Source organism: Rhodococcus gannanensis (genome assembly GCF_042681175.1).
Taxonomy (GTDB): domain Bacteria; phylum Actinomycetota; class Actinomycetes; order Mycobacteriales; family Mycobacteriaceae; genus Rhodococcus_G; species Rhodococcus_G gannanensis.
In genome coordinates this window covers 282,788-340,458 of record NZ_JBHUFB010000012.1, presented here as the reverse complement: position 1 = coordinate 340,458, position 57,671 = coordinate 282,788, and the positions used below count along the sequence as shown (strand labels likewise).

Here is a 57,671-nt window from a genome sequence, read left to right as displayed (position 1 = left end):
CCCGCACCCTTGTAGCGGCGCGAGAACTGGCCCTCCATCGCGGAGACGTTGACGACGTACTTGCGGCGCGCGGGCGACGCCGCCATCGCGGGACGCAGCCGGTCCACGAGAATGAACGGGGCAACGGAGTTGCACAGCTGGACCTCCAGCAACTCGATCGGGTCGACCTCACCGACCGTCTGGACCCAGCTGTTGGTGTGCGCGAGATCGGGGACCAGCCCGCCGGCGTCGATCGCGATGCCCTGCGAAATACGTTCCGGGGTGGCCGATCCCGCGACCAGTGCGAGCTCGCTGACCTGGTGCACGATCGACTGCGTCGCGGCGGGCAGTGAACTGGCGAGAGCGGCGGGGTGCGCGTCGCTGGTCTTGCCGAACGTCACGACCTCCGGCAGCTCGCCCGCGGGCAGCGGCGCCGACTCGGCCTCGGCCAGCGCCGAGTACGCGCCCGGCGAGCGTCGCACCGTCTGGGCGGCGTTGTTGATCAGGATGTCCAGCGGACCCTGCGCCGCGACGTCGTCGGCGAGCGCCACGACCTGGGCGGGATCGCGCAGGTCGATGCCGACGACGCGCAGTCGGTGGATCCAGTGGCCGCTGTCCTCCATCGCGGAGAACCGGCGGATCGCGTCGTTGGGGAAGCGTGTCGTGATCGTCAGGTGCGCGCCGTCACGCAGGAGGCGCAACGCGATGTACATGCCGATCTTCGCGCGGCCACCGGTGAGCAGCGCGCGGCGGCCGGTCAGATCCGTGCTGGCGTCCCGCTTCGCGTGGCTGCGGGCCGCGCAGTCGGGGCACAGCTGGTGGTAGAAGGCGTCGACGACGGTGTAGCGCTGCTTGCAGATGTAGCAGGGGCGGGGCCGGATGAGGGTGCCCGCTGTGTCGCCGACCGTGGGGGAGGAGATCAGCACGCCTGCGGTCTCGTCGTCGATCCGATTCGGTGAGCCGGTGGCCGTCGCGGCGACGACGGCGCGATCCGCGGCCGACTTGGCGTCGCGGGTCTCGATGCGCTTGCGGCGCTTGAGTCGCTTGAACATCTTGCCGCTGGCGCGCTGCAGGGCGATCGAGTCCGGATGCTCGGAGTCGAGCTCGCCGGCCTCGGCGAGGACCCTCAGGCAGGTCTCCAGATCGGTGGGGTCGATCCTCGCCGTGTCGGTGGGATCGATGCCTGTCGTCGGTTGTGCCATCGGTGGGGTGCTCGGTTCCTGGATCTCGGGGTGATTTCGGCCGCAGTTCAGCCGTCGACCGCGACGGGCGGTCGTGGCCGATTCTACCGACTCGCGCCGCCACCAGAGGATTCCCCCGGCAGCCACGCGAATCGACAAGACACGCAACAGAAGAAGGCCCCGGACTCGCGTCCGGGGCCTTCTTCTGTCTGTCTCAACTCAGAGTGCGCGAGGGGGGACTTGAACCCCCACGTCCATTAGTAGGACACTAGCACCTCAAGCTAGCGCGTCTGCCATTCCGCCACTCGCGCTTGCACACTCTCTGTTTCGCTCGCCGCTCTTCGCTGCGTGCTGGGAAAGATTAACCCACCCCGACCCCAACACCAAAATCGCCTCGTTGTCGCAGGTCAAACAGGGTGAAGTGACGACGAGCCCCGCGTCGGGGCGGCGCGGTGGGTGGTAGGAAAGGGTGGTGCCGCACGCAGAGAACGCAGAGAACGCGGAAAACGCCGCGAACGCCACCCGCTCCCGAGCCGAATCGGAGGTCGTCGACCTCGTCAGCTCGCTGATCCGCTTCGACACGTCCAACACCGGCGAGCTCGCCACCACCAAGGGCGAGCGCGAGTGCGCCGAATGGGTGGCCCGGAAGCTCGAGGAGGTCGGCTACGAGACGGAGTACGTCGAATCCGGTCAGCCCGGTCGTGGCAACGTCTTCGCCCGACTACGCGGCGCGGACCCGTCGCGAGGCGCGTTGATGATCCACGGCCACCTCGACGTCGTCCCCGCGGAACCGTCCGACTGGAGCGTGCATCCGTTCTCGGGTGCTGTCGCCGACGGCTACGTCTGGGGCCGTGGGGCGATCGACATGAAGGACATGGTCGGCATGACGTTGGCGCTTGCCCGCCAGTTCAAGGCCGAGGGCACCGTCCCGCCCCGCGATCTGGTCTTCGCGTTCCTCGCCGACGAGGAGGCCGGTGGCACCTGGGGATCGCAGTGGCTGGTGAAGAACCGACCCGACCTGTTCGAGGGGATCACCGAGGCAGTCGGTGAGGTCGGCGGCTTCTCCCTGACGGTGCCCCGCCCGGACGGCAGCGACGCCCGTCTCTACCTGGTCGAGACGGCGGAGAAGGGGCTCGGCTGGATGCGGCTGACGGCGAAGGCCCGCGCCGGTCACGGTTCGTTCCTGCACGAGGACAACGCGGTCACCATCCTGGCCGAGGCCGTCGCCCGACTAGGGCGGCACACGTTCCCACTGGTCGTGCCCGATTCGGTGGCCGAGTTCCTCGGTGCGGTGAGCAACGAGACCGGTCTCGACTTCGACCCGAGCGCACCCGACATCGACACGACACTCGAGAAGCTCGGCACCATCTCGCGGATCATCGGGGCGACGCTGCGGGACACGGCGAACCCGACGATGCTCGACGCCGGGTACAAGGCGAACGTCATCCCGCAGACCGCGACCGCCGTCGTGGACTGCCGGGTGCTGCCCGGCAGGCAGGCCGAGTTCGAGAAGGAGGTGGACCGGCTGATCGGCCCGGACGTGACGCGGGAATGGATCACCAAGCTCGACTCGTACGAGACCACCTTCGACGGACACCTGGTCGACGCGATGAACGCGGCGATCCTCGCGCACGATCCCGACGGGCGCACCGTCCCCTACATGCTGTCCGGTGGCACCGACGCAAAGGCGTTCGCCACGTTGGGGATTCGATGCTTCGGATTCGCGCCGCTGCAGCTGCCGCCCGAACTCGACTTCACCGCACTGTTTCACGGAGTGGACGAGCGGGTTCCCGTCGACGCACTACAGTTCGGCACGCGGGTGCTCGAGCACTTCCTGTTGCACAGCTGATCGCCGGCGCACGGCCGATTTTCGACGAGAGGACATCACATGGCGTACGACCCCTACGAACCGCTCCCGGACCTGCCCACCTTCTCCCTGACGTCGGAGACGATCACAGACGGCGGCACGGTCCCCACCGAGCAGCTCAGCGGCATCTTCGGCGTGCCGGGCGGCGAGGACGTCTCCCCGCAGCTGTCGTGGTCCGGTTTCCCGCCGGAGACGAAGAGCTTCGCGGTGACGATGTTCGACCCGGACGCGCCGACGGTGTCCGGTTTCTGGCACTGGTCGGTCGCGAACATCCCGGCGTCGGTGACGTCGCTGCCGGAGAACGCGGGTGACGACACCGGAACCGGGTTGCCGGACACGGCGATCACCTTGCGCCACGACGGTGGCGGCCACCGATTCCTCGGTGCCGCTCCGCCGCAGGGCCACGGCGACCACCGCTACATCTACGCCGTCACCGCGCTCGACGTGGAGACGATCGACGGCCTCACCGCCGACTCGACACCGGCGTTCCTCGGCTTCAACCTCTTCGGGCACGGCATCGCGCGCGCGTTCCTGACGGTGACGTTCGGCCACTGACCCGGCCGCAGAAGGCTGAAGGTCCCGTTCACGCGGATCAACCGCGTGAAAGGGACCTTCAGCCGTTCGTGGGGTTGTCGATCAGGCGCGGGTGCCCGCGCCGACGGCGTCGGCGAGCGAGGTGTAGCCGCCCTCCCGGACCTTGCGGGCCAGACCCTTGTTGATGCGCTTCATCCAGAACGGGCCGCCGTAGATGAACCCCGTGTACGCCTGGATCAGGGACGCCCCGGCGAGGATCCGCTCCCACGCCTGGTCCACGGTCTCGATGCCACCGACGGAGATCAGCACGATCCGGTCGCCGACGCGGGCGTGCAGGCGCCGCAGCACCTCCAGCGAGCGGTCGGCGACGGGTGCACCGGAGATGCCGCCCGCGCCGAGCGCCGTGACCTCGTCCGCGGGCGTGTCCAGACCCTCCCGCGAGATGGTGGTGTTCGTCGCCACGATGCCGGCGAGGCCCAGTTCGACCGCGAGATCCGCTACCGCGTCGACGTCCTCGTCGGACAGGTCCGGGGCGATCTTCACCAGCACCGGTACGTCGACGCACTCCAGGACCGCGGCGAGGATCGGCCGCAGCGACTCGACGGCCTGCAGGTCCCGCAGGCCGGGCGTGTTCGGGGAGCTGACGTTCACGACCAGGAAGTCGGCGAGCGGTCCGAGCAGTCGGGCACTGGCGGCGTAGTCGTCCGCCGCGTCCTCCGGCGCCACGACCTTGGTCTTGCCGATGTTCGCGCCGATCGGCAGCGTGGTGATGCGCTTGCGCAACTCGTTGGCCGCAGGCCCGGCGCCGTGGTTGTTGAAACCCATCCGGTTCAGCAGCGCCCGGTCGGCGGGCAGCCGGAACAGCCGGGGCGCCGGGTTACCCGGCTGCGCCTGCGCGGTGACCGTTCCGACCTCCGCGTACCCGAATCCGAGGGCGCCCCAGACGTTCACGCCGGAGGCGTTCTTGTCGAACCCGGCCGCGAGTCCGAGGGGCCCGGGGAAGTCGATGCCGAAGGCTCGGGTCCGAAGGACCGGGTCGGGGACCGTGAGCACCCGCGACACCATCGTCCGCATCGGGGCGAGAGTCGTGACGAGACGCATCGCGAGGAACGCGAGATGGTGCACGCGCTCCGGCGGCAGCAGGAACATCAGGCGCAGCAGCAACTTGTACACGGTGGTGTCTCCTGGGCTATGCGTGGTCGGAATGAGGACGGTGGCCCGTCAGGATGTCGCGACGTCGATGCGCTGGACGCCGTCGCCGGTCCCGGACGCCACGAACACAGTGCCGGTCTCGGAGTCGACCGCGACAGCGTTGGGCTGGCGGACGGTGGGGAAGCGTCGCTTCTCGACAGGGATTCCGGTGGACAGGTCGTAGCCGACGACCTCGTTGGTGGCGGTGACGGTGACCCACACCATGCCGGTGGTGGCGTCGACCGCGAGCGCGTACGGCGAGTTCGGGACGGGATAGCGCTGGTGCAGCATCAGCGGGTCGGTGGAGAACGAGAGCAGGGTGCCGCCGGTGGTGTCGGCGACGAGGATCCGGCCGAAGTCGTCGGTCACGAGGTTCGTGGCACCGGACCCGGCGCGCAGCGCCATGCCGAGCCGGTCGTCGTCGAAGTTCACCTCGGTGACGGACGTCTGCCGACGGTCGAGGGCACTGACCTCGTCGCCGACCACGCCGAGTGCATCGACCGAGACGAGCCCGTCGACGGTGTGCGTGACCGTGCCCGCCGCATCCAGCTCGAGAACGTCACCGTCCGCGGTGCCGACTGCAATCCGGCCGTCCCCGAGAAGTGCGGCCGACTGCACGTCCGCGTCGACGGCTGTGGTGGTGGCGGTCCCGTCGGCGAGGTTCACGGTCGCGACACCGCGCCCGGCGGGAACGGTGACGAGACCGTCGCGCGGCGCCGACAGCGAGGCGACGCCACCCGGAAGCGAGATCTCGCGGGGCGGCGCAGCCGGATCGCCCGCCGGAACCGTCAGGAGGGTGCGGGCGTCGTCTGTGAGCATCGCCACGGTGCCGGTCGACGGGTCGAAGGTGGCCGCCGCGATGCGGTCGTCGAGGGGGGCCACCGTCCCCGCGGGCGGGTTCGACGGGACGGGCGACTCGGCGGCGGTCGCCGCGTCGATGGTCTGGATCTTGTCTTCGCCGCCGTCGCTGGAACAGCCTGTGACCAGCAGTAACACCGCTCCCGTGAGTACCGTTGCGGTGCGTGCGCTCGGGCCCGGCATGTACGTCTCCTCAGGGGTGCTGAATCGGCTCGCGGTGTGGTGCGAACGAGGGTCGGCCTCCAGCATTCCCGATCGGCGCCCGGTTCCCCGAATCACCTCCCCGTGACGGCGGTCCCGCGGCGTCCCGAACCCGGCACCAAGTCGTCGCCAAGTGCCCGGGGTCAGCCTCGGTGCATGACCATCACACCCGCATTCCTGTACCGGCTCAGCGCCGGGGCGGTCGTCGCCGCCTTCGTCCTCAACCTGACCGGCGGGCTCCTGCACCCGGTCGTCGACGGCAACTCCCATTCCGTCGACTCCCTCACAGCGTGGTCCAGTCCGTGGGCCCAGCTGATCCTCCTCGTCGGCACCGTGGTGCAACTGGCGGCACTGCCGGGGATCTACGCCTGGATCGCGCCTCGCGTCGGCGTCGGCGGCCTCGTCGCGTTCGTGACCCTGTACGCCTCGCTGATGCTGACCGCGCTCCCGCACCTGGCGGTCGAGGCGTTCGTCTCGTACGAGCTGGCCTCGGATCCGGGGACCGCTCACCTGGTGCCTGCGGACGGGTCGCTGTTCCCGTCGACGACCTTCACCGCGATCCAGACGATGTTCGGCCTCGCCTACATGCTGTCCCTGATCGTCCTCGGTGTCGTTCTGGCCCGCAGCTCGGCGGTACCGCGCTGGATCGGCATCGTCATGGCGATCGGCGGACTGATCTGTGTCGTCCCGTGGCCTGAGGCCCCCGGAGTCACGGGGTTGGTGATCGAGCTTCCCCGCGGACTGGCGTTCGCCGCGATCGGCGTGCTGATCCTGCGCGCCGGTGGCGAGCACGTCAGATCGGCCGCGGCGGAGCGTTCAGCTCGTCCGCTACCCGTGTGACGAGATCCGAGGCGGCGGTCCGGTGTCGGGCCGCCGCCTCGGGATCTCCGAGGACGTCGTCCAGGGCGGCGAGTGCGGAGTCGACCGGGCCCGCGTAGAACGATCCGGAGTCCAGGCCGGCGATCCGCCCGTGGAAGGGCGACAGTTCCTCGTGCAGGTGCCGCGCGACCGCGATGTCGCCGAGCCGCGCCGCGGCGTGCGCCCGGAAGGTCGTCATCGCCAGCCAGTAGTAGTCGCGGCCGTACGGGTCGCTCGACGACCACAACTCACGCGCCCGTGTGTCGTCCCCGGCGTCGAGCAGGGCGACGACGAGCGGAAACCGCACCGACTGTGGGCGCACGGACTCGAGTTGCTCGAGAACCGGGACGAGCGCGGCCAGGTCGCCCGACCTCGCTCCGGCACCGATCCACCCGATCAGCCCGATCCACTGCGCCGATGCGACCCCCTGCGCGGCCATCGCGGCCGACACCCTGTCGTAGGCAGCGACGCCTTCCTCGACGCGGCCCGCCATCAGCAGCGTCAGCGCCTCGTACACGGACAGCGCGCCCAGCATCTGGCCGAGTTGGTGCCCGGCCGCCAGTTCCGTGGCCTTCCGGGCGTGCTCCCGGGCCGCCGCGAGATCCGTCACGGCGGTGGCCGCGAGGAAGCGCTGGAACCAGGCGACCGAGGTGAACCCGCCGTCGCCCGCCTCGGTGGCTGCGGCGAGCAGTGCCGCGGCGTTGTCGCCCCGCTCGGCCACCAGGTCCGGCCCGAACGCCACGTACCCGAACGCGTTCAGTGCCCGCAGCAGAACCCGGACGTCGCCCGAGGCCACTGCGGCGTCTCGCGCGGCGACGGCGGCGTCGAGGCAACCCCGGTCGTCGTGACCTTCCAGCTCGAACACCTTCGCCGTCAGCAGGAGGGCCCGGTCGCCGTCGGTGAGGTCGTCGTGGGCGAGGCAGTCGTCGATCGCGTCGACCATCTCCCGGTCGGGCACGGAGTCGACCTGGATCGTCCACACGACCGGTGCAGTCCACGAGGTGACGGCCCGCAGCAACGCATCAGGATCGTCGAGTTCGCGGGCCAGGCGGACAGCGCGGGTGCGCAGTGCCCGCGCGCCGACCACGTCACCGGTCCGCGCCTGCGCCCCGACGCCTGCGGTGAGGACGCCCACGGTCAGCTGTGGATCCGGATCCTGCGCCATCGCGCACAGTGCCGCGGCGGACCGCCACAGGGCCGTGGCGTCGCGGTGCGCGGCCTTGCTCTCCGCGTCGCGGGCACCCGTGAGGACATGTTCGAGGAGGACCGACGCAGTGGCCGGGGTCGCGGCGGCAGCCGCATGGTGCGCCAGTGCGGCGACGTCGCCTCGGCCGCCGATCGTCAACGCGGTCAGCGCCGATGAGTGCAGACGGCGGCGGCGCATCGGAGCCAGTTCGTCGTACAGCGTGGCCCGCACGAGGTCGTGGCTGAACCGCACCCGGTCCGGGGCGGGTTCCGTGACGATCCCGGCGAGCAGCGCTGGTTCGAGTGCGTCGAGGAGGGCGTCGTCGTCGGTCCCACCCAGGGCGGCGAGCGTTCCCAGGTCCGACTCTCGCCCGAGGACCGACGCGCGCCGCAGCTCGAGGACGGTGCGCTCCGGGAGTCGAGAGATTCGTCGGCGCAGCACGTCACGGACCCCGTCGGGGACGCGGGAACGGAAGGCGTCGATGCCCTCGGACGCGAGGAGACGGGTGTACTCGCGCAGGAACAGTGGGTTGCCGTTGGTGCGTTCGATCAGTTCGGTCAGGAGTGCGTCGTCGAGGTCGTCGAGCCCGGTGTCGCGGGCGATCGCCGCGGCACCCTCGCGTCCGAGCCCCCGCAGCACGAGTCGTGTTCCCGGCACGGCGGCGGTCGCCGCCCAGGTCGCCTCGAGGTCGGCGCCGACCTCCGCGGGCCGAAAGGTGCACAGCAGCACGGTGTTCAACCGTGCCCCGGCCGCGACCACGTGGCGAAGGATCTGCAGGGACGGCTCGTCGGCGCGGTGCACGTCGTCGAGGACCACGACCGTACGGACGCCCGGGCGGGTGAGCAGGCCGGACACGCGCTGCCCGATCTCGAAAGGCGTGGAGGCGGCCGGGACCTCCTCGCCGAGCTCGCGCAGTGCCTCGACCCACGGCCAGCCCGCGGGAGCGCCGTCGACCTCGGGGCAGTGTCCGCGGGCCGCCCGCCATCCGGTCGACACGGCTCGGTCGGCGAACGCGCGCGCAACCGTGGTCTTTCCCTCGCCCGCGTCGCCGCCGATCCACACCACCTGCAGGCCGGATTCGGACGCGCGGTCTGCGATCGCCCGGATCTCGTCGAGGAGTTCGTCGATGCCGGTCGCGGGGGCGTCGTTCCACCGGACGTCCGGTGCGGCCGCCGGGTGGTCCTCCACGAGTGTCAACCGGCGGGCCGGAACCGGTTGCGTCAGCGTCGACTCCTGGTGCAGGATCTCGTGTTCGAGTGTGCGCAGTTCGGGGGAGGGATCGACCCCGAGTTCGTCGGCGAGGTACGTCCGGGTCCGGCGCAACACGTCGAGCGCGTCCGCCTGCCGTCCCGTCCGGTACAGCGCCAGCGCGTGCAGTCGGACACCGCCCTCCCGCCCGGGGTGCTGGTCGGTGTGCCGGCTCAGGGCGTCGACGACGACGTCGGCCCTGCCGAGTTCGAGGTTCGCCTGCGCCCAGGCCTCGACGGCGGTACTGCGGAGCTGCACCAGTCGCGCGCTCTCCGCCCGCGCCCACTCGGCGTCGACGAATTCGTGATACGGCTCTCCTCGGGCGAGATCCAGTGCAGCGGAGAGGAGGTCGGCGCGTGCGGCAGGATCGGAGCCGCGCAGCCCCTCCGTCACCAGGCACTCGAAATGCCAGACGTCGACCGCGTCGACGGGCAACCGCAACGCGTACCCGGGCGGGGCGCTCACGATCACCGATGCAGGCGTTCGGGGTGCGCGCGCCGGCTCGAGCAGCCGTCGCAGGTTCGACACGTGCACCTGGAGTGCGGCCAGTGCCTTGGGCGGTGGCTGACCCGACCACAGGTCGTCGATCAACAGGTCGGTGGAGACGACGCGTCCGGCGGCGGACGCCAGCCGGGCGACCACCGACCTGGCCCCGGGGCCGCCGAGGGTCACCGGGGCGCCCGAGACGGACGCGGCGAGTGGGCCGAGCACGCTCAGGTGCACGGCGGTCACCGGTGTCGGCGCAGTGGGCACCGCGTGCATCTCGGTCATCGCAGCGGCAGCGTAACGCCGTCGCGCGCGTCGCGCCTGGTGATTCCGCGGCGGTCCTGCGCGCCGATCCGCCGCAGGTCAGTCCGGGTCGCGGCGCGGCAGGACCAGCTGGGCGCCGGTCCGCGGATGGTTCAGCACCTCCACCGGGTGCCCGTAGACCTGGCCGAGCAGTTCCGCGTCCAGCACCTCGCGCGGAGTGCCGAGAGCGGCGAGGCCGCCGTCCGCGAGCACCGCGACGCGATTCGCGTAGGCCGCGGCCAGCGCCAGGTCGTGCAGGACCACCACGACGGCGTCGCCGTGCCGGGCCCGCTCCGCGGCGAGGTGCATCACCGCCTCCTGGTGCCCGAGGTCGAGGGCGGCGGTCGGCTCGTCGAGCAGCAGCGTCGCGGTGCGCTGCGCCAGCACCCGCGCCAGCGCCACCCGGGCCTTCTCGCCGCCGGACAGTGCCGCGAACGGGCGGGACGCGAACCTCGTCACGTCGCAGGCGACCATCGCCTCGGTGACCGCGTCGTCGTCCTCGTCCCGCAGAGGGGTGCGCGCCCACGGGGTGCGGCCCATCCGGACGACCTCGGCGGCGGTGAACGAGAAGCCGACGGTGTGCAGCTGGGGCAGGACCGCGCGCAGTCGCGCCATGTCGGATCCGGTCCAGTCGTGGAGGGGCCTGCCGTCGAGTTCGACGTGCCCCGCCCCAACCGCGGTGTCGCCGGACAGCGCGGCGAGGAGGGTGGACTTGCCTGCGCCGTTCGGTCCGACGAGGGCGAGGACCTCGCCTGCGCGGACGTCCAGGGACACCGAGTCGAGGACCCGGCGGTGCCCGCGGTCGACGGAGACGTCGACCGCCCGCATCGTCACGGCACCGGATTCGGGGTGCGTGGGGACAGGCAGGTCGCGGACGAGCATCTCGCGCAGCCGGGTCGACATGCTCACGCCCAGCCTCCCTGCTGCTTGCGGGTGCGACGGAGCATCCAGAAGAAGAACGGGCCGCCGATCAGCGAGGTGAGCATGCCGAGCGGCAGGTCGGCGTTCGGTACCAGGGTGCGGGCGCCGAGATCGGCCGCGAGGAGCACGATCGCGCCGCAGAGGACGCTGGCGGGGATGAGGATCCGGTGTGCGGGCCCGACGATCATGCGCATCAGGTGCGGGACGACGAGGCCGACGAACAGGATGATCCCGGTGAACGCGACCGACGCCGAGACGAGCAGTGCGACGACGAGGACGGCGACCTGCCGGAGCCGCTCGACGTTGACGCCGAGGTGCGCGGCGGCGGCCTCGCCGAGGGCCAGGAGGTCCAGCCGATGGGCGATGGCCATGGTGACGGCGATACCCGCGATCGCCATCGGGGTGACCACGGCGACGGCCTGCCAGGTGGCGCCGTTGAGGCTGCCGAGCTGCCAGAAGACGATCTGGTCCCGGGCGGCGGGATCGGCCACGAAGGTGAAGAACGCGATGAGCCCGCCGGCGAAGGCGTTGATCGCGACGCCGGTGAGTACCAGCGTGACCACCTCGGTGCGGCCCTCGGACCTGGCGAGCAGGTACACGAGGATCGTGGTGGCGAGGCCGGTGACGAACGCGGCCCCGGCGACCGCGGTGCCCGCGACGAACGCGCCGCCGGTGAGGATGACTGCGCAGGCACCGACCGCGGCTCCGGCGGAGACGCCGATGACACCCGGTTCGGCGAGCGGATTGGCGAAGACGCCCTGCAGCAACGCGCCTGCGCAGGCGAGCCCGGCGCCGACGACGATCGCGAGGATCACCCGCGGGAAACGGACCTCCCAGAGCGTGACCTCCCCGACGGGATGGGCGGGCATCGGCCCGACGTCGAAGCCGATGCGGTGCGCGATCGATCCGAGCACCTCGGCGGGCGACGTCGGAACCTGGCCGACGCACGCCGAGACGAGGGCGAGCACGAGCAGGCCCAGGCCGAGGGCGGTGAGCACGACGGCCGGGTTCGGACGCCGGGATTCGCCGCTCTCGGCAGGTGCGACGGAGGGGGAGGTCACTCGGGGCCGTACAGGGCGACGGCGAGCGCCTGCAGCACCTCGCCGGTACGGGGACCGAAACTGAGCAGTACGCCGTCTGCCATGTCGACGACCCGTTGATTGCGGCCGGCAGGTGTCTGGGCGATCCCGGGGATCTTGGCCAGACCGTCGAGACCGCCGATCGAGTCCAGGCCCTTGGTCATCATCAGGAAGACGTCGGGTGACGCCGCGATCATCGCCTCGCTGGTGATCGGGGTGAACTGCTGGGTCAGTCCGGAGGCGGTGCCCGCGTCGACGGCGCCCAGCGCCTCGATCAGCGAGTCCGCGCCCGAGCCCGGGCCCGCAAGCATCGTGATGGAGGTGCCGCGCATGTACAGGAAGGCGATCGTAGGCGGGGTCCCGTCCTCGGGGGCCAACGCCTTCGCGGCCTCGATCTCGTCCGACGTGCGGGCGGCGAGTTCTGCGCCCTGCTCGGGCACGCCGAGTGCCGTCGCGACGGCCTCGATCTGGCCGGGCACACCCTCGAGGGTGCGCGTCGGGTCGAAGAACACGACCGGGATCCCGGCGGCACGCAGCTGGTCCTGCACGGTCCGCGGGCCGATGCTGGTGTCCGTCAGGACGACGGACGGGTTGAGCGCGAGGATCGCCTCCGCGGACATCGAGTGCCCGGACGGGGTGACGTCCGCCACCGACTCGACGGCCGGGAACTTCGCGGCAGTGTCGCGGCCGACGAGCCGATCGCCGAGGCCGAGGGCGTACACGGTCTCGGTGAGGGTGCCGTACTGGTCGGCGGCGACGATCCGACTGGTGTCGGTGACGGTCACCTCGGTGCCGTCGAAACCGGTGACCGTGACCGGCAGAGCCGGTGTGGGGTTCTCGGCGATCGGTGTCGGGTCGAGGTTCTCCAGGGTTGCCGTGGTGCGCCCCGACTGTTCCGTCGCCTGCGAATCCTGCGACGCGCATCCGGCGGTGACGAGCGCGGCCGCGAGCACGACCGCGGCGGCGCGGAGGGCCGTCCGGGTGCGCGGGGACATCGACCGGATCACTTGACCAGATAGGTGTCGATGTCGGCTTCGAGGTCCGCGAACAGGGCGCCGTTGAGTTCGTAGGCCAGGTTGACCTCGTCGATGAACCGCTGCTGCTCGTCGTCGGAGAGGGGCGCCGCGTCCAGCTTCGCGCGATACGCGTCCTTGTAGAGCTTCGGCTTCTCGATGGCATCGAAGATGTAGAACCGCAGCCCGTCGGTGGTGTACCCGTAGGCGCGTTCGAGCATCCGCCGGATGATCTGGCCGCCGGACAGGTCACCGAGGTAGCGGATGTAGTGGTGCGCGACGAACCCTGCGGGCCAGTCGTACGCGACCTCCTTCAGGCGGTCGACGTACCGGGCGGTCGCCGGCAGGGCGGTGACCTGGTCGCGCCACTCCGAGCCGAGCAGGAACTCCAGGTCGGCCTCGAGCGGCGCGGTCCGCAGCAGTTCGGTGCCGAGGAACGGCGCGACGACGGGATCGTCGGCCTGGGCTCGGCCGGCGTCCTCGAGGGTCCGGTACACGAGGTAGGTCTGGGCGAGCAGCGCGGCGTGTGCGGCCGGGGTGAGCTTTCCCGCGAGCAGGTCGCCGACGAAACGGGACTGTTCGGTGCGGCGGTGCGCGTCGTCCGTCTGCACCTTGATCCGCTCCGCGAAGCCGGGCGCGGTCGCCGGGTCGAGCAGTGTCATCGCTACCCCTGTCAGGAATTCGTAGGTCGTGGAACACGGTCCGATCATGGAAACACGTTGTCGGCAACCCGTGTCTCGAACAGGTTAGCCTGCCCTTCCCGGGTTGTGTTCGCGGGAGATCCACGACACCCACCGATCCGGTCTGACGACGATCACCGGGCCCGCCGGCGGTGCCTCTCCGTACTGCGGATACTTCCGGCGCAGCGCCGCGACGCCCGCCGCGCCGACCGGCGAGGTGGCGTCCACCACGTCCGCCGGGCCGTCGGCCCGCACCCACCACAGTCGCGTCCAGTCCTCGTCGTACTCGTCGACGAGAACGGTGGCGCGGCCGGACGCCCGGACGTTGGCGAGTCGGCGCAGCTCGCGCGTCGACTTCGGTTTCCCGTCCACGGCGCTGGCGATCACGCCACCGGTCATCGCGAACACCACCGGCACGACGTGCGGGAGCCCCTCCGGCGTCACCGTGCCCAGCGTCGCGACCCGGGCGGTCGCGAACAGGTCCTGCGCGGCGATGCGGTCCACACGTTCGAGGTTAGGCACTCACGTCGTCGAGTGCCGAGGCGATCGCCGCGGGCAGTTCGAGTTCCTCCGCCGCGAGCACCCCGGTCACCTGTGCGTAGTCGCGGGCACCGACGATCGCGCTCGCGACGCCGGGACGGTCCCGCACCCAGGCCAGCGCGACCGCGAGCGGCGACGCGCCGAGGCCGTCGGCAGCGGTGATGACGGCATCGACGACGAGACCCGCGTCCGCGCCCAGGTACTGCTCGACCGACGGACCCGTCGCGTCGGCCGCGCCGCGCGAATCGGCGGGCACGCCGCTGCGGTACTTGCCGGTGAGCACACCGCCGGCCAGCGGCACCGCGGCGAACATCCCGATGGCGTGGTGTTGCGCCGCCGGAATCACTTCCTCCTCGACGCCACGCGCGAGCAGCGAGTACTCGGCCTGCGTCGCGGTCAGCGCCGCCCCGCCCAGCGACCGGGACGTCGCCGCCGTCGCCAGCTGCCAACCCAGGTGCCCGCGGGCGCCGACGTACCGCACCCGGCCCGAGTCGACGGCGTACGCGAGGGTCGCCGCGACCTCGTCCACGGGGGTGAGCGGGTCCCACGTCGCGACCTGCCACAGGTCGAGGTGGTCGGTGCCGAGTTCGCGCAGGGTGTTGTCCAGCTGGGCGAGCAGCCCACGCCGTGAGCAGTCGACCCCGCCCGGGTGGACGCCGGACGTGCTCGAGATCACGAGGTCCGCCCGCGGCACGACGTCGTCGAGGAGTTCCGCGAGAATCCGCTGGGCCGTCCCACCGCCGTAGAACGGCGACGAATCGACCAGGGTGCCACCGGCTTCCACGAAGCCGAGCAGTTGTGCCGCGGCCTCGTCCCCATCGGTGTCCCGGCCCCACGACAGGGTGCCGAGGCCGAGCCGGGAGACCCGCAGGCCGCTGCGTCCGACGGTGCGCTGCTTCATCGTTCGATCACCACAATTGCGACAGGGTAGTGGCGGAGGGAGATGCGGGTGCTGCTGACTCGCCGGGTACGGTGCACTGCGTGATGCGTCACTCCGCCACGTCGATGGCTCACCTCCCGGAATCCCACTCGATCGAGACCGACAGGGCCGCGCGGTGATCGGGGAGTCGATGACCTGGTTGCAGGCGATCGTCCTCGGCATCGTCCAGGGCCTGACCGAGTTCCTGCCGATCTCCTCGTCCGGTCACCTCCGGATCGTGTCGGAGCTGTTCTGGCAGACCGACGCGGGCGCGTCCTTCACCGCCGTCACCCAGCTCGGCACCGAGGCCGCGGTGCTCGTCTACTTCGCCCGCGACATCGCCCGGATCGCGATGGCCTGGTTCCGGGGTCTGCTCCACCCCGACCGCCGTGATCACGACTACAAGATGGGCTGGTACGTCATCATCGGCACCATTCCCGTCGGAGTCCTCGGGTTCCTGTTCAAGGACCAGGTGCGCACCGCGGCCCGCAACCTGTGGGTCGTCGCAACGATGCTCATCGTCTTCGCTCTGGTGATCGCCGCCGCCGAGCACTACGGCCGCAAGCGCAGACCCATCGAGCAGCTGACACTGCGGGACGGCATCGTGATGGGTTCGGCGCAAGCGCTGGCCCTTGTTCCCGGCGTGTCGCGCTCCGGCGGCACCATCAGCGCCGGCCTGTTCCTCGGGCTCACCCGCGAGGCGGCCGCCCGGTACTCGTTCCTCCTCGCGATTCCGGCGGTGACCGCTGCCGGACTGTTCTCGCTGCCCGACGCGTTCGCCCCGGCGGGCGAGGGGCTGAACGCCAGCGGTGCGCAGCTGTTCGTCGCGACCGCGATCTCGTTCCTCATCGGCTACGCGGCGATCGCCTGGCTACTGCGCTTCGTGGTCAACCATTCGATGTACTGGTTCGTCGGCTACCGGATCGTGCTCGGTGTCGTCCTGCTGGTGCTTCTCGGGACCGGGGTCGTCGCCGCGACCTGATCCGGCTGTCCTGGCTAGGCTGACCCCATGACGGTGATCCTGGTCCGGCACGGCCGGTCGACGGCCAACACGTCGGGCACGCTCGCGGGCCGAACAGCGGGCATCGACCTCGACGATCTCGGACGTGAACAGGCCGAGGGCCTGGTCGGACGGTTGGCTGACCTCGACGTCGGGGCGATCGTCCGCTCGCCGCTGCTGCGGTGCGAGCGGACGGTGGCGCCGCTGGCGGAGAAGTTCGGGCTGCAGCCGCTCGTCGAGGAAGCCCTGGTCGAGGTGGATTACGGGCAGTGGACGGGCCGGCCGATCAAGGAACTGCTCGGCGAGCCGCTGTGGAAGGTCGTGCAGCAGCATCCGTCGGCCGCGGTCTTCCCGGGTGGCGAGGGCATCGCGCAGGTGCAGGCCCGGGCGGTCGCCGCGGTCCGCGCACACGACGCCCGCCTGGCCGAGGAGCACGGGCACGACGTGCTGTGGGTGGCGTGCAGCCACGGTGACGTCATCAAGTCCGTGCTCGCCGATGCACTCGGCACCCACCTCGACGGGTTCCAGCGGATCGTCGCCGAACCGGCGTCGGTCAGCGTCGTCCGATACACCCCGACCCGGCCGTTCGTGCTGAAGATGAACGACACGGGCTCCGATCTGAGCGGACTCCGTGGACACGGCGGGAAACCGGCCGGTGTCTCCGAATCCGAGGCCGTTCCCGGTGGCGAGGTCGGAACCGGGGGAAGGGCGGATAATGGGAGCTGACAGGACGGGAATTCGCGGTTCGATCAGGTGGAGGTGCTGAATGTCTCGGGCAATTCACGTGTTTCGCACCCCCGACCGGTTCGTGGCGGGCACCGTCGGTGAGCCGGGCGACCGCGCGTTCTACCTTCAGGCGGTGCACGCCACCCGCGTGGTGAGCGTGCTGCTGGAGAAGCAGCAGGTGCAGGTCCTCGCGGACCGGATGGGCCTGTTGCTCGACGAGGTGCACCGGCGTTTCGGCACCGCGGTGCCGCCGCACGAGGCGCAGCCGCAGGACATCAGCCCGCTGGTGATGCCCATCGACGCGGAGTTCCGCGTCGGCACGATGGGGCTCGGCTGGGACTCCGATGCGGGCGCCGTCGTCGTCGAGTTGCTGGCCGTCTCGGACTCCGAGGTCGACGAGTCGATGGTCCTCGACGACGTCGAGGACGGTCCCGACGCCGTGCGCGTCTTCCTCACCCCCGAACAGGCACGGGAGTTCGCCGCGCGCTCGGAGCGGGTCGTCTCCGCGGGCCGGGCGCCGTGCCCGCTGTGTGGCGAACCGCTGACCCCGGGCGGCCACATGTGCGTGCGCACCAACGGGTACCGGCGCGGGTCGACCTTCGCGCGGCCCGCCGACGAACCCGGCGGCGACCCCGCCGACGACGAGAGCTGACCAGTTGACCACCGCAGCGTCCGAGCCCGGAGACGTCCTCGCCACCGGAGAACTGACGGTCCTCGGGCGCATCGTCTCCGCCAGCAACGCGACCCTCGTCTGCGAGGCGACCGTGGACGGCCGCACCGAACGGTGCGTGTACAAGCCGATCCGCGGCGAGCAGCCGCTGTGGGACTTTCCCGACGGCACCCTCGCCGGCCGTGAGGTGGCCTCGTACCTGATCTCGGAGGCCCTCGGCTGGGGTGTGATCCCGCGGACGATCCTGCGCGACGGGCCGTACGGACCGGGCATGGTGCAGCGCTGGGTGCCGACTCCGGAGTCCGCGGGGGATCGCGGCGAACGGCTCGACCTGGTCGACATCTGCCCGCCCGACCGGGTCCCCGCCGGGTGGTTCCGCATCCTGCAGGCCTACGACGGCGAGGGCGAGGAGGTCACCCTCATCCACGCCGACGACCCGAGACTGCAGCGGGTCGCGGTCCTCGACGTGATCCTGAACAACGCGGACCGCAAGGGCGGACACGCGCTGGAGGGAATCGACGGGTCGGTGTACGGCGTGGACCACGGCATCTGCCTGCACTCGCAGAACAAGCTGCGGACCGTGCTCTGGGGCTGGGCGGGCCGGCGCATCGGCGGCGACCTCCTGGTGGACATCGAGTCGCTGGAGAAGGCGTTGTGCGGCGAACTGGCGGACCGGCTCGCCGAGCACATCACCGACGACGAGCTGGACGCCCTGCGGGACCGAACCCGAGGGCTGCTCGCCGATCCCGTCATGCCGCAACCGGCGACCCAGCGTCCGATTCCCTGGCCGGCGTTCTGAGAGACCGGTTGGTGCCACCGGCGTTCGGAGTCCCGTCGGCGCGGCCGCGTCACGGTCTCCGATAGGCTCGCCGGTATGCAGTCCTGGTCCGACATCGCCGTTCCTCCCGTACCCGGTCAGGGGCCGCCGTTGCGGCTGTTCGACACCGCCGATCGGCGGGTGCGGCCCGTCACTCCCGGACCGACCGCCACCATGTACGTCTGCGGGATCACGCCGTACGACGCGACGCACCTCGGTCACGCCGCGACCTACCTCGCCTTCGACCTGGTGAACCGGATCTGGCGGGACGCCGGTCACGACGTGCACTACGTCCAGAACGTCACCGACGTCGACGACCCGCTCTTCGAGCGGGCCGAGCGCGACGGCGAGGACTGGGTGGTCCTCGGGATGCGGGAGACCGCACTGTTCCGGGAGGACATGGAGGCGCTGCGTGTGCTTCCGCCCCGCGACTACATCGGCGCCGTCGAATCGGTGAACGAGGTAGTCGAGATGGTCGGCAAGATGCTCGCCGCCGGCGCCGCCTACGTCGTCGACGACGCCGAGTACCCGGACGTCTACTTCCGGGTCGACGCCACCGAGCAGTTCGGCTACGAATCCGGCTACGACCGCGAGACGATGGAACGCCTGTTCGCCGAGCGCGGCGGCGACCCGGCCCGTCCCGGCAAGCAGGACGCCCTCGATGCGCTGGTGTGGCGTGCCAACCGTCCCGGCGAGCCGTCGTGGCCGTCACCGTTCGGACCAGGCCGTCCCGGCTGGCATGTCGAGTGCTCGGCGATTGCGCTGAACCGCATCGGCTCCGGATTCGACGTCCAGGGCGGCGGCAGCGATCTGATCTTCCCGCACCACGAGTTCTCCGCCGCGCACGCGGAATCCGTTGTCTGCGAGCGTCGTTTCGCCCGGCACTACGTGCACACCGGCATGATCGGCCTGGACGGCGAGAAGATGTCCAAGAGCCGCGGCAACCTGGTGTTCGTGTCGAAGCTGCGCGGCGAGGGTGTCGATCCGATGGCCATCCGGCTCGGTCTCCTGTCGGGGCACTACCGGCAGGACCGGCCGTGGACGGACGACGTGCTGGCGACGGCGCAGGAGCGGGTCGCGCTGTGGCGCCGCGCAGCGGCCCTGCCGACCGCCCAGAACGTCGAGGACACCATCTCGCGCCTGCGTCAGCACCTGGCCGACGACCTCGACACCCCGAAGGCCCTCGACGCGCTCGACGGCTGGGCTCGCCGCGCGGTCGACCACGGTGGTCACGACGCCGCGGCGCCCGGCCTGTTCTCCGACGCCGTCGACGCCCTGCTCGGGGTGTCCTTGCGCTGACACCGAACTGCTCGGCGTTTGCCGAGTGCCTCTCGCGGGTAACCGGTGTCTGTGCCGTACAGGTCACAGACACGAGAGAGGAGTGGACATGACGGACGCCCTGCGTAACAGGAAGGTGGCCTTCCTCGTAGCACCAGAGGGCACCGAACAGGTGGAGCTCACCGACCCCTGGGCCTCTGTTCGCGCTGCCGGCGGATCGCCGGTTCTGGTCTCCACCGACAGCGGCAGCATCCAGGCGTTTCGGCACCTCGACCGCGGCGACAGCTTTCCAGTCGACGCGGTCGTGAGCGATGTCGGCGCGGCCGACTTCGACGCGCTCGTCCTGCCGGGTGGCGTCGCCAACCCCGACTTTCTCCGAATGCAGGGGGAGGCGGTGCAATTCGTCAGGGACTTCTTCGATGCGGGCAAGCCAGTCGCCGTGATCTGCCACGGCCCGTGGACACTGGTCGAGGCGGGAGTCCTGGCCGGCCGGACCGTGACGTCGTGGCCGAGTCTGCGGACCGACATCCGAAACGCGGGCGGCAACTGGGTGGACGAGCAGGTGGTGGTGTGTCGTGAGGGGCCGACCACTCTGATCTCGAGCCGGAACCCCCGAGACCTCCCGGACTTCTGCCGGAGTCTCGTCGAGGAGTTCTCGGTGGCGCCGACGATCGCGTGACCACCGGATGCGACCGGACAGACACCTTCGACAGTGTCGAGTGCGCGGTCCTGGCGATGGCGCCCGCCGACCGGTCATGGCGAACTCGTCGACCACAGCGACACCGACGGCTCCCACTGTCCGGAGAGATCGCCTCCGACACCGACCGGAACCTCATGCCGGAGCGATGTTCTGGTTGACGTGGAACAGATTGCCCGGATCGTATGCGCCCTTGACGCGGGCCAGGCGTTCGTAGTTGCCGCGATACGCGGCGCGGACCCGGTCCTGGCCCTCGTCCATGAGGAAGTTGACGTATGCGCCGCCCGCGGAGGTGGGATGCAGGTCGGTCCAGTAGTCCTTCGCCCATGTCGTGATCGCGCCCGCGTTCGCGGGGTCCGGGTCGACGCCGACGATGACCCCGGCCCAGCCGCCGTCTCGGTAGGCGAAGGCGGTGTCGCCCTCGGGCACGCGGGACGCGGCACCGTCGATCGGGTACATGTGCATCGTGGAGTGGCCCGTCGGCAGCTGCGCGCCGAACCGCTCGTGCACCGCGATCGCGTCGTCGGAGATCTCCTCGAAGAAGTCGGCCCGCCAATACCATTGCAGCCCGGCCGGGTACAGCCCGTCGAACGCCTGCTGGAGCGCCGTGAACGGGAGGTCGTGCACGCCGTACATCAGGGGATTGCCGAAGGTGCGGATCGGTTCGAGGATCTCGTCGGCGCGGTCGTGCGGACCGGTGTAGCACCACACGATGCCGCAGGCCTGCCTGCCCCACAGTTCCTCCGGGAACGGCGGCGCGGGCGGCACCGTCAGCAACCCGATCCAGCCGCTGAGTTCCTCGGGCAGCGCGGGCAGAAGTTCGCGGTACCAGCGCATCACGGCGTCCGTGTCGGCGATGTCGTAGAACACCGGACCGCCCAGCACGACACCGTTCTCGCCGATGTCGTGGCAGCGGAACGTGAACGAGGTGACGACGCCGAAGTTGCCGCCGCCTCCCCGCAACGCCCAGAACAGGTCCGGATGGTGGTCGGCTTCGGTGTGGACGAAGGTGCCGTCGGCGAGGACGACGTCCGCGCCGAGGAGATTGTCGACGGTGAGACCGAAACGCCGCGACAGGTAGCCGATACCGCCGCCGAGGGTCAGACCGCCGACGCCGGTGGAGGCGAGGAATCCGGACGGGGTCGCCATCCCGAACGCGACGGTCGCGTGGTCGACGTCGCCCCACACGCAGCCGCCGTCGACGCGGACGGTGTGGTGCTCGGGGTCGACGGTCACACTGCGCATCTCCGAGAGGTCGACGACGAGGGCGCCGTCCCACACGCCGAGTCCCCCGGCGTTGTGGCCGCCGCCGCGGACGGCGAGTTCGATGCCGTGCTCGCGAGCGAAGTTCACGGCCGAGACGACGTCGGCGGCGTCGCAGCAGTACGCGATCAGGGCCGGCCGCCGGTCGATCATGGCGTTGTAGACGGCGCGGGAGGCGTCGTAGTCGGGGTGGTCGGGGGTGACGACGTGGCCGCGCATCGCGGCCGCCAGGTCGGTGTGGTCGAGGGCAGGTGTCGTTGTCATGTCGTCGACGCTAGGAATGCGCCGTTCGCGAAACGTTCGCGTGAGCGTTCGGGTGGCGTTCGGTCCGTCAGCTCAGGTCGTCGCGACTGCGTTCGATCTGCGGCAGCCACCAACGATCGGTGTGGGAGCGCGCGGCGGTCAGCGCGGCGTCCAGGATCGCCCGCGCACTGCCTGTCCGCCCGGCTCGGGCATGGATGTCGGCGAGAAGCCACAACCAGTAGGGCATCCGTGCGAACGCGCCGGTCGAGCGGAGCCGCTCGACGCCGTCCGCTGCGAGGACGGCATCGGTCCGGAGCCAGCCGCCCAGCACCATGCCCCACTCCCGGTAGTACGCGAATCCGTACCGGTCACACAGATCCGCCAGCTCGGCGACCGAGTCACCGAGTGCGTCGGAGTCGCCGAGCAGTTGCCGCGTGACCGCCCCGTATGCCAGGGCGACCGCCAGCGTGTACGGCTGGTCGTCGGTTCGCGCCAGGACGACGGCGGACTCGGCGGCGGCGCGGGCGTCGTCCGGGCGGTCGCACATCCACAGGGCGTGCGCCGCCCACGCCCGCCCGTGCACGTCGTAGCGGGCGCCCACCCACAGGGTTCGCCCGCCGCGGGTGAGTGCATCGGCCGCGTCGAAATGGGTGAGCGCCTCCTCCGGGCGGGCGAGGCTGACCGCGGATCCGCCGCACGCGAAGTGCGCCGCACCCACCGACTCGCCGTCGCCGGTGGCCTCCGCGACGGCCAGCGCACGCGCCGCGACCTGCTCGGCGTCCAGGTTGCGACCCTGGACGAACCGGGACGACCACAGTCCGACGAGGCCGGCGGTCAACTGCTCGCGCTGCCCCAATTGCTCCGCCAGGTCGACGGCCCGCTCGAGTGCGGCCTGCAGGTCCGGGGAGGCGTAGCCGCGCGAGGCGGTCAGCGGCGCCGCCGACGCCTCGAGGGCGGCGAGTTCGTGTCGCCGGGCGTCGGTGCTGTCGGGAAGGGCTCGGACCGCGGTCACGGCGGCCCGGTTCAGGCGAACCGCGTCGGCGTAACCGTATGTGGCGGTGGCGAGTTCGGCGGCACGTAGATAGTGGGGGACCGCGCGCTCGGGACGGCCGCCGCGATCGTACTGACGGGCGAGTTGTGCGCTGTACGGGTCGAGGTCGGATCCGTGCAACAACTCGATTCCCTGCGCGAGTCTGCGGTGCAGCAGCCAGCGTTGCGGTGGGTTGATCCGCTGGTAGGCGGCGTCGCGCAGCAGATCGTGGGTGAAGTCGTAGCCGCGCCCCGTCTCGCGCAGGATGCGTTGTCGCCACAGAACGTCCACCGCCCGCACGGTGGCGACCGGATCGAGGTCGCCTGCCTCCACGAGCAGGTCGAGGCTGACGTCGCGCCCCGCGGCGGCGGCGAGCGTGACCACGGCTGCGGCGTCCGGGCCGAGCGCCGCGAGTCGCGAACCGAACAGGTCCCGCAGACGTTCGGCGCGTTCGTCGCCGGTCCCGGGCACGACACCGGACTGCATGGCGGCGACGAGATGCAGGGGAAATCCGCCGGTACCAGCCAGCAGCAGGGCGTGCTCGGGAGCGGTCAGCGGTCGTCCGGCGAGAGCGTCCGCCAGCGCTGCGGCCGCCGCCGTGTCCAACGGTCCGAGCGAGACCGTGGTGACGGGGGCCGCCGTCGTCAGCGGTCCCAGCAGTCGCGCCGCGTCGCTCCCGTCGTTGCGCAGCGTCGCGGCGATCAGCACAGGTGCGCGGGGAAGCGCCCCGACGAGGTAGTGGACCACGTCGAGGGTGTCGCCATCGCACCACTGGACGTCGTCGAGGACGAGCAGCGTCGGCCGCGCGGCTGCGACCAGCGCGCGAGCGAGGCCCTCCACGAATCGGGTCCGCCGCCACGCCCCGGCCGCGCCCTCGCTGTCGGGCCCGGCGCTCCCGGGTGACATCAGCAGGTCCACCGCAGACCGCCACTGGGGGTCGAGCTGACGCACTGCCTCACCCAGCACGGGATCACGCAGCCAGTCCACGACCGGTGCGAGGGGCAGCCGCCCCGTCCCCGCGAAACACCGCGCCGCCGCGACCACCGCGCCGCGTCTCCGGGCGCCGCGTGCGAAGTCGGCGACCAGTCGCGTCTTCCCGACACCCGCATCGCCGGCGACGACCACGAGTTCGGCGCGGCCCGCCGACGCGCGGGTCCACACGTTGGCGAGCGTGTCGAGTGCGGCGTCCCGCCCGATCAGTGGCGGTGCCGGGACGCGGGCGCCGCCTACCGGCGGTGTGTCGGCGGCGCCGTCGCCGAGCAGTCGTTCGAAGGCGTCGCGGGTCATCGGATCGGGTTCGACGTCGAGTTCGCGTTCGAGCACTGCTGCGCAATGGTGATAGGTACGGACCGCCCCGGAACGGTCGCCGAGCTCGAATTGAACCTCCATCAGCGTCCGGTAGCCGGTCTCCTCCAGGGGGCGTTCCCGGATCCGACGCCGCATCAGCTCGGCCGCCGCACGCAGGTCGCCCGCGCGCCTGCGCACTGCGGCAAGGCGGTCGCACAGGTCGACGCAGTCCTGTTCGAGTCCGGTGCGGACCGGGTCGGCCCAGTCGTCGTCGCAGTCGGGCAGGAACGCGCCCCGATACGCGCCGAGCGCCGCCGTCGCGTGTGCGTCGAATCCGGAGTCGTCGTCCGCGTGGACCGCTTCGGCGTGCTCGGCTGCGAAGTTGCGTACGTCCACCGCGCAGTCGCCGTCGCGCCAGCACAGGTCCGTCGGCGAGACCACCAGATCCGGCGCGTCCGCGAGGGAACGCCTCAGATGGTGCAGTTCGCGTCGGAGGTTCGTCAGCGCCTGAGCATCCGGTGAGTCCGGCCAGAACAACGACGCGAGGCGATGCCGCGGCTGCGGCATCCCGGCATGGACGACGAGGAACGCGAGAAGCGTCAGCGCGCGCGGCGGCACGGAGACGGCATCGCCGGTCTCCGAATCGATGATCGCCTGCTCGCCCAGGAAGGTGACGTGCAGCATGCGCGGCCTCCTGGGGATTCAGGGTAGCCGCGCGGCGTGCATCGGTCCGGTGGAATCGGTGCGGCTGCTCGCTAGCGGACGGGTTCGCGACGGCGGGCGCCGAACGCGAACCAGGCGAGTGCACCGAGGATCGGGAGCGCCACGACGAGTGCGGACCACCAGAACTTCCCGCCCCACCTGTCGTGGTCGGCTCGAAGGACGGACACGACAGCGGTGACGGTCAGGATCGCCCACGCGACCACCATCGCCGCCAATGCGATGTCGACACCGATCGGCACAGTCGGCTCGATGTCCATCGTGTGCCCTCCTGGTCGGCAGAGTCGAATCTCGCGGTGGTGGTCACGCACACCGCGATACGGGTTCATGGTCGGATCCGAAGTTTCTCATTTCTTGTCGGTGGCGGCGACTAGGGTCGAATGTATGTTCGAATCTGGGGTGGAGTTGAGGGGTGGCGGGTCGCGGCGGCGCGGGTCGACCGAGCTCGTCGACCTGCTGTCGCCGGGTGACGACGTACTGCTGATCCAGGTCGCCGCCCATGCGCGGGACGAGAACCGGTCGGCGGCGCGAAAGGTCCTGGCCGCAGGTGCGTTGTGGGAGTCCTGGATCGAGCGCGACACCGAGCTGGGATCGGGGCGGATCGTCGACTGCGGCAACGCCGCGATCGCGGAACTGGCAGTGCGACTGGGGTGCTCGAAGACGGTCGCACAGTCGTACGCCGAGATCGGCTGCGACCTGCAGTTGCGTCTGCCGAAGACGCGCGCGTCGTTCGCGGCGGGAGACCTGGACCTCGCCCGAGTGCGGGCGATCTGTCGCGAAACGGTGGGGCTGGCACCGACGACGGTGGCGGCGCTCGAACCCGGAATCGTGGCAGCGGCGAGGCAGTTGCCGCCGGGACCGCTCGCGGCCGAGATCGAACGGTTGATCCAGCGGTACAGCCCCGACGAGGCAGCCGAACAGCGGGAGACCGTCCAGGCGTGGCAGCGGCGGATCGTCACACGTCGCGGACGAGGTTGCGCGAGCGTCGAGGTGACGGTCTCACCGGACGAGGGAGAGGCGATGATGCAGTTGATCGCCGAGTTCACCCGGACGGTCTGCGCCCGTGATCATCGGGGTGCACAGGAGAAGTCCGTTGACGCGCTGATGGGATTGGTGCACGGTGAGCCGTACCTACAGTGCAGGTGCGACCGCGACGACTGCGCCGCCGAAGGGTCGGCCGCGTTGCCTGGGCGGAGGACGCCACTCACCCAGATCACGATCGACGTGCAGACCCTGCTCGGCCTGGCCTCCGAACCCGCGTACCTGCACGGTCACGGGTTGATCGATCCGGAACTCGGTCGCAGGCTGGCGGGTTCGGGGACGTGGCAGGCGATGCTCGTCGAACTCGTGGACCTGGCGAGCGAGCTCGGCCTCAAGGACGTCGCCGACCGGTCCTCGCAACACTTGAACGTGCGGTCGTTCCTCGCGCGGGGAACTCGTCGGACTGCGGCACCCCTGATCGATCCTGTGACGCCACCGGCAAGCGTTGGGACGCTGGCCGAGTCGATTCTCGCTGCCGTGCAGTCTGATCCGGCGCTGGTGAACGGTACGCACCGGGACGGCCACGGCGGCCTCTCGGCTCCGCCGCCCGGTGCGCTGACCTACCGCCCAGACGCGTCGACGGCGGCGCTGGTGCGGGCACGCGACCGACACTGTCGATTCCCCGGTTGTCACCGGCCGGCCGCACAATGTCAACTCGACCACATCGTCGAATACTCGGCGCGAAACCCTGTCGTCGGCGGGTGGCCGATCGTGTCGAACCTGCAGTGCCTGTGCGCCTTCCATCACCAACTCAAGACGCTGGGGCACTGGAGGGCGGTGACGCTCGGTGGACCAGGTGTCGGCGGGCACGCACTCCTATGGACCTCGACTCTCGGCAGTACGAGAGTGACTCTGCCCGGTGGCGCTGTCGGGGCCGCGGACCTCGCGCCACCACGACCCCGTGTCGTGGGTGGGCGAGGTACTTGCAACACATTGGCACCGGACGACGGCGAACCGCCGCCCTTCTGACATGGTTGCGACATACAGTCGACGGATGGAGATGACGACTCCGGCTTCCGAGGAGATAGCCCGCCTGACCCTGGCACGGGACGAACTCGCCGTCGAGGTGCGCGAACTCCAGGGGCGGCTGGCACGAAGGACTCGTGACCTCGCCGCCGTCGAGGGCGAGATCGCGTCGCTGCGACGTGTCCAAGCTGAACTGGTGCGGCGGCATCCCGAACTCGGGTCCGGCTGACCCGGCCGTCCGGCGCCGCTACACCTCCGCGAACTCGAGGCCGCCCGGCTCGAGCATCTTGCGGCGGCCGGGCGATCCGAGCGCCTTCGTCAGGTCGGTACCGTCGTGCTCCTGCATCAGCATGCCGCCGTCCCACACCATCAGCGTCGCGCTGACGGAGTGCTCCGGGGTGGAGTGCGACAGGTCGTAGTGCGCGCAGCCGGGAACGTCGGCGTAGGTGACCCACAGGTCGTAACCGGTCATGAAGAGGTCGAGGTCGAACTGCACGCTCATGCCGAGGAGTTCGCTGCGGCCGTTGTCGTCGACGCCGGCGAAGGCCTCGTCGAGGCCCAGCAGTCGCGGAGCGTGCGGATCCGCGGACGACAGCATCACGTGTGCGGCCGCGAACAGCGGCAGGTGCAGCGACACCGACTGCTCACCACCCGACAGCGCCCCGTGCCGCGCGACGGTCAGCTTGTCCTCGCTGCCGTCCCCGCCGATCAGGGTGAACGAGAACACCCGCCAGCGGCGGTAGTCGAGGGCCTCGGTGAGGATCTCCGGGTACGCGCGTTCCGGGTGCGCGGCCCGCAGAGCCCGGATCCGATTCGCGAAATGCGCACGGATCGCGGCGAGCTCGTCGGGCCCGAGCGCCGACGGGTCGCGGTCCAGCAGCTTCGACACCGCGCGGGACCCGTCGTCGACGTTGTCGGCGAGCACCCAGTGCACGCCGATGGTGTTGCCGGACGACATCCGCCGCCCCCGCATCTCGGATGCCATCTGTGAGATCAGGTCACGCGCGTCGACGGTCCGCTCGTGGATCTGTTGCGCCAGCCCGGTGAGCAGGGCGTCCTCGAGGATCCGCCGCTCCGAATCGGTGAGCAGTTGCTGCTGGTCGTCGCGGCTACGGGCGATCATCGCGGCGAAGTCGGAGATCGACGAGTGCCCCTGGTCGTGCTGCACGGACACCGTGGTGACGCCGTCCGCCGCGTCCCAGCGCAGCCGGTGGTCCTGTCCCGCGGCCGCGAGGCGGGCGTCGAACTCCTGGAGGGCTCCGGTCAGTGCGGAACGCACCGACTTGCCCGCCCCCTCGGACACCTTCACGTCGGCCGTGGCGTCGTCGAGTGCGGCGTGCAGAGCAGCCACGTCGACCGGCGCCACGGGCGCCTGCATGTCGGGTTCGCTCTCGATCCGGTACACGAGCTGATCGGTGCTCAGCCAGGCCGCGTCCGAGGCAGGCCAGGTGTGAGTGCCGGCGACGCCGAGCAGATCGAGCAGGTCACGTCGCGCATAGGGCGCGAGACGCGCGGTGTCCGAGCGGGTTTCGGTGAGCGCGGACCGCAACGCCTCGACCGCGGCTCCGTACGCGCCCGCCGCCTTGCCGATCGCCTCGACCGCGACGTCGCCCGCCTTGCGTGCGGCGCGCTGTTCGGCCGTTGCGGCGTCGATCCGGGCCCGCGCCCGGTCGATGTCGGCGTCGATGTCGTCGGCGCTCGCGCCGAGGGCCTCCCTCAGAGTCGCGAGCCGCTGCACCTGCTGCTCCAGCTTCTCCTGCGCGGCGGCCGTCTCCTCCGCGAACTCCTCGGCGACGTCACTGGCCTCGGCGTGCCGGTCGTCGGCCTCGCGGCTGCGCTCGATGTCCTTCTCCCGGTCGCGTCGGCAGCGTACGACGTCGTCGCCCGCCGTCTCGAAGTGCCGGATCGCCGCGGTCAGCGCGTCGAGTCCTCGCTCCGGGTCGGTGACACGATGCCGGACGGCGGCCTCCCGAAGCGCGCGTTCCTGCGCGGACAGCTCGGCGATGGCTTGGTCCAGTTCGCGTTGGGCAGCTGCCGCGGCCTCGTCGCGGGTGCGGAGGGCGCCTGCCGCCTCGGCGACGCCGCGCTGGGCGGTCAGCACACTCGTGGGCCGGGGGAGGGCCTTGCCCGACGCGGTGAGTGCGGCCAGCAGCTCGGATGCCTCCGCATGGTCGGCCAACGCGGCGGTCCGGTCGGCCTCGGCCTGTTCGACCGCGGCGTCCAGCTCGGCGAGCCGCAGTTCGCGGCGCCGCCCGCGGGCGGTCGCGCCGATGAACTCCGCGTCGGGCTTCGTGTGGGCGCCGACCTGCACGCCCTGTCGGAAACGACCGTCGGTGCCGACCGCGACGACCCCGGCCGCGCCCGAATCGCCCTGCAGTGCAATCGAGGACAGCAGGTCCGCGACCCGGGACTCGGGCACCCCGGCATCCGGCTCCACGACGAGGACGTCCGCGAGTGTGCGGCCGCTCGGTCGTTCGCCCGCGGGCAGTGGCACCAGGAACAGGTCCGATCCCGACTCCGGCAGGTCGCCCGCCGGCACCCAGCCGTCGAGGATGTTCGCGGCCTCCAGCGCCGCCTCGATCCCGGCCGCCGCCGCGGCGTCGACGTCGTCGGCGAACCGCACCAACCGCCACAACGGTGCCCCGGCCGGCCCGGAGCGGTCACCGGTGCGGGCGGGATGCGCGGGCGGCGCGTCGTCGTGTTCGGCTGCGATCCGGTCCCGATCCGCGGCGAACTCGGTGCGCGCGGCCGCGGACTGCGCCGCAGCCTGTTCGGCGTCGCGGCGGCGAGCGCGCACGGCGTCGAGGGGGTCCGCTGTGTGCTCCGCGAGGATCTCCGGGAAACCCGCGGCCTCGTCTGCGCCGATGGTCGGTACCGCGTCGTGCAGTGCGACGAACATCGAGCTCGACACGCCGATCCGGGCGTACAGCGACGAGTTCGCCGCCCACCAGCGGCGCAATGCACCCTGGCATTCGGTCCGGGCAAGTGCGGTCGCGGCCTCGGCCTCCTTCACGGCTGCGGTCGCGGCCTCGAGTTGTTCCCGGCCCCGGTCCGCTGCCCGGTCGGCGCGAGAGCGCTCGGCGCCGGCCCGCTCGACAGCGGTCAGTGCGTCTCGCACCGCACGCACGTCACCGGAACGCTCCTCGGCATGCCCCCGGACCGCCGACGTGATCTGGTCTCCCCGAGCGGTGTCCGGCAGCGCCGTCCACGTGATTCCCGCATCACCAGCCGCTTCCTGCAGCTCGTCTTCCGCGCGGGCGACGGCCTCGGTGGCGCGGGTGACCCGCGCCTGCGACTGCGCCGCCTCGTCGGCGCGCTGCGCCAGGCTCGCCTGCGCCTTCGCCGACTTGTCCGCCTGCTGATCGGTCGAGCGGCGCAGGTCCGCCACGACCGCTCCGAGGTCGTCGAGCTGCTGCTTGCCCTCGTAGGCGCTGGACCGCTGCAGGGTCTCCAGCTCGGCGCGGGCGAGGTCGAGCTCACGTTCGGCGGCGACGATGCGTTCCTCCGCCGCCGCCCGCTCGTCCTGCTGGTGGGTCTGCGCGGCAACGGATTCGGTGACCGCCGCCGTGGCCGCAGCGACCGACTCGAACCTTCGGGTCACCTGCTCGACATCGGTGCGCGCCTGCTGCCGCAGGTACTTCGTGTACACCGCGACGAAGTCCTGGGTGGCCTGGTCGGCTGCGGTCAGGCCTTCCAGTGCGCGGCCGACCTCCTCCATGTCGCTGAACGACCGCGCGGCCTCCACGACGAGCTGATCGTCGATCGGACGCAGCCCGTCCGTCAGCGCCTGCGACAGCCCCTTCGGATCCAGGTTCTTCGCCAGCTGCGGTCGCCGGAGTGTGAGGATCAGCGTGATCAACTGGTCGTACCGCTGGGCGCCCAGCCCGAACAGGCGGGCATCGATCGCGGCCCGGTGATCGACGGGACGGTCCGTGATCGCGTCCGCACCGATCTGTTCGGCCAGTTGCTTCTTCGTCAACGGCTGGTCACCGGCGCCGATGAGCGCGAAGTCGACACCGACCCGGCCGTCGGCGACGAAATGCCAGCGCGTCACCTTGTCGTTCTGGCGGCTCGCGCGCATGCCGATGCCGACGGTCACGGCCTCCGGATCGGATGCGTTTCCTCGCGCGAACTCCATCCACACGTACGAGTGCGCGGTCTCGTCGCCGCGGTAGAGCAGGTTCGACTTCATCGTCCGCTCCTCACCGGCGAACGGGTTCAGCCGGCGTGGTTCGATGCGCCCGTCGAGGACGAACGGGAACAGCACCTCGAGGGCCTTGGTCTTGCCGGAGCCGTTGGGGCCACGCAGGACCAGTCGGCCGTCCGCGAACGAGAACTCCTGGTCCCGGTAGTCCCACAGATTGACGATCCCGGCGCGGGTTGGTCGAAAACGCGCACTTGCCATGCGAAGTCAGCCTCTATTCCTCAGGATTCGGTCAGCAGGTCGGGTTGCAGGGCGCGTTCACGGACGGTGACGACGACGCCTCGGTAGCGGGCCAGCGCAGGGAGCACCAGCACCCCGCCGTCGACCTTCCGCACCAGGCGCTGTGCGTCGAGCAGGTCCACCGACCGTCGCCGCAGGCCGTCCGGGTCGGCCTGCCATTGCGCCGCGAACGTGCGTCCGAAGCGCCGGGTGAGTTCGGCGACGGCGTCGTCGATCCAGCTGTCCTCGATCAGCGGGTACGTCACAAGAGGTTCCTGGGTGTTCGGCCGCGGCTCGGGTGCTTCGTCCGCGAGCTCCGCGAGTACTCCGGCTGCCGGGATCGCGGTGTCGAGTTGAGCCGCCAGATCGTCGGTTCGGCCCTGCGGCAGCGGAATCCGGAGCGGTGCGGGCGCGTCCGGGTCCTGGACGCGGTCCGCGATCTCACCGGCGAGCAGCAACGCGACCTGCGCGATCGTCCCCGTTCCCGGAAATCTGATGTCCGAGAGCCGGCCCGACTGGTCGATCAGCGCGATGCCCTCCGCACGGCGCTCGACGACCAGACCGGTCAGCAGCGCGACGTCCGCGGCGGTGCGGGGCAACGCCAACTGCAACCGCTCGTCGTCGTCGAGGTCGTCCGCGTACACCACCGGATGCTGCACCAGTGCGCGGCGCACCCGGCGCGCCGTCTCACGGGTGGTGCCCGCCTCGTCGGCCACGGCGAGCAGGCCACGCACCGACGTCAGGTGCTGCAGCGCCCGAGGCGGACGGAACAGTGCGATCACCACCGACCTGTCGATGTCGTAGAGGGCTTCGCCCGCATCGGGATTCGACGCCCAGCCCGAGGCGTCGCCGTCTGCGAGCCGGATGGCGCCGCGTGCTGTGAGCCACCCGATCGCGTCGACGAGCGCGCTGCGGTCCGTGAACCGCTCGGTGGACAGATCGACCGCCGGGACTTGGGTGGCTTCCGCCGCGACGTGGTCCGCCAGCTCCGACAACGTGATCTGGTTCCCGGCACGTCCCAGCGCGGCGAGCGCCAACGCCAGATACGCGTAGCGGCGCCGGTCGAAGGGCCGGTCACCGGACGTGGCGGGGGTGGTCGGATCGAGCCGGTCCGCGGCGGTGAACAGCCGTGCCGTCGTCTCGGTCACCTCGAGGCGGTAGCCGAACAGCTCCAGGAGGTCGTCGCGCAACTCCGTCGTCCACCGGCGCAGCAGCGGCAGTGCAAGCGGATCCGGATACGTCGTGGTCACCAGGTGATTCGCGAGGATCACCCGCGCCGCCCGCTGATACGACTCGAGCATCAGCGGTGAGATGTCCCGGGCCCACAGGTGCCCCGCCCTCACTGGACGCTCACCCGGAGGCGGTCCAGATGCAACCGGCCCCGCGCCGTCTCCACCGTCGTCGACTCCTCGTTCGGGGACAGGGTGAGCCGGACCCCGTTCTCGGAACCGGTGCTCGCCCGCACGACACCGCTGACCGGGACGCGGGCCGTCAGCGCCGCGGTCAGCAGGCCCAGCAGCACGTCGGTCTCCTCCTCTCCGAGGACGCGGTCGTAGGCGCCGCCCGTGGCGAGGGACCGGGCAGCCTCGGCCCGAGCCCGCTGCGCCGCCAGCTGCGCATCGCGCAGTCGACGGATGCTCGCCTCGTTGCGCTGCACCCGGCCCGGCGCGCCGGCTGCGGCCGGTTTGCCCGTTTCGGCGAGCGTCCGGGAGATCTCCACCGGAGGCGCGTCCCACCACGACCGTGACTCCGGAACGACGTCGGCGTCCGGGTGCACCGTCGACAGGTGCCGAGGGCGGCCGAGGTCGAAGACGGCCTGGAACAACGCGTGCGCGGCGTCCTCGGTGGGTGCACCGGCGAACCACCCGGCCAGGTGCCGCAGCTGACTCTCGCGGCTGACGCCGCCACGACGGGTCTCGGTGACACGGCGCAGCAGGGACAGGACGGCCGAGATCGCGGCCATCGTGCCTTCGCGGAGCCGGTCGGACTCGCTCGGACCGTCCGGCGACGCGACGAACCACTGGGTCAGGCCGGTCCATCGCTGCGCCCAGTCCGCCTCCCGCTCCGAGACGGTCAGGAACAGTCGCTCGTCGGCAATGGCTGCGCGTTCGAGCAGGTCACGGATGCCGGACTCCTCGACGTCGGCGATCGCCGACGCCAGCTTCGGGGCGTACCGCGCGAGGTCGGAGCCGAACTCCCGCATGTGGGTCAGGAGGGCGTCCTTGCGGGCGAGGAACGCCTCCGGGGTGATCTCCGTGGTTCGGACCAGATCGCCGAGGGTGAGATAGAACTGTGAGGCGCGGGCGGCCATGTCGGACAGCGTGGCGTCGAGTCGTCGCAGCGTGCGGTAGATCAGCTCGCCGTCGCCGCGACCGTTCGCCTCCGCGAGTCGGTGCAGATCCGCCAGCAGGTCCGGCAGCGCCAGCCGGGAGAGGGCGGCGTCGTCGAGTCGGAGTGCGAGCACGTCTCGGACCGCCCGGAACGCCTGGTAACCCAGGCGGCTGAACTGGTACACGAAGTGCCGGTTGCGGTACTCCGCCAGCGTCGCGGCCCGAGATCCGTCGTAGCTGCGTTCGAGCACGCCCCAGTGGTGGAGCTGATCGAGCAGCGGGGTGATCTCCGCCGCCGAGAGCGCGGGCTGCCCGATCCGGGTCAGGGTGTCGGCAACATCGGCCGCGTGCAACAGCACGACGTAGTGGGTCCGGGCATGGTCGAAGGCCCGCAGCACGCGTAGGTAATCGGTGCGCTTGTCGGCCGTCGCGAACGCGAACATGCGAAGCCGGTCCGCGGTGGCGAAGTCGTCGGCGGCGTCGACGGGCGCCGCCGGGGTGTCGAGAGGCGCCGACGGGTCGTCGTCGGGTGCCGGGCCGGATTCGCTCACCGTGACAGGGTAGGGGAGTCGGCGGCCCCGACCCAGCCGACCCGGCCCGGGGGGCGAGTCGTGTCACACACGTCGGGCGGGGTCCTGAGCTGGACCCCGCCCGACGCGGTCGTGGTCGTTCGGCGGATCAGATCGGGACCGGGGCCCCGTACGTCATCACGATGTCGCCCGACGCGAGCTCGACCTTTGCGTACGGCCGGAGGGTGACGGGACCGATGGCACCCGACACGCTGCCGTGAATGTTGCCGATCCGGATCTTCGCGACGGACCCGTCGAACTCCTTGCCGTCGACCACCGGAACCTCGGTGATACCGCCCGGTTCGAGCTCGAAGATCAGATTCTGCTGCGGGATGATGTCGCCCGCGAGCATGTTTCGACTCTCCAATCCGATCTCGAGGTCTGGTTCGCCGAGGAGTTCGCCGAAGACGATGGCGCCGGTACCCTCCGACTCGAATCCGAGCCCGGGAGTGTTCAGCTGAACTGTGGCACCGCCCAGGGCGATCGGGTATCCGACCTGGTACCCGAAGGACATCTTGCTGCCTGTCATCGACCCTGCGCTCGGGCCGCTGATGCGTGCTTCCGCGTAGCCGCTGTGGAAGAACTCGCGGCTGAGCGGTGAACTGTCCAGCGGCGGAACCCCGACGATCGAGGTGTCACCCTGGCTGACCTCGACGAGGTTGTCGGACCCGTCGACGATGCTGCTGGCGTTGTTGACGACGGCGCCGGCGGTGCCGGTTCCGAGTCCCACCACGAGGGCAGCGACACCGGCGACCGCCAGTGCCCGGGAGCGGCGTCGGCCCGCGTGGGCCGACAAGGTGGTACTTCGACGAATCCGACGTTCCCTGCGACTGACGTCCATGAACACCTCATCCGTTGGGTTGTTTCCCGGATGCGGGGCGTGCACCCGGTCACCGGCGTGGGCAAACATCCCCGAACCACCTACGAAGTTAACGGATACCCGCAGCGCATGCGCACTTTTGAGCCGTGTCTACATCTGTTGTTCACGCACGGCTGCGGTTCGCGGTCTCCCAGGCCCTGTCGTAGCGGTTGCCTCCCGGGCGCTTCGGGTCCTTGCTCCGGTACACGACGTACGGCCGGCCCAGGTACCCGAGCGGGGCGCTGAACACGTGCACGAGACGGGTGTACGGCCAGATCGCCAGCAGCGCGAGCACCGTCAGGCCGTGCAGCTGGAAGCTCAACGGAACGCCGACCATGAGCTCCGGCTGGGGGCTGAGCGAGAACAGGCTGCGGAACCACGGTGACACGGTGGAGCGGTAGTCGTAGTGGCCCAGGATCAGGTTCTCGCCCATCGTGTTGTACATGCCGGTCGCGATGACCACGATGAAGATCACGTACATGATCTTGTCGTTCGTCGTGCTCACCTTCCGGACGCTCGGCACCGCGATCCTCCGGTAGACGAGAATCGCCAGGCCCGCGACGGTCGCGAGGCCGGCGGGCACGCCCATCCCGACCGCCATCAGGTGGTAGGCGTCGTCCGAAATGCCCAGTGCGTTGGTCCAACTCGCCGGAATCAGCACGCCCCCGACGTGTCCTGCGAGAACCGCGAGGATGCCGAAGTGGAACAGCGGGCTGCCGAGGCGCAGCAACCGTGACTCGTACATCTGCGAGGACCGGGTTGTCCACCCGAACTGGTCCTTGCGATAGCGCCAGACGTGACCGACGACGAACGAGGTCAAGGCGATGTACGGGAGGGTCAGCCAGAGCAGGTTGCTCACCGGGCGGCTCCGATCTGGGTGGGGAACGGGTAGTCGTCCACGTGCGGGTGCAGCGCCGGATCCAGCGCGTAGGTGTCGAGACCGACGGTGTCCTCGGGGGGACCTTCCGCGGCCAGCTTCGCGACCTGGGCCCGGTCCTCGGTGTCGAGGTCGGGGAGGGTCGCACAGATCGCGTCGAGGACGCTCGCGTACGGCGATCCGCTGTCGTGCAACGACAGTCGGAGAACCTCGACGACGGCGCGATGCGTGACGAGCAGACGCCGCCCGCGGACCGGGTCGGTGGTCGCGGCGAACTCCAGGACCACCGGCAGGAAGTCGGGGAGCTCGTGGTCACCCAGCTCGAGTCCGGCATTGCGGTACGCGGTCTTGAAGCGCAGCAACGCCATTCCCCGGTTCCGGGTGTCGCCGTACGCGTAGTACGACAGGTGGAGACTCGACCGGCGCCGCAGGTCGAAGGTCTCGACGTAGCGGGCCGCGAGCGCGATCGGGTCCTGTTCGCGCAGGTGGTCGATGCACGCGAGCAGGTCGGGTCCGGCCGGTTCCGGGATCTGTGCGGCGGCAGCGCGCAGGTCGCCGAGCAGGTCCAGCATCGGCTGGTGCGGGTAGTCCAGCACGAGGGCCGCGATGCGCCAGACCAGTCGCTGCTGGGTCTCGTCCAGCGATTCGACGGTCGGTGCGGCGCGCCTGTTCCTGCGCAGGTTCAGCACGCCCATCACGACTCCTCTCGGGAACCGACCGGGACGAGGCCGTCCGTGCTCTTGCCGTCCCAGTTCAGGAGGTTGATCCGGCGTTCCTTGTTCTCCGGGGCGGCGGCGTTGCTGTCCTCGCCGACGAGATGGAACTTGTCCGCCATCACCTCGAACGCCGTCATGCCCGGTCCGCTCGCGCCGGGGCCGCCCATGCCGGGCCCGCCCTCGTCCTCGAGGCTGCAGCCCGTGGCGAGAGCGTCGAGGCGGTGCGCGTCGCTGCCCGCTCCGGTGGGGATGACGTAGCGGTCCTCGTACTTGGCCAGTGCGAGCAGTCGGTACATCGCCGTCAGCTCGTCGGGCGTGAGCCGAACCGCCTCCGCGACCTCGGGTTTGAGCGACTCACCGAGGTTCACCTGGCGCATGTGGGCCCGCATCGCCGCCAGCCGTTGCAGGGACGCCCGTACGGGGCCGATCTCGCCTGCGGTGAACAACTCGGCGAGGTACTCGATCGGGATGCGCAGCGAGTCGATCGCACCGAACAGGTTGTCGGCGGACTCGCCGTCGTGACCGGTGTCGGACAGTGCCTCCACCATCGGTGACAGCGGCGGGATGTACCAGACCATCGGCATCGTCCGGTACTCCGGATGCAGCGGCAACGCCACCTGGTAGTCGACGATCAGCTTGTACACCGGCGAGTTCTGCGCCGCCTCGATGAACTCGGACGAGATACCCGCCCGCTCCGCCTCCGCGATCACGCGGGGATCGTGCGGGTTGAGGAACACCCCCAGCTGCGAGGGATACAGGTCCTTGTCGTCGGTCACCGCCGCGGCGTCGAGCACGGCGTCGGCGTCGTACAGCATCACGCCGATGTAGCGCAGCCGGCCGACGCACGTCTCCGAGCAGATCGTCGGGATGCCGACCTCGATCCGCGGGTAGCAGAACGTGCACTTCTCGGCCTTGCCGGTCTTGTGGTTGAAGTAGATCTTCTTGTACGGGCAGCCGGTCACGCACTGCCGCCAGCCGCGGCACTTGTCCTGGTCGACCAGCACGATGCCGTCCTCGGACCGCTTGTAGATCGCGCCCGACGGGCAGGACGCGGCGCAGGCCGGGTTCAGGCAGTGCTCACAGATCCGAGGCAGGTAGAACATGAAGGTCTGCTCGAACTCGAGCTTGACCTTGTCGGACACTTTCGTAAGCAGCGGGTCCTTGGCGACCTGTTCCGGGCCGGAGCCGAGGTCGTCGTCCCAGTTTGCGCCCCACGTGACCTTGGTGTCCTCACCGGTGAGCAGCGACTTCGGTCGCGCGACCGGCGTGGTGTCCATCGGCGCCGACGCGAGCAGGTTGTCGTAGTCGTACGTCCACGGCTCGTAGTAGTCGTCGATCGTCGGCAGATCCGGGTTCGCGAAGATGTTCAGGAGCCGCTTGAACCGCGAACCGGACTTGAGGGTCAGCTTGCCGCGCTTGTTCAGCGTCCAGCCGCCCTTCCACTTCTCCTGGTCCTGGTACTGCCGCGGATAACCCTGTCCGGGGCGGGTTTCGACGTTGTTGAACCACGCGTACTCGACGCCGCCACGGTTGGTCCACGCCTGCTTGCACGTGACGCTGCACGTGTGGCAGCCGATGCACTTGTCCAGGTTCATGACCATGGCCATCTGTGCCATGACTCTCATGTCAGTACGTCACTTCCTGGTCGCGGCGACGGATCGTGGTGACCTCGTCGCGCTGGTTTCCGGTGGGACCGTGGTAGTTGAGGGCGAACGACTGCTGCGCGTACCCGCCGATCAGGTGTGACGGCTTGATCATCACGCGGGTCAGGGCGTTGTGGATGCCGCCGCGTTTGCCGGTCCGCTCCGTCCTCGGCACGTCCACGGCGCGGTCCTGGGCGTGGTACATGAACACCGTGCCCTCGGGCATGCGATGACTGACGATCGCGCGGGCCACGACGATGCCGTTGCGGTTGGTCGCCTCGATCCAGTCGTTGTCCGCGACACCGATCTTCGCGGCGTCGACATCGGACATCCAGATCGTCTGACCGCCCCGGGACAGGGTCAGCATGTGCAGGTTGTCCTGGTAGGCGGAGTGGATCGACCACTTGCTGTGCGGCGTCAGATAGCGGACGGTGACGCTGCCGCCGACACCGTTGCCGTGTGTCTCGCCCACCGCCGGTTCGGAGAACAGCGCCGTCATGTCCAGTGGCGGGCGGAAGATCGGCAACTGCTCGCCGAGTTCGGCCATCCAGTCGTGGTCGAGATAGAAGTGCTGCCGGCCGGTCAACGTGTGCCACGGCTTGAGACGTTCGGTGTTGATCGTGAACGGCGAGTACCGCCTGCCACCCGTTTCGCTGCCCGACCACTCGGGGGAGGTGATGACGGGTACGGGCCGGGCTTGCGTGTCGGAGAACCGGATCCGGGTTCCCTCGTTCTCGGCGGCCAGATCGACCAGTTCGGTGCCGGTGCGTTCCTGCAGGTGCTCGAACCCCTGCGTCGCGAGGCGGCCGTTGGTCGTCCCCGACAGGGCCAGGATCGCCTCCGCCGCGTGCTTGTCCTTCGCCAGCGACGGGCGTCCCGCGGCCGGGCCGGTGGCGACGGCGCCGTTGACGGCGCGCAGGTACGCGACCTCCTCGGTCGGGAAGGTGGTGACCCCCTTCGTCGTCAGCCCGAGCTCCTCGACGAGCGGGCCGAGCGCCCCCATCTTCTCGGCGATGGTCGTGTAGTCGCGTTCGACCACGACCAGCTTGGGCATCGTCTTGCCGGGGATCGGTTCGCACTCACCGCGTTTCCAGTCGAGGACCGTGCCGCCCGGCTGTGCCGTCGCGTCGACGGTGTCGTGCAGCAGCGGCACCGCGACGATGTCCTTGCGGGTGCCGAGGTGCTTCTCTGCGAGCCAGCTGAATCCGCGGGCGATGCGGTGGAACGCGTCGAAGTCGGTCTTCGTCTCCCACGGCGGGGAGATGGCGGGCGAGAACGCGTGCACGAACGGGTGCATGTCGGTGCTCGACAGGTCGTGCTTCTCGTACCAGGTCGCCGCAGGCAGCACGACGTCGGAGAACAGGGTCGTGCTCGTCATCCGGAAGTCGAGCGTGGTGAGCAGGTCGAGTTTGCCGTTCGGGGCCTCGTCCCGCCAGACCAGTTCCTCCGGGTGGATGCCGGTGGAATCCGATGCCTGCAGGTTCGATCCGGCCCCCAGCAGGTGCTGCAGGAAGTATTCGTTGCCCTTCGCGGACGAGCCGAGCAGGTTGGACCGCCAGACGATCAGCGTCCGGGGGAAGTTCTCGGGCGCGTCCGGGTCCTCGACCGCGAACTGCAGGTGACCCGACTTCAGGCCGTCGACGACGTGCTCGGCCGGGTTCTTCCCGAGCCGCTCCGCCTCGTCCGCGAGGTCGAGTGGGTTCCGGTTGAACGTCGGATAGGTCGGCATCCAGCCGAGGCGGGACGCGAGGGCGATGTTGTCGGCCGCCGTGCGTCCGGCGAAGGCGCCCTGAGCGAGCGGTGACGCCATCGCCTCCGACGTGAAGGGGTCGTACCGCCACTGGTCGGTGGCGAGATACCAGAAGATCGTCCCCTGCATCTGGCGGGCGGGGCGCGCCCAGTCACTGCCGAAGGCCAGCGTGGACCAGCCGGTGACGGGCCGGCACTTCTCCTGGCCGACGTAGTGCGCCCAGCCGCCGCCGTTGACGCCCTGACAGCCGGTGAGCAGGGTCAGCGTGAGGAACGATCGGTAGATCTGGTCCGAGTGGAACCAGTGGTTGGTGCCCGCGCCCATCAGGATCATCGAGCGGCCCTGGGAGCGGTCGGCGTTGTCGGCGAACTCGCGGGCCACGCGTGCTGCCGACGCGGCGGCCACGCCGGTGATGGCCTCCTGCCAGGCCGGGGTGTACGGCTCGTCGGCGTCGTCGTAGCCGGTCGGCCACGTGCCGGGCAGTCCGTCCCGCGCGACTCCGTACTGCGCGAGCATGAGGTCGAAGACGGTGGTGACCAGCCGTCCGGCAACGGTTCTCACCGGTACCCCGCGATGGAGCACGGTGGGGGTGTCGGTGTCGTAGCGGGGCAGGTCCACCGTGATGGTGGTGTCGCTGCCGTACAGGCTGAGCTCCGGTTCGACACCGCCGAGGTCGAGGTTCCACTTGCCCTTGCCGGATTCGGTGAACCGGTCGCCGAGCGAGCCGTTCGGGACCACCGGCTCACCCGTCGCGGAGTCGAGGAGCACCGTCTTGTGCACGGCGCCCTCCCCGGTGTCGCCGAGATCGGCGGCGGTGAGGAACTTTCCGGGCAGGTAGGCCGGACCGTGCCCGTTCGTGCTCGCATCCACGGGCCGCGGCTCCAACGTCACCAGGTACGGCAGGTCGGTGTACTGCTTGACGTAGTCCAGGAACCGCGGGACCTGCTTCTGCACGAAGAACTCGGTGAGGATGACGTGTCCCATCGCCATCGCGAGGGCGCCGTCGGTGCCGGGGCGGGCGGGGAGCCACTGGTCGGCGAACTTGGTGTTGTCGGCGTAGTCGGGGGAGACCACCACGACCTTCTGGCCGCGGTAGCGTGCCTCGGTCATGTAGTGCGCGTCGGGAGTTCGCGTCACCGGCACGTTCGAGCCCCACATGATCAGGTACCCGGCGTCGAACCAGTCCGCGGACTCGGGTACGTCGGTCTGGTCGCCGAAGACCTGCGGTGACGCCTCGGGGAGGTCGGCGTACCAGTCGTAGAACGAGAGCATCGCGCCGCCGAGCAGTGAGATGAACCGGGCGCCGATCGCGTGGCTGACCATCGACATCGCGGGGATCGGCGAGAACCCGGCGACGCGGTCCGGGCCGTACCGCTTGATGGTGTGCACGTGTGCCGCGGCGACGATCTCGGCGGCCTCCCACCACTCGGCGCGGACGAATCCGCCCTTGCCGCGGGCCGACTTGTACGTCTTCGACTTCTCCGGGTCGTCGGCGATGTCCGCCCACGCGAGCACGGGATCCTTCAGGCGCGCCTTGGCGTCCCGGTACATCTCCAGCAGCACACCGCGCACGTACGGGTAGCGGACCCGCGACGGGGAGTAGGTGTACCAGGAGAACGACGCGCCGCGGGGGCAGCCGCGCGGCTCGTACTCGGGCTTGTCCGGCCCGATCGACGGGTAGTCGGTCTGCTGCGCCTCCCAGGTGATCACGCCGTCCTTGACGTAGATCTTCCACGAGCACGAGCCGGTGCAGTTCACCCCGTGGGTGGACCGGACGACCTTGTCGTAGGACATCCGGTCGCGGTAGAAGTCGTCGGACGTGCGTCCGCCGATCTGGTACAGGGTGCGCATGTCCGCGGACGGCTCGCCGCGCTGGAAGTGCTTGCCGAAGCGGAGCAGCGCGTCCGCGTCCAGCTTGCCGTTGGACTGGGCCCCGGTGATCGGGGCCCCGGTGGTCGGGGTCATGGGAGCCTCTCGAAAGACGAAGTGCGACGAAGGGAGTCGGGAGCCGGTCAGAGCTGCACGATCACCGCCCCGTCGGCGACGTGCGCCGGGTACACCCGCACCGGTCCGACCGTGTCCGCGGTGCAGGCACCGGTGTCGAACCGGAATGCGTACTGGTGCAGTGGACAGGTCACCACCGAGCTGTCGATCTGGCCGTCGGCCAGCGGACCCGCCTTGTGCGGGCACACCGCGTCCATCGCCCGGACGGTGCCGTCGGCGAGCAGGAACACGGCTATCTGGGCGCCGTCGATCGCGTACGTGCGGCCCTCGCCCGGCGTGAGGTCGGAGATCGACCCCACGGTGACCTGCCCGCGGTCCGTCGTCGCCGTCATCGGACCGGCACCTGGGGGAGCGGCAGCAGCGGCAGCGACGGCGCGAACTGCGCCGGTGACTTCGGTGCGGTCCGTTCCTTCCACGGGTCGCGGTAGCCCGCGACCGAGGCCGCCATCCGCTCGTCCAGACCGGCCACGATGCCCTCCTCGTCTCGAACCAACAGCGCCTGCAGTCGCTCCAGGCCGACCCGCGGCACCCAGTCGTAGGTGCGCTCGAGCCACTTCGCGTCCTCGCGGTAGTGCTGGACGAACCGACCCGCCAGCGCGATCACCTCCTCACCCGATTCGACCGTGGCGAGCAGGTCGCCCTTGCGGATGTGCGCGCCGGCGGCGCCCCCGACGTAGATCTCCCATCGCCCGTCGCCGACCGCGACCACACCCAGGTCCTTGCACAGCGCCTCCGAGCAGTTGCGGGGGCATCCCGCGACCGCGAGCTTGAGCTTCGCCGGCGTCTCCAGACCCTGGAAACGCTCCTCGAGCGCGATCCCGAGATTGGTGGAGTCGCCCAGGCCGAAACGGCAGAAGTCGCTTCCCACACACGTTTTCACGGTGCGCATGCTCTTGCCGTACGCGTAGCCGGAGGGCATGTCCAGGTCGCCCCACACCTTCGGCAGGTCTTCCTTCCTGATGCCCAGCAGGTCGATCCGCTGGCCGCCGGTCACCTTCACGAGTGGCACCGCGTATTTGTCCGCGACATCGGCGATGCGGCGAAGCTGGTCCGGGGTGGTCACACCGCCCTTCATCTGTGGAACCACCGAGAAGGTGCCGTCGCGCTGGATGTTCGCGTGGACACGGTCGTTGATGAACAACGCACCGCGCTCGTCCACCCAGTCCGGACCCCACACGACGCGCAGCAGAGACGCGAGGGGCATCTTCGCGGTGGCCTCCTCCCGACCGTGGGTGGCGAGTTCCGCGAACACCTGCGACACGGCGCGGATGTCACGCTCGCGGATCGCCTCGATCAGTTCGGCCTTGGTCATCGGGATGCACGGCACGTACCAGTTCGCGGCCGGATCGGCCTTCAGTTCCCCACCTGCGGCGCCCGCGACGATGTCCGCGACGAGGCCCTTGCAGGATCCGCAGCCCTTGCCGGCGCGGGTCTTCGCGCACACCTCGGTGAGGGTCTGCGCGCCGCCGTGCACGCACGCGACCAGATCGCCCTTGGTGACGCCGTTGCAGTTGCACACCTGCGTGTCGTCGGGCAGGTCCGCCGCGGATGCCCCGTCGGCTGCGCCCGCCAGATCGAACAGCAGGGACAGTCGGTCCTCGGGAAGCTCCACCTTGCCGTCGAACACCTGCGTCAGCAGCGCCGCCTTGCCGATCTCGCCCATCAGCGTCGCGCCGACGAGTTTGCCGTCCCGGACGACGACGTTCTTGTACACACCGGTGCGGGAGTCGTAGAACTGGATGAACTCGTCGGTGTCGAACTCGGGGCTCTTGACGCCCATCGCTGCGACGTCGAGACCGGCGACCTTCAGTTTCGTGGTGGACGACGAACCCTGATATGCGGCAGCCGGATTCGATCCGGTCAGGTGCTCCGCGAGGACCACCGCCTGCTCCCAGACCGGAGCCACGAGGCCGTACAGCTCCCCGCGGTGCTGCGCGCACTCGCCGACCGCGTAGACCGAACCCTCGTCCTCGCAGCGCATCTGGTCGTCGACCACGATGCCCCGCTCGACCACGAGCCCACCTGCGCGGGCCAGCTCGGCGTTGGGGCGGATGCCCGCGGTCACCACGACCATGTCGGCGGGCAGGCTGGTGCCGTCGTTGAACGCCACCCCGGTGACGTTGCCCGCGTCGTCGCGCAGGACCGCGGTGGTCCGCATCGCGGTGTGGACCCCGACCCCCAGCGCCTCGATCTTGGCCCGCAGCACCTGGCCGCCGCGCTCGTCGAGCTGCTGGTTCATCAGGTGACCGGGCGAGTGCACGACGTTGACGGTCAACCCCTGGGTCCGCAGGCCGTACGCGGCTTCCAGGCCCAGCAGTCCGCCGCCGATCACGACCGCGGTGACGCCGTCGCGGGACTGCGCCATCTGCAGCATGCCGTTGGTGTCCGCGATCGTGCGGAACCCGAAGACGCCGCGGCCGAGCCGGCCGTCGGACTCCCGCAGACCGTCCATGTTCGGGAAGAAGGTGTTCGAGCCGGTCGCGACGATGAGGACGTCGTACCCGACGACCCGTTCACTCTCGCACGTGATGGTCTTGGCGAACCGGTCGAGCGTGACGGCACGGTCGCCGGCGTAGAGCGTCACCCCGTTGTCGCGGTACCAGCTCATCGGGTTGAGGATCAGGTCGTCGTCGTCCGCCGTCGCCTCTCCGGCGAGGACGTGGGACAGCATGATGCGGTTGTAGTTTCCGTACGGCTCGTCGCCGATCATCGTGACGTCGAACATGTCGCGGCCGCCGCGCGCGAGGATTTCCTCGACGGTGCGGGCTCCGGCCATGCCGTTGCCGACCACCAGAAGTCGCTTCTTCACCCCACCTGTGCTCGCCATGCGTCGAGGGTGCGGGCACGCGGTGACGCAATGGCTGCGGGGACGTTACGCCGCAATCAGGAATTACTCACCGGACGACGAGGTCGGCTGTAAGGAGTTTCCCGATCGGGAACCCCTGCGCGTCACGCGTGGGAACCGCCCGACACGAGCGTTCGGTGCCGGTCGGGGTCGAACGTCTCGAACTCGGCGTCTCCGATCGCGAACAGACCGCGTTGGGGAAGCCAGAAGTCGCCGAGCCGGTCCTGTCGGTCCAGCGCACGCGGAGAGCCCAGGTCGGCGCCGCCCAAGCGGGCGCCGCTTCCCGTGACAGCCCAGAGGAGGCGGGGCGCCAGCCCGAAGCGCTGCCCGTTGGGCACCGTTCCGCACAGTCCGATGCGGCCGGTCCTCATCAGTGGACGTGCGGTGTGTTCCATCGTCTTCAGGAACGCCTGGCTGCGCCACGCGGCGACGGGAAGTCGGCTGCCGATCGCGGACATCGTCGCCGTCGCGGGCGTCGACGCCAAGGTGAGGCGCCACTCCAGCACGTCGGGGATCGTGATCCGCAACGCGAACGGGCCGTCCCAGGTGACGTCGACGTCCGCCCGCACCGTGCGCGTGGCGGTGGAGGCGGCGAAATAGCGTGGGCAGCTGGTCTCCGGCTCCACCCCCGAGTAGAACGACCACGTCCCGTCCGGCGCACGGTGCCAGACGGTCCGGTAGGCGGGACCGACGGTGGTCGCCACGTAGTGCCGGAACGCGAGGTAGTGCCCGCTGTCGAACGGCAGGCCCATCACGCCGTATCCGGTGAATCGTTCGTCGCCACCCGGCCACGGCTGGGCGTCGCGCACCGTGGCGAGGGCGGCCTGTTCGGGACTTTCGTAGCTGGTCATGTCCGAATTGTCGGCCGATGGCGGGCGCCGGACATGGGGCATCTGCCCCAACTTTCCCGCCCGCACGTCGCGTCAGTCGGTGGGAGGTGGCCGTCTCGGCATGAGCAGGGGTGCCGCCACCGCGAGCACCGTCGTCGGCAACACGAACGCTGCGACGGGATGTACTGCGTACAGGGGAGTCAGGGCGACAGGTGCGAGGGCCGCGCCTCCGAAGCGCATCGCCTGCACGACCGACACCGCGCCGCCGCGGTTCGCGCCCTCGGAACCGAGGATCGCGGAGTTGACGCCGACCAGGACGAATTGGCCGGCCACACCAGACAACGCCCAGGTCACCGCGACGGCGCCGACCGTTCCCAGCGCGCCGGTGGCGGCGACCAGCACGGCGCCGCCCACGGCTCCGGTGATCACCGCGGCGCGCGCACCCCAGCGGTCGATCGCGATCCCGACGGGTCGGGCGGCGAGGATCCCGGCGAGCCCGAACCCCGTCAGCAGCAGTCCGCGGTGGGCCGAGTCCAGGCCGAGCGCGTCCTCGGCGCGGAACGCGACGAGGAAGCCCAGCCCGCCGAGCGCACCCCAGCCGAGCAGCGCCACCAGCCCGATTCGCAGCACAGTTGGATCGAGGGCGTCCCGCAGTCGCGGTGGAGTCCCGGTCGCCGCGGCACCCGTCGACCGGGGCAGCCCGACCGCGCCCAGGCACAACGCGACCGCGGCGATCGCCGCGAACGCGAGCCGCCAGTTCACCTCCGCGGCCACGCCACCGACCAGCGGTGCGGTGGTCTGACCCGCCGCCTGCAGTGCACCGAACACACCGAGGGCACGGCCGAGCCTCGCCCGTGGCGTCACCGCCGCCAGCGCGGCCAGCAACAGAGGAGTGGTGAACGCGTTCGCGCCACCCTGCATGATGCGGCTGACCTGGAAGACCGCGAAGGTCGGCGCCAGCACGGACAGGGTCGCCGCGGCGGCATACACGCCATAGGCGACGCGGACCGTCCGCAGTCCGCCCCAGCGCGCGCCGTACGTGCCCGACACCAGCATCAACGCCGCGAACGGCAGCAGGTACGCGGTCAGCGACGACGCCGCCTGTTCGGTGCTCACCCCGAGCGAGTCACCGAGTTCCGGAAGCATCGACGAGACGACACCGCCGCCGAACGGGCCGAGAAATCCACCGGCGTACAGCGCACCGCGCTGCAACCGGACGCGTGTCGTCAAAGCCCCCCGAAGCTCCCCGGTCCACGCCTGCGCAGGTACTTCTCGAACTCCGCGGCGATCGCGTCTCCGTCGATCTTGGCGACCGCCTCCGTCATGTCGACCTCGGCGTCCCCCCGTTCCTCGAGCGAACGGACGTACTCGGCGATCTCGTCGTCGTCCTCCGTCATCTCCGTGACGGACTCCTCCCAGTCCTCCGCCTGAGCGGGCAGCTCACCGAGCGGCACCTCGACGTCGAGAACGTCCTCGACGCGGCGAAGCAGTGCCACGGTCGCCTTCGGGTTCGGAGGCTGCGAGACATAGTGGGGCACCGCTGCCCAGAACGAGATCGCAGGCACGCCAGCCTTGACGCACTCGTCCTGCAGGACGCCGGTGATACCCGTCGGTCCCTCGTACCGGGTCTGCTCGAGCTTGAACTTCTGTGCGGACTCGGCGCTGTACGCGGTGCCGGTCACGGGGACGGGCCGGGTGTGCGGGGTGTCCGCGAGCAGGGCGCCGAGGATGACCACGGTGGTCACGCCGAGTTCCTCGATGATTTCCAGCAGGTCGTCGCAGAAGCTGCGCCACCGCATGTTCGGTTCGATACCGCGCAGCAGCAGCACGTCCCGGTCGCCGCCGGGCGGGGAGCACACCGAGATCCGGGTGGCGGGCCACTGGATCTCCCGGGTGACGCCCTCGACCTGCCGGACCTGCGGACGGTTCACCTGATAGTCGTAGTAGTCCTCGGAGTCGAGCTCCGCGAGTGGGCGGGCATCCCAGATCAGTTCGAGGTGCTCGACCGCGCCGCTCGCGGCGTCTCCGGCGTCGTTCCAGCCTTCGAACGCGGCCACGAGGATGGGGTTGCGGAGGACGAGATCGTCGGCAGTGGCGTCGTCATCGGGTGCGCCGAATTGTTCGCTTGGACTCACCTGCCCAGCCTACGGCCAGGCCCGTCCGGGGCGCCCACTACTCTGGACGGCATGTCTGCCCCATTCCACTCCGCCCTGCTGGATGCGCTGGAACAGCGCGTTGTCATCGGCGACGGTGCCATGGGCACGATGCTGCAGGCTGCGAACCTCACGCTCGACGACTTCCTCGGTCTCGAGGGCTGCAACGAGATCCTCAACGAAACCCGCCCGGACGTGCTGCGGGACATCCACGCGGCCTACTTCGAGGCCGGGGCCGACGCCGTCGAGACCAATACCTTCGGCTGTAACCTGCCGAACCTCGCCGACTACGACATCTCGGACCGGATCCGCGACCTGTCCGAGCGGGGCACCCGCATCGCCCGCGACGTCGCCGACGAGATGGGCCCGGGCCGCGACGGCATGGCCCGATTCGTGCTCGGCTCGATGGGGCCGGGAACCAAGCTCCCGACCCTCGGGCACGCGCCCTTCGGCGTCCTCCGCGACGCGTACACCGAATCCGCGCTCGGCATGATCGACGGCGGCGCCGACGCGATCCTCGTCGAGACCTGTCAGGACCTGCTCCAGGTCAAGGCCGCGATCATCGGCAGCCAGAATGCGATGGACCGCGCCGGCCGCCGCATCCCGATCATCACCCACGTCACCGTGGAGACCACCGGCACGATGCTCCTCGGCAGCGAGATCGGCGCCGCGCTGACCGCGCTCGAGCCGCTCGGCATCGACATGATCGGCCTCAACTGCGCCACCGGGCCCGACGAGATGAGCGAGCACCTGCGGCACCTGTCGCGGCACTCTCGACTGCCGGTCTCCGTCATGCCGAATGCCGGTCTGCCGCAACTCGGACCGAACGGCGCCGAGTACCCGCTCGGCGCGGACGAGCTCGCGGCCGCGCTGTCCGGGTTCGTGACCGAGTTCGGGCTCGGACTCGTCGGCGGATGCTGCGGCACCACCCCCGAGCACATCCGCAAGGTCGCCGACGCGGTGCGGCTCGTGGAGAAGGCCGAGCGGACGCCGCAGCCGGAGGACGGAACCTCCTCGCTGTACGCGCACGTCCCCTTCGCTCAGGACGCCTCGATCCTGATGATCGGTGAGCGCACGAACTCCAACGGCTCCAAGGCTTTCCGCGAGGCGATGCTCGCCGAGGACTACCAGAAGTGCATCGACATCGCGAAGGACCAGACCCGCGACGGCGCGCACATGCTCGACCTCAACGTCGACTACGTCGGCCGTGACGGCGCCGCCGACATGGCGGCCCTGGCGAGCCGGTTCGCGACCGCGTCGACCCTGCCGATCATGCTCGACTCCACCGAACCCGACGTCCTGCAGGCGGGTCTCGAGCACCTCGGCGGCAGGTGCGCTGTCAACTCCGTCAACTACGAGGACGGCGACGGCCCGAACTCGCGCTACCAGCGGATCATGAAGCTGGTCAAGGAACACGGCGCCGCCGTCGTCGCCCTGACCATCGACGAGGAGGGGCAGGCCCGCACCGCCGAGCACAAGATCCGCATCGCCGAACGCCTCATCGAGGACATCACGGGCACCTGGGGCCTGGCGAAATCCGACATCATCATCGATGCGCTGACCTTCCCGATCTCGACCGGTCAGGAAGAGGTGCGGCGCGACGGCATCGAGACCATCGAGGCGATCCGCGAGCTCAAGCGCCGGCACCCCGAGATCCACTTCACGCTCGGCATCTCGAACATCTCGTTCGGGCTCAACGCCGCCGCGCGGCAGGTGCTGAACTCCGTGTTCCTGCACGAGTGCACCGAAGCCGGTCTCGACACCGCGATCGTGCACGCGTCGAAGATCCTGCCCATGGCGCGCATCCCCGACGAGCAGCGGCAGACGGCGCTCGACCTCGTCTACGACCGCCGCGAGGGCGACTACGACCCGCTGCAGAAGCTGATGGAACTGTTCGAGGGTGTGTCGGCCGCGTCCGCCCGCGCCTCGCGCGCCGAGGAACTCGCCGCACTGCCGCTGTTCGAGCGGCTCGAACGGCGCATCGTCGACGGCGAGCGTGACGGCCTCGACGCCGACCTCGACACCGCGATGCAGGAGCGCCCCCCGCTCGAGATCATCAACGTAACTCTGCTGTCGGGCATGAAGACGGTCGGCGAACTGTTCGGCTCCGGGCAGATGCAGCTGCCGTTCGTGCTGCAGTCCGCCGAGGTGATGAAGGCGGCCGTCGCGTACCTCGAGCCGCACATGGAGGCCACCGACGAGGCAGGAAAGGGCCGCATCGTCCTCGCCACCGTCAAGGGCGACGTCCACGACATCGGCAAGAACCTCGTCGACATCATCCTGTCCAACAACGGGTACGAGGTCGTCAACATCGGCATCAAGCAGCCGATCGCGACGATCCTCGACGTCGCCCTCGACAAGCGCGCCGACGTGATCGGCATGTCGGGTCTGCTGGTGAAGTCGACGGTCGTCATGAAGGAGAACCTCGAGGAGCTCAACACCAAGGGCGTCGCCGAACAGTTCCCCGTGCTCCTCGGCGGTGCCGCGCTGACCCGCTCGTACGTCGAGAACGACCTGGCCGAGATCTACGAGGGCGACGTGTCCTACGCGCGCGACGCCTTCGAGGGCCTGCACCTGATGGACACCATCATGGCCACCAAGCGCGGCGAGGGCCCGGCGCCCGACAGCCCGGAGGCGTTGGCGGCCAAGGAGAAGGCCGCCGAACGCAAGGCACGCCACGAGCGTTCCAAGCGGATCGCCGAGAAGCGGAAGGCAGAGGCGACCCCAGTCGAGGTCCCCGAACGATCCGACGTCGCCACTGACCTCGACGTGCCCGCGCCGCCGTTCTGGGGCACCCGTGTCGTCAAGGGCATCGCACTCGCCGAGTACTCCGGACTGCTCGACGAGCGTGCGCTGTTCCTCGGGCAGTGGGGACTGCGCGGCCAGCGCGCCGGCGACGGCCCCACCTACGAGGAGCTCGTGGAGACGGAAGGCCGTCCGCGACTGCGGTACTGGCTGGACCGGCTCAGCACCGAGGGCGTGCTGCACCACTCGGCTGTCGTGTACGGGTATTTCCCGGTCGTGTCCGAGGGCGACGACGTCGTCGTGCTCGCCGAACCCGACCCGGACGCCGCCGAGCGGTACCGCTTCACGTTCCCACGGCAGGAACGCGACCGCTTCCTCTGCATCGCCGACTTCGTGCGGTCCCGGGAGGACGCCCGCGCCCTCGGCCAGGTCGACGTGTGGCCGATGAACCTGGTGACGATGGGCCAGCCCATCGCGGACTTCGCGAACGAGTTGTTCGCCGCGAACTCCTACCGCGACTACCTGGAGGTGCACGGCATCGGCGTGCAGCTGACGGAGGCGCTCGCCGAGTACTGGCACCGCCGCGTCCGTGAGGAGCTGGTGCTCCCCGGTGGCCACAACCTCGCCGAGCAGGACCCGGCCAAGGTCGAGGACTACTTCAAACTCGAATACCGCGGTGCGCGTTACTCGTTCGGCTACGGCGCCTGCCCGGACCTGGAGGACCGCCGCAAGCTCGTCGCCATGCTCGAACCGGAGCGCATCGGTGTCACCCTCTCGGAAGAGGTGCAGCTGCACCCCGAGCAGTCCACCGACGCGTTCGTCCTTCACCACCCGGAAGCCAAGTACTTCAATGTCTGAGACAGACCTGCAGGCGGTCCTCTGGGACATGGACGGCACCCTGCTCGAATCCGAGCAGATGTGGGAGATCGCCGTCCGCGAACTGTCCCTGCACCTCGGCGGACCGATGTCCGACGAGACCAGGGAGAAGACGATCGGCGCGACGAGTCCCCACGCGCTGGCCGTGGTGTTCGACTCCCTCGGACTCGACAAGACGCCCGAAGCGCTCCGCGACGCCCGGAACTGGATGTACGCGCGGGTCGGGGAGCTGTTCGCGGAAGGGCTCGAATGGCGCCCGGGCGCCCGCGAGGCACTGCAGCTCGTGCGTGATCGCGGCCTGCGATCGGCCCTGGTGACGAACACCGAGCGTGAACTCGGCGACGTCGCGCTCGACACCATGGGTCGGAAGTACTTCGACGTGTCCGTCTGCGGCGACGAGATTCCGGCCGGCAAGCCGGATCCGGCGCCGTACCTGCGCGCCGCCGAACTGCTCGGCGTCGACCCCGCTCGTTGTCTCGCGGTCGAGGACTCGCCGACAGGTGCCGCATCGGCCGAAGCGGCGGGCTGCACAGTCCTCGTCGTGCCGTCGTTCGTCGAGGTCCCCCGTGGACCGCGCCGCATCCTGCGCGACAGCCTCGTCGGACTGTCCGGGAACGACCTGCACTCCCTGCACGCGCTGGTCACCGTCTGATGTCCGTGCCGAAGATCGTCCTGTTCTACCGGTTCACCCCGCTCGCGGACCCGGAGGCGATCCGGCTGTGGCAGCACACCCTGGCCTCGTCGAACGGCCTGACCGGCCGAATCCTGGTGTCCGAGCACGGCATCAACGCGACGATCGGCGGCGACATCGACGCGGTGAAGCGGTACGTCCGCGGCACCCGTGAGTACGCGCCCTTCAAGGACGCCGACATCAAGTGGTCGGACGGCGACGGCGACGACTTCCCCCGGCTGTCGGTCAAGGTGCGCCCCGAGATCGTCACGTTCGGGGCACCCGACGAACTCGTCGTCGACGCGGACGGAGTGGTCGACGGCGGTGTGCACCTGAGCCCACAGCAGGTGCACGAGCTCGTCGAGCAACGCGGCGACGACGTGGTCTTCTTCGACGGCCGCAATTCCTTCGAGGCCGAGATCGGGCGCTTCCGTGGCGCCGTTGTGCCGGACGTCGCGACCACCCGCGACTTCGTCGCCGAGCTCGACAGCGGGCGGTACGACCACCTCAAGTCGAAGCCGATCGTCACCTACTGCACCGGCGGTGTCCGCTGCGAGGTGCTCTCCGCGCTGATGCGCAGACGCGGATTCGACGAGGTCTACCAGATCGACGGCGGAATCGTCCGCTACGGCGAGACCTTCGGCGACCGTGGACTCTGGGAAGGATCGCTGTACGTCTTCGACGGACGCATGAACGTCGAGTTCTCGGACGCGGCGACGGTCCTCGGGGTGTGCACCCTGTGCGGTACGCCGACGTCCCGGTACCGGAACCACCCGGACGTCAACGGGCGGGAGCAGACACTGGTCTGCGAGTCCTGCGTTCCGGATTGAGCGGGCGATGAGTCGCCGGCGGTCGCACACCCGGCCGCCCTTGCCTCTGCGGGACGGACTGGGGCCGGACCGGCTGCTCGTGCCGGAACTCGCGTCGCCCACGACGGTGGGGGAGTTCCTCCGCGACGCCGCACCCGAGGACGACTGGGTGTCGCGTTTCGCGGTCGACGAGGTGGTGGACCGTTCTGGTCGGGCGCTCCGCCCCGATGACCGGTGCGCACCGGGACTACAGATCCACTTCTATCGAGATCCGCCTCCGGAGACTCCGGTCCCGTTCGACATCGAAATCCTGCACCACGGCGACGGACTCCTCGTCGTGGACAAACCGCACTTCCTCGCCACGATCCCGCGCGGCCGACACATCCGGGAGTCGGTCGTCGTGCGGATGCGCCGGGCCCTCGACCTGCCCGACGTCGTCCCGGCGCACCGCCTCGACCGCATGACCGCAGGCGTGCTCGTGTGCACCACCGATCCCGCGCTGCGCCGGCCCTACCAGCAACTGTTCGAGCAGCGTCTCGTCGTCAAGGAGTACGAGGCGCTGGCCCCGCACCTGCCGGACGTCGAGTTCCCGCTGACCGTGCGCAGCCGCATCGACAAGCGGCACGGCGAACCCACCGCACGTGAGGTGCCGGGGGAGCCGAACGCGCACACCGAGATCGACGTGGTCGAGGTGATCGGCGACCTCGCCCGGTACCGGCTGATGCCGACGACAGGGCGCACGCACCAGCTGCGCCTGCACATGTCGTCGCTCGGTGCGCCCATCGCCGGCGACGACTTCTACCCGGAGCTCCGGGACCGGGCGCCGGACGACTTCACCGACCCGTTGCGGCTGCTGGCACGCAGCGTGCGGTTCACCGACCCGATCAGCGGCCACACCCGCGTGTTCACCAGCAGGCGGGCGCTGTCTCCGGCGACGTGACGACGGCTCGCACGCGGTGACGGTGACGACCGGACGCTGTGAAACAATGGTGACCCGTGAAGACCTTCGATTCGCTGTTCGCCGAGCTGTCCGACCGCGCCGCCACCCGCCCCGAGGGTTCCGGCACCGTGGCCGCACTGGACGCCGGCGTCCATGCCCAGGGCAAGAAGGTGATCGAGGAGGCCGGCGAGGTGTGGATCGCCGCCGAGTACCAGAGCGACGAGCAACTCTCCGAAGAGATCTCCCAGCTCCTGTACTGGGTGCAGGTCCTGATGATCGGTCGCGGACTCAAGCTCGAGGACGTCTACCGACATCTCTGAGTCGCTCCGCCCCGACTCCCGTAGATCACCTCTCGCCTTCGAAGGAAGGACCATCATGCTGCGCGTTGCAGTTCCCAACAAGGGCTCCCTGTCCGAATCTGCCGCCGAGATCCTGTCCGAGGCCGGCTACCGCCGTCGCACCGACTCCCGCGACCTGACCGTCCTGGACCCGGCGAACCAGGTGGAGTTCTTCTTCCTCCGCCCCAAGGACATCGCCATCTACGTCGGATCCGGCGAGCTGGATCTCGGGATCACCGGGCGCGACCTGGCCCTCGATTCGGCTGCGCCGGTCTCGGAGCGGCTGTCGCTCGGATTCGGCCGCTCCTCGTTCCGATATGCCGCACCGGCGGGCAAGGACTGGTCGCCGTCCGATCTGGCAGGCCTGCGTATCGCCACCTCGTACCCGAACCTCGTCCGGGCCGACCTGGCCCGCCGGGGCATCGAGGCAACCGTCATCCGGCTCGACGGCGCCGTCGAGATCTCGATCCAGCTCGGCGTCGCGGATGCCATCGCCGACGTCGTCGGCTCGGGCCGCACGCTGCGCCAGCACAACCTCGTCGCATTCGGTGAATCGCTCTGCGACTCCGAGGGAGTGCTGATCGAACGCGAGGGTGCCACGCAGGACGACCGGGCGCGCAACCAGCTCGTCGCGCGCATCCAGGGCGTCGTCCGCGCGCAGCAGTACGTGATGCTCGACTACGACTGCCCCCGCGACCGGCTGTCCGAGGCCGTCGCGATCACCCCGGGACTCGAGTCCCCGACCATCGCACCGCTCGCCGACGAGAAGTGGGTCGCGATCCGTTCGCTGGTCCCGCGCAAGGAGAGCAACGAGCTGATGGACCAGCTCGCGGACATCGGTGCCAAGGCGATCCTCGCCACCGACATCCGCACCTGCCGTGCCTACTGAGCGGTTTTGACCGGACCGCCGGTGGGGGACATGTGCCCCCACCGGCGGCGTGTCAGCGGGACCGAATCTGGAGCGCCTGGGCGATCCGCCCGACCGGACCGTCCTGGTCGTGCAGGACACCGGCACACATCCCGATCCCGTCGGGTCCGTACGAGGTCTCGGCCTCGATGCCGACCCATTCACCCGTCGGCACCCGGAACACGTGCACGGTGAGCTCGGTGTTCAGAAACGTCCAGTCGCTCGGATGGAGTTTCGAGCCGACACCGTTCGCGCTGTCCGCGACGGCGAACAACCGCTGCAGCGGGCTCATCGCCTCACCCTGGACCAACGCGGTGGTGGGGCGAGCCCACACCTGGCCGGGCCCGTCGACGGGCTCCCGGAGCCGACGCCACGTCAGCGAGTTCAGGTAGCCGGTGCTGGTGAACATCCCGGAGAAGCCGGTGTCGCTCGCCTCCGACACCGGGGGGAGCGGGGCGTCGGCCGCCGACACGACCGCGGCGGAGTCGGACGTCTGCATCCGCCACGCCGTCGCCCGCGCCACGGCGCGTTCGCTGCCGTCCGGTCCGGGCGCCCACATCTCCGCGACGACCATCTCGACCAGCTTCCCGGGCCGTTCGACCCGACTGCGCACCTCGATCTCGACCACGGGTATCGGGCCGAGGATCTCCACGACCACGCGGGTCAACCGGGTGTCCTCCCGTGCTGCGCACCGCTCCAACGACCGCACGAGCAGCGCGGACGGCGGGGCGCCGTGCTGCATGGTCGTCGCCCACGTGCTCTCGGTCGACGCGGTGGGAGCGAACCGCTCCCGATCCTCACCCGCTGTTCCGACGGGGACGTAGTACGCCTCATCACTCACTGCACGATCTCCTGAACTGCTGGTTCTACGCCGCCTCCACCGGCCAACCCGGATACGGCGGGGGTGTGCCGCCGAACGCGGGACACACCGACTGATGGTCGCAGAACCGGCACATCGGGCCGGGACTCGGCTCGAACTCGCCGGTGCGGCCCGCCTCCAGAACGGCCCGCCACAGCGCGCCGAGCGTCCCGCCGAACCGGTCCAGTTCGTCGCGATCGGGCGCGTACGTGAGGATCTCGCCGTCGGCCAGGTAGAGCAGCCTCAGCTGGCTCGCGAGGACGCCACGGGTCTGCAGCAGCATCAGCGCGTAGAACTTCATCTGGAACAGTGCGGCGCGCTCGAACCCCTCTCGCGGCGCCCGGCCGGTCTTGTAGTCGACGATCCGGACCTCCCCGGTCGGAGCGACGTCGATCCGGTCCACGAAGCCGCGTAGCGGCACCCCGTCCGGCAACTCGGTCTCCACCCGGACCTCGCACGCCTCCGCATCGAAGGACGTGGGGTTCTCCAGGCGGAAGTAGTCCTCGACGATGCGGCGGGCGTCGTCGAGGAACTCGTCCAGCTCGGCATCGGAAACGACGTCGGCGACGTCGGGCTCCTGCTCCACCATCCGTCCCCATGCGGGCTCGACCAGTGACTGCGCGATTGCAGGGACACGGTCGGGCGCGGGAAGGCCGAAGAGGGCCTCGAGTGCCGCATGGACGAGCGTTCCCCTGACCTGTGCGACGGTCTTCCGCTCGGGAAGCCGGTCGACGGCGCGGAAGCGGTACAGCAGGGGGCACTGGCGGAAGTCGGCGGCCCGGGACGGGGACAGCGCCGGACGGGACCGGGTCGGTGCCTCGCCGTCGTCGGATTCGGCGGGGGGCGTCGTCGCGGGACTGCTCACACCTGGCAGGCTATGCGGCGGGTCCGACACGCCGTCGGGGGCCGGCGCCGAGGTCGCCGGCCACAACAACTGAAGGAGTCACGAGATGTCAGCGCTGCAAGGCCGTCCCACCGGACCGTTCCGGGTCGGCGATCGCGTCCAGCTCACCGACGCGAAGGCACGCAAGTACACCGTCGTGCTCGAACCGGGCAAGGAGTTCCACACCCACCGCGGCGGAATCCTGCACGACGACCTGATCGGCACCCCCGAGGGCAGCGTCGTCACCTCCACGAACGGGACGCCGTACCTCGCGCTGCGCCCGCTGCTGGTCGACTATGTGCTGTCGATGCCTCGCGGTGCGCAGGTCATCTACCCGAAGGACGCCGCGCAGATCGTGCACGAGGGCGACGTGTTCCCCGGCGCGCGCGTGCTCGAGGCCGGTGCCGGCTCCGGAGCCCTGACGTGCTCCCTCCTGCGCGCCGTCGGCCCCGAGGGCAAGGTCACCTCCTGGGAGGTGCGTGAGGACCATGCCGAACACGCGGTCCGGAATGTGGAGACGTTCTTCGGTGGTCGCCCCGAGAACTGGGACCTCACCGTCGGGGACCTCGCGGACTACGACTCCGACGTCCACGGTCAGGTCGACCGGGTCGTCCTCGACATGCTCGCCCCGTGGGACGTCCTGCCCGCCGTGTCGAAGGCACTCGTCCCCGGCGGCGTCCTGATCGTGTACGTCGCGACCGTAACCCAGCTGTCCAAGGTCGTCGAGGCGATGCGCGAGCAGGAGTGTTGGACGGAACCTCGGTCCTGGGAGTCGATCGTCCGCGGCTGGCACGTGGTCGGGCTCGCCGTGCGGCCCGAGCACAGGATGCAGGGGCACACCGCGTTCCTGGTCAGCGCCCGCC

46 protein-coding genes and 1 tRNA gene (1 of these 47 cut by a window edge) are annotated in these 57,671 nt (G+C 70.2%); 18 read left to right on the top strand and 29 right to left on the bottom strand.

The features are described 5' to 3' along the window. Together ACFSJG_RS16335 and ACFSJG_RS16330 are read right to left on the bottom strand one after the other, a co-directional pair. Positions 1-1,181, bottom strand: partial view of an SDR family NAD(P)-dependent oxidoreductase gene (locus tag ACFSJG_RS16335; protein ID WP_378486277.1) — the 5' portion only. The gene continues 286 nt to the left of window position 1, outside the view; 1,181 of the gene's 1,467 nt are visible here — the first part of the coding sequence; it begins with the start codon at positions 1,179-1,181; the stop codon falls past the left edge of the window. Positions 1,182-1,385: 204 nt separating this feature from the next. Further along, positions 1,386-1,471 (bottom strand) — tRNA-Leu (locus ACFSJG_RS16330). Between the two features lie 158 nt (positions 1,472-1,629). On the opposite strand from ACFSJG_RS16330, the gene ACFSJG_RS16325 reads away from it, so the two are divergent. Continuing rightward, complete coding sequence (locus ACFSJG_RS16325; RefSeq protein WP_378486276.1) at positions 1,630-3,009, top strand: M20/M25/M40 family metallo-hydrolase; 1,380 nt, start codon at positions 1,630-1,632, stop codon at positions 3,007-3,009. A 39-nt stretch (positions 3,010-3,048) separates the two neighbouring features. Continuing rightward, a complete protein-coding gene (locus ACFSJG_RS16320) occupies positions 3,049-3,582 on the top strand; it encodes a YbhB/YbcL family Raf kinase inhibitor-like protein (protein WP_378486275.1) in 534 nt (177 codons plus the stop codon). 81 nt (positions 3,583-3,663) lie between these two features. Here ACFSJG_RS16320 and ACFSJG_RS16315 read toward each other — a convergent pair whose 3' ends face one another. After that, a complete protein-coding gene (locus ACFSJG_RS16315) occupies positions 3,664-4,734 on the bottom strand; it encodes a quinone-dependent dihydroorotate dehydrogenase (RefSeq protein WP_378486274.1) in 1,071 nt (356 codons plus the stop codon). A gap of 48 nt (positions 4,735-4,782) precedes the next feature. Further along, complete coding sequence (locus ACFSJG_RS16310) at positions 4,783-5,793, bottom strand: YncE family protein (protein ID WP_378486273.1); 1,011 nt, start codon at positions 5,791-5,793, stop codon at positions 4,783-4,785. A gap of 174 nt (positions 5,794-5,967) precedes the next feature. On the opposite strand from ACFSJG_RS16310, the gene ACFSJG_RS16305 reads away from it, so the two are divergent. After that, on the top strand, positions 5,968-6,651 hold the full coding sequence (locus ACFSJG_RS16305) for a hypothetical protein (protein WP_378486272.1): 684 nt from the start codon (positions 5,968-5,970) through the stop codon (positions 6,649-6,651). Here ACFSJG_RS16305 and ACFSJG_RS16300 read toward each other — a convergent pair. From ACFSJG_RS16300 to ACFSJG_RS16270, 7 genes are all read right to left on the bottom strand, one after another. Continuing rightward, complete coding sequence (locus ACFSJG_RS16300; protein ID WP_378486271.1) at positions 6,605-9,874, bottom strand: BTAD domain-containing putative transcriptional regulator; 3,270 nt, start codon at positions 9,872-9,874, stop codon at positions 6,605-6,607. The genes ACFSJG_RS16305 and ACFSJG_RS16300 overlap by 47 nt on opposite strands. Positions 9,875-9,952: 78 nt before the next feature. Then, the gene (locus ACFSJG_RS16295; protein ID WP_378486454.1) at positions 9,953-10,795 is read right to left on the bottom strand and encodes a heme ABC transporter ATP-binding protein; all 843 of its coding nucleotides are present in this window, start codon (positions 10,793-10,795) and stop codon (positions 9,953-9,955) included. A gap of 2 nt (positions 10,796-10,797) precedes the next feature. Beyond that, positions 10,798-11,811, bottom strand: a complete 1,014-nt coding sequence (locus tag ACFSJG_RS16290) for a FecCD family ABC transporter permease (protein ID WP_378486453.1) — start codon at positions 11,809-11,811, stop codon at positions 10,798-10,800. Between the two features lie 59 nt (positions 11,812-11,870). Then, positions 11,871-12,887 (bottom strand): heme/hemin ABC transporter substrate-binding protein, encoded by a 1,017-nt coding sequence (locus tag ACFSJG_RS16285; RefSeq protein ID WP_378486270.1) that lies wholly within the window; start codon positions 12,885-12,887, stop codon positions 11,871-11,873. An 8-nt stretch (positions 12,888-12,895) separates the two neighbouring features. Then, on the bottom strand, positions 12,896-13,567 hold the full coding sequence (locus ACFSJG_RS16280; protein ID WP_378486269.1) for a biliverdin-producing heme oxygenase: 672 nt from the start codon (positions 13,565-13,567) through the stop codon (positions 12,896-12,898). Positions 13,568-13,651: 84 nt separating this feature from the next. Beyond that, entirely contained in the window at positions 13,652-14,089 is a 438-nt protein-coding gene (locus ACFSJG_RS16275) for a TIGR03668 family PPOX class F420-dependent oxidoreductase (protein WP_378486268.1), read from the bottom strand. A gap of 10 nt (positions 14,090-14,099) precedes the next feature. Further along, entirely contained in the window at positions 14,100-15,026 is a 927-nt protein-coding gene (locus tag ACFSJG_RS16270) for an aldo/keto reductase (protein WP_378486267.1), read from the bottom strand. A 157-nt stretch (positions 15,027-15,183) separates the two neighbouring features. On the opposite strand from ACFSJG_RS16270, the gene ACFSJG_RS16265 reads away from it, so the two are divergent. The 6 genes from ACFSJG_RS16265 (at position 15,184) to ACFSJG_RS16240 (ending at position 20,214) form a co-directional block, all read left to right on the top strand. Beyond that, positions 15,184-16,026 carry an undecaprenyl-diphosphate phosphatase gene (locus ACFSJG_RS16265; RefSeq protein ID WP_378486452.1) on the top strand — a complete coding sequence of 281 codons (843 nt, stop codon included), beginning with the start codon at positions 15,184-15,186 and terminating at the stop codon, positions 16,024-16,026. A gap of 27 nt (positions 16,027-16,053) precedes the next feature. Next, positions 16,054-16,770 (top strand): histidine phosphatase family protein, encoded by a 717-nt coding sequence (locus tag ACFSJG_RS16260; RefSeq protein ID WP_378486266.1) that lies wholly within the window; start codon positions 16,054-16,056, stop codon positions 16,768-16,770. Between the two features lie 40 nt (positions 16,771-16,810). Continuing rightward, positions 16,811-17,422 carry a DUF3090 domain-containing protein gene (locus ACFSJG_RS16255; protein ID WP_378486265.1) on the top strand — a complete coding sequence of 204 codons (612 nt, stop codon included), beginning with the start codon at positions 16,811-16,813 and terminating at the stop codon, positions 17,420-17,422. Between the two features lie 4 nt (positions 17,423-17,426). Beyond that, the gene (locus ACFSJG_RS16250; RefSeq protein WP_378486264.1) at positions 17,427-18,239 is read left to right on the top strand and encodes an SCO1664 family protein; all 813 of its coding nucleotides are present in this window, start codon (positions 17,427-17,429) and stop codon (positions 18,237-18,239) included. 75 nt (positions 18,240-18,314) lie between these two features. Next, entirely contained in the window at positions 18,315-19,556 is a 1,242-nt protein-coding gene (gene mshC / locus ACFSJG_RS16245; RefSeq protein WP_378486263.1) for a cysteine--1-D-myo-inosityl 2-amino-2-deoxy-alpha-D-glucopyranoside ligase, read from the top strand. An 88-nt stretch (positions 19,557-19,644) separates the two neighbouring features. Beyond that, positions 19,645-20,214 (top strand): type 1 glutamine amidotransferase domain-containing protein, encoded by a 570-nt coding sequence (locus tag ACFSJG_RS16240; RefSeq protein WP_378486262.1) that lies wholly within the window; start codon positions 19,645-19,647, stop codon positions 20,212-20,214. A gap of 153 nt (positions 20,215-20,367) precedes the next feature. On the opposite strand, the gene ACFSJG_RS16235 is transcribed toward ACFSJG_RS16240, so the two are convergent. The 3 genes from ACFSJG_RS16235 to ACFSJG_RS16225 all read right to left on the bottom strand — a co-directional run bounded on the left by ACFSJG_RS16235 (position 20,368) and on the right by ACFSJG_RS16225 (position 25,035). Beyond that, positions 20,368-21,759 (bottom strand): FAD-binding oxidoreductase, encoded by a 1,392-nt coding sequence (locus ACFSJG_RS16235; protein ID WP_378486261.1) that lies wholly within the window; start codon positions 21,757-21,759, stop codon positions 20,368-20,370. Between the two features lie 67 nt (positions 21,760-21,826). Beyond that, on the bottom strand, positions 21,827-24,739 hold the full coding sequence (locus ACFSJG_RS16230; RefSeq protein WP_378486260.1) for an ATP-binding protein: 2,913 nt from the start codon (positions 24,737-24,739) through the stop codon (positions 21,827-21,829). Between the two features lie 71 nt (positions 24,740-24,810). After that, a complete protein-coding gene (locus ACFSJG_RS16225) occupies positions 24,811-25,035 on the bottom strand; it encodes a PLD nuclease N-terminal domain-containing protein (RefSeq protein ID WP_378486259.1) in 225 nt (74 codons plus the stop codon). Positions 25,036-25,159: 124 nt separating this feature from the next. On the opposite strand from ACFSJG_RS16225, the gene ACFSJG_RS16220 reads away from it, so the two are divergent. After that, positions 25,160-26,785, top strand: a complete 1,626-nt coding sequence (locus tag ACFSJG_RS16220) for an HNH endonuclease signature motif containing protein (protein ID WP_378486258.1) — start codon at positions 25,160-25,162, stop codon at positions 26,783-26,785. 25 nt (positions 26,786-26,810) lie between these two features. Further along, positions 26,811-27,011 carry a hypothetical protein gene (locus tag ACFSJG_RS16215; protein WP_378486257.1) on the top strand — a complete coding sequence of 67 codons (201 nt, stop codon included), beginning with the start codon at positions 26,811-26,813 and terminating at the stop codon, positions 27,009-27,011. An 18-nt stretch (positions 27,012-27,029) separates the two neighbouring features. Here the strand turns inward: ACFSJG_RS16215 and ACFSJG_RS16210 are convergent, their stop codons facing one another. The 13 genes from ACFSJG_RS16210 to ACFSJG_RS16150 form a co-directional block, all read right to left on the bottom strand. Further along, positions 27,030-31,187, bottom strand: a complete 4,158-nt coding sequence (locus ACFSJG_RS16210; RefSeq protein WP_378486256.1) for a TIGR02680 family protein — start codon at positions 31,185-31,187, stop codon at positions 27,030-27,032. A 20-nt stretch (positions 31,188-31,207) separates the two neighbouring features. Further along, positions 31,208-32,533 carry a TIGR02678 family protein gene (locus tag ACFSJG_RS16205; RefSeq protein WP_378486451.1) on the bottom strand — a complete coding sequence of 442 codons (1,326 nt, stop codon included), beginning with the start codon at positions 32,531-32,533 and terminating at the stop codon, positions 31,208-31,210. A gap of 11 nt (positions 32,534-32,544) precedes the next feature. Further along, positions 32,545-33,978 carry a TIGR02677 family protein gene (locus ACFSJG_RS16200; RefSeq protein ID WP_378486450.1) on the bottom strand — a complete coding sequence of 478 codons (1,434 nt, stop codon included), beginning with the start codon at positions 33,976-33,978 and terminating at the stop codon, positions 32,545-32,547. Between the two features lie 235 nt (positions 33,979-34,213). Next, a complete protein-coding gene (locus ACFSJG_RS16195) occupies positions 34,214-34,945 on the bottom strand; it encodes an MspA family porin (protein ID WP_378486255.1) in 732 nt (243 codons plus the stop codon). 142 nt (positions 34,946-35,087) lie between these two features. Next, on the bottom strand, positions 35,088-35,822 hold the full coding sequence (gene narI, locus ACFSJG_RS16190; RefSeq protein ID WP_378486254.1) for a respiratory nitrate reductase subunit gamma: 735 nt from the start codon (positions 35,820-35,822) through the stop codon (positions 35,088-35,090). Further along, positions 35,819-36,535, bottom strand: a complete 717-nt coding sequence (gene narJ / locus ACFSJG_RS16185) for a nitrate reductase molybdenum cofactor assembly chaperone (protein ID WP_378486253.1) — start codon at positions 36,533-36,535, stop codon at positions 35,819-35,821. The genes narI and narJ overlap by 4 nt, the downstream gene beginning before the upstream one ends. Next, entirely contained in the window at positions 36,535-38,181 is a 1,647-nt protein-coding gene (gene narH / locus ACFSJG_RS16180; RefSeq protein ID WP_378486252.1) for a nitrate reductase subunit beta, read from the bottom strand. The genes narJ and narH overlap by 1 nt, the downstream gene beginning before the upstream one ends. Before the next feature lies 1 nt (position 38,182). Further along, on the bottom strand, positions 38,183-41,914 hold the full coding sequence (locus tag ACFSJG_RS16175) for a nitrate reductase subunit alpha (RefSeq protein WP_378486251.1): 3,732 nt from the start codon (positions 41,912-41,914) through the stop codon (positions 38,183-38,185). A 47-nt stretch (positions 41,915-41,961) separates the two neighbouring features. Next, entirely contained in the window at positions 41,962-42,285 is a 324-nt protein-coding gene (locus ACFSJG_RS16170) for a Rieske (2Fe-2S) protein (RefSeq protein ID WP_378486250.1), read from the bottom strand. Then, positions 42,282-44,780 (bottom strand): nitrite reductase large subunit NirB, encoded by a 2,499-nt coding sequence (gene nirB / locus ACFSJG_RS16165; RefSeq protein ID WP_378486249.1) that lies wholly within the window; start codon positions 44,778-44,780, stop codon positions 42,282-42,284. The genes ACFSJG_RS16170 and nirB overlap by 4 nt, the downstream gene beginning before the upstream one ends. Before the next feature lie 122 nt (positions 44,781-44,902). Next, positions 44,903-45,649, bottom strand: coding sequence for a hypothetical protein (locus ACFSJG_RS16160; protein WP_378486248.1), 747 nt, complete (start codon positions 45,647-45,649; stop codon positions 44,903-44,905). A 72-nt stretch (positions 45,650-45,721) separates the two neighbouring features. Next, positions 45,722-46,858 (bottom strand): MFS transporter, encoded by a 1,137-nt coding sequence (locus ACFSJG_RS16155; protein WP_378486247.1) that lies wholly within the window; start codon positions 46,856-46,858, stop codon positions 45,722-45,724. Further along, positions 46,855-47,763: a PAC2 family protein gene (locus ACFSJG_RS16150; protein WP_378486246.1), complete on the bottom strand. Its 909-nt coding sequence runs from the start codon at positions 47,761-47,763 to the stop codon at positions 46,855-46,857. Before ACFSJG_RS16150 ends, ACFSJG_RS16155 begins: the two co-directional genes overlap by 4 nt. 51 nt (positions 47,764-47,814) lie before the next feature. On the opposite strand from ACFSJG_RS16150, the gene metH reads away from it, so the two are divergent. Genes metH through hisG form a run of 6 tightly spaced genes read left to right on the top strand, consistent with a single transcriptional unit; the run spans position 47,815 to position 55,048 of the window. Further along, positions 47,815-51,384 (top strand): methionine synthase, encoded by a 3,570-nt coding sequence (gene metH / locus ACFSJG_RS16145; RefSeq protein ID WP_378486245.1) that lies wholly within the window; start codon positions 47,815-47,817, stop codon positions 51,382-51,384. Beyond that, positions 51,377-52,054 (top strand): HAD family hydrolase, encoded by a 678-nt coding sequence (locus ACFSJG_RS16140; protein WP_378486244.1) that lies wholly within the window; start codon positions 51,377-51,379, stop codon positions 52,052-52,054. The genes metH and ACFSJG_RS16140 overlap by 8 nt, the downstream gene beginning before the upstream one ends. Continuing rightward, positions 52,054-52,902, top strand: a complete 849-nt coding sequence (gene trhO, locus ACFSJG_RS16135; protein ID WP_378486243.1) for an oxygen-dependent tRNA uridine(34) hydroxylase TrhO — start codon at positions 52,054-52,056, stop codon at positions 52,900-52,902. Before ACFSJG_RS16140 ends, trhO begins: the two co-directional genes overlap by 1 nt. A 7-nt stretch (positions 52,903-52,909) precedes the next feature. Next, entirely contained in the window at positions 52,910-53,821 is a 912-nt protein-coding gene (locus ACFSJG_RS16130) for a pseudouridine synthase (protein WP_378486242.1), read from the top strand. Positions 53,822-53,877: 56 nt separating this feature from the next. Next, positions 53,878-54,141 carry a phosphoribosyl-ATP diphosphatase gene (locus ACFSJG_RS16125; protein ID WP_378486241.1) on the top strand — a complete coding sequence of 88 codons (264 nt, stop codon included), beginning with the start codon at positions 53,878-53,880 and terminating at the stop codon, positions 54,139-54,141. 55 nt (positions 54,142-54,196) lie between these two features. After that, on the top strand, positions 54,197-55,048 hold the full coding sequence (gene hisG, locus ACFSJG_RS16120) for an ATP phosphoribosyltransferase (protein WP_378486240.1): 852 nt from the start codon (positions 54,197-54,199) through the stop codon (positions 55,046-55,048). Positions 55,049-55,100: 52 nt separating this feature from the next. On the opposite strand, the gene ACFSJG_RS16115 is transcribed toward hisG, so the two are convergent. Beyond that, positions 55,101-55,907, bottom strand: coding sequence for a thioesterase family protein (locus ACFSJG_RS16115; protein WP_378486239.1), 807 nt, complete (start codon positions 55,905-55,907; stop codon positions 55,101-55,103). Between the two features lie 25 nt (positions 55,908-55,932). After that, positions 55,933-56,790, bottom strand: coding sequence for a RecB family exonuclease (locus ACFSJG_RS16110; RefSeq protein ID WP_378486238.1), 858 nt, complete (start codon positions 56,788-56,790; stop codon positions 55,933-55,935). An 85-nt stretch (positions 56,791-56,875) separates the two neighbouring features. On the opposite strand from ACFSJG_RS16110, the gene ACFSJG_RS16105 reads away from it, so the two are divergent. Next, a partial coding sequence (locus ACFSJG_RS16105; protein WP_378486237.1) for a tRNA (adenine-N1)-methyltransferase occupies positions 56,876-57,671 on the top strand: 796 nt, incomplete at its 3' end.

What these genes read in the sequence shown, in the direction of transcription:
- ACFSJG_RS16235 (WP_378486261.1), bottom strand. Translation starts at nt 21,759, where the DNA reads ATGACAACGACACCTGCCCTCGACCACACCGACCTGGCGGCCGCGATG.
- ACFSJG_RS16310 (WP_378486273.1), bottom strand. Translation starts at nt 5,793, where the DNA reads ATGCCGGGCCCGAGCGCACGCACCGCAACGGTACTCACGGGAGCGGTG.
- ACFSJG_RS16210 (WP_378486256.1), bottom strand. Translation starts at nt 31,187, where the DNA reads ATGGCAAGTGCGCGTTTTCGACCAACCCGCGCCGGGATCGTCAATCTG.
- hisG (WP_378486240.1), top strand. Translation starts at nt 54,197, where the DNA reads ATGCTGCGCGTTGCAGTTCCCAACAAGGGCTCCCTGTCCGAATCTGCC.
- ACFSJG_RS16175 (WP_378486251.1), bottom strand. Translation starts at nt 41,914, where the DNA reads ATGACCCCGACCACCGGGGCCCCGATCACCGGGGCCCAGTCCAACGGC.
- ACFSJG_RS16160 (WP_378486248.1), bottom strand. Translation starts at nt 45,649, where the DNA reads ATGACCAGCTACGAAAGTCCCGAACAGGCCGCCCTCGCCACGGTGCGC.
- ACFSJG_RS16140 (WP_378486244.1), top strand. Translation starts at nt 51,377, where the DNA reads ATGTCTGAGACAGACCTGCAGGCGGTCCTCTGGGACATGGACGGCACC.
- trhO (WP_378486243.1), top strand. Translation starts at nt 52,054, where the DNA reads ATGTCCGTGCCGAAGATCGTCCTGTTCTACCGGTTCACCCCGCTCGCG.
- ACFSJG_RS16220 (WP_378486258.1), top strand. Translation starts at nt 25,160, where the DNA reads ATGTTCGAATCTGGGGTGGAGTTGAGGGGTGGCGGGTCGCGGCGGCGC.
- ACFSJG_RS16260 (WP_378486266.1), top strand. Translation starts at nt 16,054, where the DNA reads ATGACGGTGATCCTGGTCCGGCACGGCCGGTCGACGGCCAACACGTCG.
- ACFSJG_RS16320 (WP_378486275.1), top strand. Translation starts at nt 3,049, where the DNA reads ATGGCGTACGACCCCTACGAACCGCTCCCGGACCTGCCCACCTTCTCC.
- ACFSJG_RS16285 (WP_378486270.1), bottom strand. Translation starts at nt 12,887, where the DNA reads ATGTCCCCGCGCACCCGGACGGCCCTCCGCGCCGCCGCGGTCGTGCTC.
- ACFSJG_RS16300 (WP_378486271.1), bottom strand. Translation starts at nt 9,874, where the DNA reads ATGACCGAGATGCACGCGGTGCCCACTGCGCCGACACCGGTGACCGCC.
- ACFSJG_RS16195 (WP_378486255.1), bottom strand. Translation starts at nt 34,945, where the DNA reads ATGGACGTCAGTCGCAGGGAACGTCGGATTCGTCGAAGTACCACCTTG.
- ACFSJG_RS16240 (WP_378486262.1), top strand. Translation starts at nt 19,645, where the DNA reads ATGACGGACGCCCTGCGTAACAGGAAGGTGGCCTTCCTCGTAGCACCA.
- ACFSJG_RS16170 (WP_378486250.1), bottom strand. Translation starts at nt 42,285, where the DNA reads ATGACGGCGACGACGGACCGCGGGCAGGTCACCGTGGGGTCGATCTCC.
- ACFSJG_RS16200 (WP_378486450.1), bottom strand. Translation starts at nt 33,978, where the DNA reads ATGTTCGCGTTCGCGACGGCCGACAAGCGCACCGATTACCTACGCGTG.
- ACFSJG_RS16215 (WP_378486257.1), top strand. Translation starts at nt 26,811, where the DNA reads ATGGAGATGACGACTCCGGCTTCCGAGGAGATAGCCCGCCTGACCCTG.
- ACFSJG_RS16270 (WP_378486267.1), bottom strand. Translation starts at nt 15,026, where the DNA reads ATGAAGCAGCGCACCGTCGGACGCAGCGGCCTGCGGGTCTCCCGGCTC.
- ACFSJG_RS16280 (WP_378486269.1), bottom strand. Translation starts at nt 13,567, where the DNA reads ATGACACTGCTCGACCCGGCGACCGCGCCCGGCTTCGCGGAGCGGATC.
- ACFSJG_RS16305 (WP_378486272.1), top strand. Translation starts at nt 5,968, where the DNA reads ATGACCATCACACCCGCATTCCTGTACCGGCTCAGCGCCGGGGCGGTC.
- ACFSJG_RS16295 (WP_378486454.1), bottom strand. Translation starts at nt 10,795, where the DNA reads ATGTCGACCCGGCTGCGCGAGATGCTCGTCCGCGACCTGCCTGTCCCC.
- ACFSJG_RS16255 (WP_378486265.1), top strand. Translation starts at nt 16,811, where the DNA reads ATGTCTCGGGCAATTCACGTGTTTCGCACCCCCGACCGGTTCGTGGCG.
- mshC (WP_378486263.1), top strand. Translation starts at nt 18,315, where the DNA reads ATGCAGTCCTGGTCCGACATCGCCGTTCCTCCCGTACCCGGTCAGGGG.
- narH (WP_378486252.1), bottom strand. Translation starts at nt 38,181, where the DNA reads ATGAGAGTCATGGCACAGATGGCCATGGTCATGAACCTGGACAAGTGC.
- metH (WP_378486245.1), top strand. Translation starts at nt 47,815, where the DNA reads ATGTCTGCCCCATTCCACTCCGCCCTGCTGGATGCGCTGGAACAGCGC.
- nirB (WP_378486249.1), bottom strand. Translation starts at nt 44,780, where the DNA reads ATGGCGAGCACAGGTGGGGTGAAGAAGCGACTTCTGGTGGTCGGCAAC.
- ACFSJG_RS16130 (WP_378486242.1), top strand. Translation starts at nt 52,910, where the DNA reads ATGAGTCGCCGGCGGTCGCACACCCGGCCGCCCTTGCCTCTGCGGGAC.
- ACFSJG_RS16230 (WP_378486260.1), bottom strand. Translation starts at nt 24,739, where the DNA reads ATGCTGCACGTCACCTTCCTGGGCGAGCAGGCGATCATCGATTCGGAG.
- ACFSJG_RS16225 (WP_378486259.1), bottom strand. Translation starts at nt 25,035, where the DNA reads ATGGACATCGAGCCGACTGTGCCGATCGGTGTCGACATCGCATTGGCG.
- narJ (WP_378486253.1), bottom strand. Translation starts at nt 36,535, where the DNA reads ATGGGCGTGCTGAACCTGCGCAGGAACAGGCGCGCCGCACCGACCGTC.